Source organism: Nocardioides convexus, from assembly GCF_011090295.1.
Genome location: NZ_JAAMYA010000001.1, coordinates 1,353,803 through 1,408,056, shown reverse-complemented (window position 1 = coordinate 1,408,056; position 54,254 = coordinate 1,353,803). Strand labels below are relative to the sequence as shown.

Here is a 54,254-nt window from a genome sequence, read left to right as displayed (position 1 = left end):
ACCGACGGTGTCCTGGAGCAGATCTCCAAGGACCACTCGGTCATCCAGGAGCCTGATCGACGCCGGCCAGATCTCCCGCGACGAGGCGCTGGCGCACCCCGAGCGGCACGTCGTCACCCGCGCGATCGGCGCGCTGACCGACTCCCAGGCCGACTTCGCGCTGGTCCCGGCGGTGGCCGGCTCCCGGCTGCTGCTGTGCTCCGACGGGCTGCACACCGAGTCTCTCCGACACCGCGATCCTGCACATCCTCTCCGAGGGGATGGCACCCGACCGGACCGTGGCCACCCTCGTGGAGGCGGCCGTCGCCGCGGGCGGCAACGACAACGTCACGGTCGTGGTGGTCGACGTCGTGGGCGTCGCCCCGGCTGACGAGAACACCCTGCCCTCACCGGGTGGCCCGCGATGAGGGCCAGCCTACCGCCCCGGCGAGCTCGCGACGCTGGTCACCGCCGACGGCGTGGTCCTGGCCGCTCCCGACCGGCTCGCCGAGGTGGCGGCGCTGAGCGAGCGCGGCCTCGAGCCGCTGACCGTGGTCGAGGTGCTCTCCCGCGGCGCGCTGACCGACCTGCCCGACTTCGCCGTGGTCCGGTACGACGGCCGCGAGGTCCACCTGATCCTCCGCGGCCCCCTGGAGGTCCGCGTCGGCGACTTCGCACTCGACGGCCGCGAGGCCACGACCTGGGCCGAGGGGAGCACCGCCCTGCCGGCCGGCTGCTCAGTCGAGGTGGCCCCGCTCGGCGTACCGGTCTCCGGGCCGGCGCTGCCGCTCGCCGGAGGCGTGGTCCGCAGCGCCGGGGTGAGCCTGGTGCCCGCAGCCCGCCGCGGTGCCCGCTCCGGTGCCCGCTCCGGTGCCCGCTCCGGTGCCCGCTCCGGTGCCCGCTCCGGAGCCCGTCCCCGAGCCGGCCCCGACGCCGCCCCCGGCCGAGCACACCGTCGTCCGCCGCCCCGCACCAGCGCCCGCGACCACCCCTCCTCCGCCGCCCGCGCCCTCCCAGGCTCGTCCCGGCCGGCCCACCGCCGTCGAGCCCGCCGCCCGGCTGGGAGCCCGCCGAGTCGCCCGAGCACGACGGTCGCACGATCACCCCGGCCCAGCCTGCAGGCGCTGCGCGCCGGCCAGGTCCCGTCCTCGGCCGCGGCGCCGCCCCCGCCGCCGAGCGCCGTCGTGGTGGCGCTGCTGCTCTCGACCGGCCGCGTGGTGCAGGTACGACGCCGCGTGCTCATCGGCCGAAGCCCGCGGGTGCAGCAGGTCGGCGGCAGCGCGAACCTGCCCGCGCTGGTCACCGTGGACGACCCCTACGTCTCCAGCACGCACCTGGAGATCTCCGCCGAGGGCGCCAAGGTGACCGTCACCGACGTCTCCACCAACGGCACGCTGCTGGCCCGGCCCGGCCGCACACCGATCACCCTCGACCACGGCGTGCGCACCGAGTCTGTCCATCGGCGACGTGCTCACCCTGTCCAAGGGGCTCACCGTCACCGTCGTACCGGCTCCGGGGGCATGAGCATGAGCATGCGCCCGCCCGAGATCCCCGGCTTCACCTACGTCGACAGGGTCGGCGAGGGCGGCTTCGCCGACGTCTTCCGCTACCAGCAGGAGCCCGCCGACCCGGCAGGTCGCCATCAAGGTGCTGCGCAGCGGCAGCGACCGGGGCGCGCTGGAGCCTGTTCCGGGCCGAGGCCAACGTGATGGCCCAGGCTCTCGAACCACCCCTCGATCGTGCCGATCTACCAGGCCGGGGTGAGTCTCGGACGGCCGCGCGTTCCTGGTGATGGAGTTCTGCCCGCCGCCGCACGTCGCCCAGCGCTTCCGGGCCAACCCGCTCGGCGTGGACGAGGTCCTCGACATCGGCGTCAAGATCGCCAGCGCGGTCGAGACGGCCCACCGGGCGGGGATCCTGCACCGCGACATCAAGCCGCACAACATCCTCACCAGCACCTTCGGCGTCCCGCTGCTCACCGACTTCGGCATCGCCTCGGTGGTGGGCGAGGCCGGCGCCAGCGGGCAGGGGCTCTCCATCCCGTGGTCGCCGCCGGAGGTGCTCTCCGCCGACAGCCACGACGTGCGCAGCGACGTCTACTCGCTCGCCGCCACGCTCTACTCGCTGCTCGCCGGGCACGCGCCCTTCGAGCGCCGCGACGCCTCCAACGAGAACGCCGGTCGATGCGCCGCATCGAGCGCGGCCAGGCTCTCCCCGCTGCGCCGCCCGGACGTGCCCGCCTCGCTGACCGAGGTGCTGCGCCGGGGGATGGCGACCGACATCGCCAAGCGCCAGGTCTCCGCGATGGTGCTCGGGCGCCAGCCTGCAGGACGTGCAGATCGAGTCTGCGGCAGTCGCCGACCCGGCTGGAGGTCATGGACGCCTCGCCGACGGCGCTGGTGCAGGAGCACCCCAACGACGCGCGCACCCTGGTCCGCCCGGTGTCGGTGATCATCCCGGCCGCGGTGGAGGCGCGCTCCGGCCCGTTCCAGCCCGCTCTCGACGAGTCGACCGGGCAGCCCGGGACCGGACCGCACGCGACCGGCGGGACCGGGCGGACCGGCCCGCGTCGTACCGAGGGCCGGAAGATGGGCTGGGCCGGCCGGGTCGCCGCCGGCGTGGTCGCCGCGCTCGTGCTCGGCGGCATCGGCTGGGCCGTGCTGGCCGGCGGCGGCGACGAGGAGGACCCCCGCGACGGAACGCTGCGCGGGGAGAAGCCCGCGGACCCGGTCGAGCCGTTCGACCTGCCGGCCGCTCCGGTGGTCACCAAGTCCGGCAAGGGCCGCACGTGGACCTTCCGGTGGAAGCAGACCGAGCCCCGTGAGGGCGACCAGTTCAAGGTCGTGATGACCGGCGACGGCATCCCCAAGCGCGCGCCGGACTACACCGAGGAGACGAGCCGGACCGTGACCATCCAACGCGACGCCACCGTCTGCGTGCAGGTCTCGCTCTCGCGCACCGGGAGCCAGCCCTCGCCGCCGTCCCAGCAGGTCTGTGCGGTGGGCCAGTGATCACCCGGTGGCGGCGGACCGCGTCCGCGACGGTGCTGACCCTCCTGCTCGGCACCCTCGTCGTGCTCGCCTACAAGTACGACGGCAAGCCGTTCACCGAGGTCGACCTCAACGACGGCGGCGTCTGGGTCACCAACCGCGACATGGGTCTGGCGGCGCGGCTGAACCCACAGATCAAGGAGACCCGACCTCGGCGTCGACGCCGCGAGCGCGGACTTCGACATCTTCCAGCGCGCCACCAACCTGTTCCTCGACGACGCCTCCACCGACCGCTCCGTCAAGCCCGTCGACGTCGCCCGCGCGGCCGTCCAGGACCCGACCATGCTGCCGACCGGTGCCGTGGTCGCCCAGGGCGGGAGCACCTTCGCGGTCGTCGACGTCGTCACCGGCAAGGCCTGGGTGCGCCCGGCGAGCCGGCTCTCCGGCTTCTCGGCCAAGTCCGAGAAGCCCGACGTCAAGGACGCGCTGTCGGCCGCGGTCGGCACCGACGGCCGCGCCTACGTGCTGGGCCGCGACGGCAAGGTCACCACCTTCACCATCGACGACACCGGGGCCGCGGTGGCCGGCGACGGCCTCCGGCTCGGCAAGGACCTCGGCACCGACCCCGCGATGGTGACGCTGAGCGTCGTCGGGGACACGCCGGTCCTGTTCAACCGCCGCTCCCGTGAGTCTTCTCCGCCCGGACGCCGACCCGGTCACCGTCGAGACCGCCGATCTCTCCGCCGTGCAGCCTGCAGCAGCCCTCCGGGGACGGCAACGACCTCTACCTGGCGACCTCCGAGGGCCTCTTCAAGACCTCGCCCGAGGGCGGCGGTCTCGACCGGGTCAGCCGCGGCTCGGTGGCCGGCCGACCCGCGGCACCGGTGGTGCTCGACAGCACCGGGTGCGTGTACGCCGCGTGGGCCGATCCCGGCTCGACGAACAACTACCTGCGCGACTGCCCCGACGACTCCTTCGACGACACCGCGCCGATCACGGGCATCCAGGCCGGCGCCTCCCTGCAGTTCCGGGTCAACCGGGACGTGGTGGTGCTCAACGACGTGGTCACCGGGGACACCTGGCTGGTCCAGGAGCCCGGCAAGGCCAAGGTCGACAACTGGCCCTCGGTGGACCCGCAGAACGAGAACCGCTCCAGGCTCAAGCAGACCACCGACGAGATCCCCGACCAGGAGAACCGTCCGCCGGAGCCGCAGGACGACGCCCTCGGCGCCCGTCCCGGGCGCTCGACGGTGCTGCCGGTGGTCGCCCTCAACGACCACGACCCCGACGGCGACATCATCAGCATCTCCAAGACGCAGTACGTCAGCGGCCCGGAGCCGAGGTCAAGATCGTCGGCGGCGGCACGCGACTCCAGGTCGCCGTACCAGCCGACGCGGAGGGGATCGCCACCTTCCGCTACTACGTCACCGACGGCAAGGTCAACGACGAGCGCTACGCCCAGGTGCGCTTGACCATCCGCAAGGACGGCCAGCACAGCAAGCCCAAGGCTGATGCCCGACCGCAAGCCTCAGCCTGACGGTCACCCGCGGTGCGACGTCGGACTACTACCTGCTCGCGGACTACTTCGACGAGGACGGCGACGACCTCACGCTCACCGAGGCGACCGCGCGCGGGGGAGAGGTGGAGTTCCGTCCCGACGGCACGATCAGCCTTCACCGACAGCGGCACGGGCAGCAAGGTCTCGGAGATCCAGTACACGATCGAGGACGGCTTCGACACGATCACCGGCAAGCCTGCCGGTCCAGGTGGTCGGGGACACCGCGCCGCCGGAGCCTGGTGCCGGACCTGGCCTCGGGCGTGGCGGGCACGCACGTCGTCGTGCAGCCGCTGACGAACGACCGCAACCCCGAGGGCAAGGACCTCGCGCTCAAGAGCGTCAAGGTGGTCGGCGACGACAGCGGCACCGAGATCTCCAAGGACCTGGAGTCGGGCACCTTCACCTTCACCTCGACGAAGGCGAAGAGCCTACTACCTGCAGTACGCCGCCTACAACTCCTCGGCGACCAAGACCTCCTTCATCCGGCTCGACATCGAGTCGCCGCCCAAGGACAACCGGCCGCCCATCGCGGTGCGCGACAAGGCGGTCATCACCCCGGGCGGCACCGCCCAGGTCGACCTGCTGCTCAACGACCTGGACCCGGACGGCGACGTGCTGGTGGTCAAGCGGGTCAGCCGGCCCTCGATCCCCGGCGTGAAGGTCTCCATCGTCGACAAGCGGCTGGCGGTGGTCAGGCTCCGCCACGGACATCGTCGGCCAGCAGGCCACCGTCGACTACGTCGTCTCCGACGGCCGCAGGCTCCACGACCGGATCGCTGGTGATCACCCAGCGCGGGTCCAACCAGGCCAACCGGCACCCGGTGGCCAACAAGGACCAGGTCACCGTCCGGGCCGGCTCGGTGACCACGATCCCGGTCCTCGCCAACGACTCCGACCCCGACGGCGGCAAGCCGCGGCTGTTCCAGTCCGACCTCAGCAACGAGCAGGACCTCGACGTCTGGGTCGCGGGCGACACGCTGCGGCTGCGGGCGCCGGACAAGCCCGGCAGCCTACTCGGTGATCTACGGCGTCCGCGACACCGACGGCCTCAAGGCGACCGCCGAGGTGAGCATCTACGTCGTCGCCGACTCGGCGAAGAACAACCACCCGCCCCTGCCGCAGCCGATCATCGACCGGGTGATCGGCGGACGTCCCAAGGTGATCTCCGTCGACCTCACCGGGGCCGACCCGGACGGCGACTCGGTCGCGTTCCGCAGCATCCTGACCGCGCCCTCGCTGGGCCGCGTCCTCGACACCGGCGTGGACTGGATCCGCTACGAGGCCTTCGAGGGCAAGGTCGGCACGGACTTCTTCCAGATCCTCGTCCAGGACAAGTACGGCGCCACCGGCGTCGCCGAGGTCCGGGTCGGCGTGGTCGCGGCGGAGAAGGAGAACCAGCCGCCGGTCGCGCTCGACGACAACGTGCTGGTCCAGCCGAACCGGATGATCTCCTACAACGTGCTCGGCAATGACGTCGACCCCGACGACGACCCGCTGCGGATCGCCCAGTCCAACAGCACCGTCAAGGGAGCCAAGCACGAGAACGGCTTCATCGAGGTGCCGGTCGGCGACGCCCCCGACAGCGGCGCGGCCGCGACGAACGTCGGCTACACCATCGAGGACGCCGCGGGCGCGCGCGACAACGCGGTGCTCAAGGTGCGGGCCAGCAAGGACGCGCCCTTCTACGCCCCGATCGCCAACGACGACGTGGCCGAGTACCAACGAGATCATCGGCCGCGACCCGGGCGAGACCGTCAAGGTGCCGGTGCTCGACAACGACCTCGACTTCGACGGGGCCAAGGCCGACCTCAAGGTCACCAGGCTGCGATGCAGGTGACGGTGGCGACTGCGAGGTGGTCGACCACGACACCAAGGTCGAGGTCAGGCTCAAGGCGCAGGACCAGGTCGTGCTCTACCGCCTCGACGACGCCGACGACGAGTCCACGGGGACCTTCGGGGTCATCTTCGTGACCGGCACCGAGAACGTCCCGCCGCAGACTGACCACCGACGAGGAGAAGGTCCCCGTCGAGGACACCGCCGACCAGCCCGTGGTCTTCGACCTGCGGGACCTCGTCGTGACCCGGGCCGGCCGGGAGGCGCAGATCGTGCCCGACTCGCTGCCGACGGCGGTCAACGGCGCGGTCAACCCGGTCAAGGGTGAGCCGACCTCGCTGAGACTTCACGCCCGACAAGGGCTACGTCGGGTCGGCGTCGGTCACGGTCGCGGTCGCGGACGGCCCGACCGCCACCAAGGACGCGCTCACCTCGCTGCTCACCATCCCCATCGACGTCAAGCCCTCGGAGAACGTCGCCCCCGTGATGCGCAACGCCGCCGTCGACGTGACCGTCGAGGGCGACGCCGCCGAGGTCGACCTGGCCGGGCTGACCACCGACGCCAACGAGGACGACCTCGGCACGATGGTCTACCGGGTGAGTCTCGGCCGACAGCGGGCTGAGCGCCGAGGTGCCGACCGGGGAGAGCATCCTGCGGATCAAGGCCGCCGGGGGCGCCAAGGCCGGCGACACCCTGCGGGTGCGCGTCGTCGCCGACGACGGTCACGGTGGCACCACGGAGGGAGTGGTCACCGCCCAGATCGTCGGCAGCGACCGGCCCCTGCTGCAGATCCCGCCGATCGCGGTGACGGCCGCGAAGGACGAGGCGAAGTCGATCGACATCTCCGACTACGCGGTGAACCCGTACCCGGGCGAGCCGCTGGAGGTCAAGAACCCCCAGATCGAGGGCGCCGGGCGGCTCAGCGACCTGCGCACCGACGGCTCGACGGTCTCCTTCCGCACCGGCGACTCCGGGACCTCGACCCTCCGGGTGACGGTGGCCGACGCCTCGGGGGACCGGACCCGCGAGGTGCCGGCCCGGATCGCGGTCACCGTGATCGACGTTCCCGAGGCCCCGGACCGGCCCACCCTGTCCTCCGTCGAGGCGTCCTCCGCCGTGCTGTCGTGGCGCGAGCCGGACTCCAATGGTGCGCCGATCGAGCAGTACGAGGTGCGCGGCTCGCACGGCTTCCAGCAGGCCTGCACGACGACCACCTGCCGTCTGGAGAACCTCGAGCCGGGGGAGACCTACACCTTCACGGTGCGCGCGAAGAACTCCGAGGGCTGGGGCAAGGAGAGCCCGGCCTCGACCGAGATCACCCCGAACAAGGCGCCGGACCTGATGACGCCGCCGACGATCGTGGTGGAGTCCAAGCCCACCGGCGGGTCGATGGACCGGCAGTCTCACGGTGCGCTGGACCCCGCCCAACAACGAGGGGTCGCAGATCACCTCCTACGAGATCAAGGAGGCCGGCAGCGGCCGGACCTGGCAGGCCTCGGGCGGGGAGACCTCCAAGGTCATCGCCGGGCTGACCAACGGCACGTCGTACGCCTTCGAGATCCGGGCGATCAACGAGGTCGAGCCGCGCCGCGAGTTCTCCGGTGCTTCCAAGGCGGTGGCTCCGTTCGGCGTGCCGATGCGCTCCGGCGTCGCGCCGAGCCTGGTCGCCAGCGAGGCGGACAAGCTACACCGAGCAGCCCTACGTGCGCATCACCTGGTCGAGGTGGTCGGTCTCGCAGAGCAACGGCAACCCGGTCACTGGCTACGTCATCAAGTGCAGCGGCTGCGCGCAGTCGACGTACAACGCCCCCGCCTCGGCCACCTCGAAGGCTCTTCGACGCCAGTGCCGGCATCCGCAAGGGCAAGACGGTGACGTTCACGGTGGCGGCCGCCAACGACGCCGGCACCAGCGACCCGAGCCCGAGCGTGTCGGGCCGGCCGTGGACGAAGGCCGGCCCGGTGCGCAACCTGGTCGAGGTCGGCTCATCGCCCTCGGACCGGGTCGCGCGCATCGGCTGGGACGCCCCGGCCGACGACGGCGGCCTCGCGATCCACCACTACGTCGTGGAGACCAACACCGGCTACCGCACGACCGTCGCCTCCGCGCCGGGCAACGGCGGCACGGCGATCACCTTCCCCGACAACGGCACGCACTCGATCCAGGTCTGGGCGGTCACCTTCAACGGCAACCGCGCCGTCGAGGGACAGGCCGACGGACTCGGGGGCATCGAGACCTGGGGCCAGCCCAACCCGCCACCGGGCGGCACCACGACGAGCACGGACTACTACAAGGTCGACGTCACGCTGCAGCCCGGCACGGAGAACGGCAAGCCGGTGACCGGCGTGCAGTACAGCGACAACAACGGCGCCAGGCTGGGTCGATGCGCGCTCGGGCGAGCACTACCGTGCCGACGTTCCCGAGGGCGGCTCGTCGAAGACGATCCTGGTCCGCACGGTCTCCGCCGCCGACGGCGACCGCAAGTACAGCGCGCCGAGCCGGGTGACCGCCACCTCGCGCGAGAAGACGATGACCGTCCGCTTCGACTGCCCGCTGCTGGGCGGGGCCTGCCGGGTGCGGGTCGACGGGGACGGCTTCGTCCACGAGGACCGCGGGGCGACGGCCAGCCTCTCCGGGCTGACCCCGAACGACAACTGCGCGCCGAGCCTGGACACCACCGTCAACGGTGCCTTCGGCTACTACCTCGGCGGGAACTCGTGCCGGTTCACCGGCTCGGGCTCCGCCACCGTCACGACCAGCGGCGTCAGCGTCTCGACGCCCTAGCCCCCGAAAAGGACATCCATGTCGCTCACCGCAGAACAGACCGAGTGGTTCTCGCAGACGTTCGCCCAGGCTCGTCGCGAACGTCGAGCAGGCGATCGTCGGCAAGACCGAGGTGGTCCGGCTGGCGTTCGTCGCGCTGCTCGCCGAGGGGCACCTGCTGCTCGAGGACTACCCGGGCACCGGCAAGACGTCGCTGGCGCGCGCGATCGCGCAGACCATCCAGGGCGAGCACCACCGGATCCAGTTCACGCCCGACCTGCTGCCGAGCGACGTGACCGGGGTGACGATCTACGACCAGCGCGCCCAGGAGTTCGAGTTCCACAAGGGCCCGATCTTCTCCAACGTCGTGCTGGCCGACGAGATCAACCGTGCCTCGCCGAAGACCCAGTCCGCGCTGCTGGAGGTGATGGAGGAGAGCCAGGTGACGGTCGACGGGATCACCCACGCGGTCACGCCGCCGTTCATCGTCATCGCCACCCAGAACCCCATCGAGCAGGCCGGCACCTACCGGCTGCCCGAGGCCCAGACTCGACCGCTTCCTGATCAAGACCTCGCTGGGCTACCCCGACCACGAGAACACCGTGCAGATCCTCGTCAACGCGCCGAAGGGCAAGGCGGCCACCGTGGTCCGCCCGATCATCAGCGGCGACAACGTGCTGCACCTGATCCAGGCTCGCGCAGCAGGTGCACGTCGAGCCGGCGATCTACGAGTACGTCTCCACCCTGATCGAGAACGTCCGCAACGCCCCCGAGGTCGTCCTCGGCACCAGCGTCAGGGCCGGGCTCGCCCTGGTCCGCGCGGCGCGCGCCTGGGCGATCTCCTACGGCCGCAACTACGTCGTGCCCGACGACGTCAAGACGCTGGCCGTGCCCGTGCTCGCGCACCGGATGGTGCTCGACCCCGAGGAGGACTTCCGCGGCACGACGACCGAGGACGTCGTGCGCAAGGTCCTCGAGCGGGTGTCGGTGCCCCTGGAGCCGGCTGCTCGATGAGTCCCCGCTCCTGGGTGGCCGGCCTGCGCCGTACGCTCACCGCCCTGTCCCGGCGTCGCCGGGCGCTGGGTGGTGCGCTGCGCGAGGACCTCGCTCGGCGTACCCAGGCGGTGCGCACGGCGCTGCGCCCGGTCACCGAGACGGTCACCGCGGCCGGCTGGACGGTCGCCGGGCTGGCGTTGGTGCTGCTGGTCGCCGGACCGCTGCTGCACTGGCGCGAGTCTGCTCGTCGGCGGCATCTTCCTGGCCCTGGTGCTGCTGATCGCGGTCGCCTTCGTGGTCGGCCGGCAGCCGCTCCAGGCCCGGCTCGACCTCGCCCGCGAGCGGGTGATCGTGGGGGAGCGGGCCAACGGCTACCTCACCCTCACCAACCCCACCGGACGCCGCTCGCGCCCGCTCGTGGTGGAGTTCCCGGTCGGCCAGGGCCGGGCGGCCTTCGACCTGCCCGCGCTGGGCCCGGGCGCCACGCACGAGGAGCCTGTTCGCGATCCCGACCGAGCACCGTGCCGTGCTCGACGTCGGGCCGGTCGTCGCGGTGCGCGCCGACCCGCTGGGCCTGCTGCGCCGCGAGGCGCACCTGAGCCGCATGGACCGGCTCTACGTCCACCCGCGCACCCTGCGCGTCGAGGGCTCGGCCGCCGGCCTGGTCCGCGACCTCGAGGGCCGGACCGTGCCGAAGGTCTCCGACAACGACGTCTCCTTCCACGCCCTGCGCGGGTACGTCGCCGGCGACGACCGCCGCCACATCCACTGGAAGTCCAGCGCCAAGACCGGCACGCTCATGGTCCGGCAGTTCGAGGAGACCCGCCGTTCGCACCTGCTGACGCTGGTCAGGCTCGCGTCTGGAGGACTACGCCAGCGACGACGAGTTCGAGTCTGGCGATCTCGATCGCCGGCTCCCTCGGCACCCAGGCGCTCGCCGACGGCCAGCGGCTCAGCGCGGCCTCCTCGCACGCGACGATGCCCGCCTCTAGCGCGCAGCGCTTCCTCGACGGGCTGTCCGGCCTGGCCTACGACTGGCAGGCCAAGCGTCTGCTCGAGGTCACCCGCCACCTCGGCAACGACGAACTCGCCGCCAGTGTGATGGTGCTGTGCGTGGGCTCCGGGGTCACCATCACCGAGCCTGCGCCGCGCCCGGCAGTTCCTGCCCGTCGACACCCGGGTGATCGCGGTGCGCTGCATCACCGGTCACGAGCCCTCGGTGCGCTGGCTCGGCGACCTCGGCGTCGCGACGATCGGCCGCCTCGAGGAGCTCGGCGTCGCGGTACGACGGGTGGCGGCATGAGCAGCGCCAGCGTGAGCGGCAGCAACCGCGCCGTGATGGTGGTCGAGCAGCGCCGTCGGGGTGCCCGGCCGATGCCGCCGTGGTGGCTCGCGCTCGTCGACACGGTGCTGGTGGTCGGTCTGGGCATCCTCTGCGCCTGGCCGCTGGGCGCGGCGTTCACCGGCCGGCGCTGGCTGCTCGCGGTGACGGTGGGCCTGGTGCTCGGTGTCGCCGTCGGTTGGCTGAGCGCCCGCTTCCGGTGGGGGCCGTGGCTGACGACGCTCGCCGCGGCCGCGTCGTACCTCGCGGTGGGCTCGGCGGTCGCCCTGCCCGCCAAGGCCCGCAACGGCTTCCTGCCCACCGCCGACTCGCTGCACGACGTCGTGGTCGGCACCGTCGACGCATGGCGGGAGTCGCTGACCTTGCCGACCCCGCTCGGCGAGACCGGCGTCGTGATCATCGTGCCGCTGGTGACCGGGCTGGTCGGGGGGCTGGTGTGCGCCGTGCTGCTGTGGCGCTCGCGGGCGCCGGGCCTGGCCGGGCTGGTGCTCGGCCTGGTCGTGGTGGTGGCGGCGGCCTTCGGCGACATCCAGGCCGGAGGCGTGCTGGTCCGCGGCATCGTGGTCACGGCGGTCGCCGTCGTGTGGCTGCGCTGGCGGCTGCTGCGCCAGGTGCGCACCCGCTGGGGCCGGCGGGTGCTGGCGACCCTGGTCGTGGTCGGCGTCGCCGGTGGTGCCGCCGTCGGGCTCGGTGTGCTGGGTGGGGCGTCGGGGGAGCGGGTCGTGCTGCGCGACCACGTCGACCCGCCGTTCGACCCGCACGACTACCCGAGTCCGCTGGCGAAGTTCCGCTACTACAAGAAGGAGCCGGTCAAGACCGGCACCACGCTCTTCACCGTCGACGGCCTGGAGAGCGGCACCCTGGTCCGCTTCGCCGTGATGGACAGACTACGACGGCATCGTGTGGAACGTCTCCGGAGGACCGGGCTCGCTGCACGACTCCGGCACCTTCCGCCGCTTCCGCAACGACCCGGACGCCAACGCCAAGGCCACCGTGCGCGGCTCGATCACGATCGGGGACTACACCGGTCCGTGGGTGCCGAGCGTCGGCGAGACCCTCGCGATGACCCCGGTGCGCGACGGCCGCACGGACGACGAGGCCGCCGGCGAGCCTGGTGATCAACCGCCAGACCGGCACGGTCGCGCAGATCGGCGGGGTGCGGCAGGGCACCACCTTCCAGGTCGAGGCGGTCGTCCCGCCCATGCTGTCCGACGAGGAGATCGAGACGCTCAAGGCCGACTCGTCGGTCTCGCTGCCGCCGCCGGCGATCGTGCCGGAGGAGCCTGATGGACCGGGTCCAGCGCTGGCAGACCGAGGCCGGGTTCTCCGGTGGCACCGACGGCCTGCTCGCGGAGTTCCTGCGTGACTCCTTCCGCGAGCACGGCTACTACTCCGACGGCATCGACGACTACACCCCGGCCGGCCACGGAGCGAGCCGGCTGGCCGTGCTGACCAAGACCGCGACGCCGGTCGGCAACGCCGAGCAGTACGCCGCCGCGATGGCCCTCGCCGGGCAGCGGATGGGCCTGCCGATCCGGGTCGTCATCGGCTTCAAGGTGCCGCCGGGCGGCGGCGACGTGCGCGGCGAGAACGTCACCGCCTGGACCGAGGTCAAGGCTGCAGGGTGCCGGCTGGGTGCCCCTCGACCCGACCCCGCCCGAGGACCAGAAGGCTGCGCAAGCCCAACGACGAGCCCAACGAGGAGCCGCAGCCGCAGGTGCTGCAGCCGCCGCGGGTGCCGGGCGAGCCCAAGGAGGCCTCCGACAACCTCCAGCAGGGTGACGGGCAGCGCAGCGAGCCTGGACGTCCTGGAGGTGCTCGGCACGATCATCGGCGTCGTCCTCGACGTCGGCAAGGTGCTCCTGGTGCTCTCCCCGTTGTGGGGCGTGCTCCTCTACAGTTTGCTGCGCCGCCGGCGCCGCCGTGCCGGCGACCCGACCGCGCGGCTGACCGGCGCCTGGCGCGAGACTCGACGACCGGATGCGAGACCTCGGTGTCCGCAAGGCTCCCGGTGCGACCCGGCGGGAGAGTGCCTACGCCGCCGCCGAGCGCTACGACGCCGCGCCGGTGGTCACGCTGGCCCACACCGCCGACCGCCACGTCTACGGCGACGGCGAGCCGACGCCGGAGGAGGCGAAGGCCTACTGGGCCGACGTCGACACCGCCCTGCGGCGCATCCGCAAGGCGACGCCGTGGTGGCGCCGGCTGCTGGCCCGGTTCTCGCTCGCGTCGGTGCCGTGGCGCTCCGGCCTGGAGCGGGTGCGCGCCCGGCTGCGGCGCACCGGCCGTGCGGTCCTCACCCGGGGGCCGATCGGATGGACCGGGCGGGCCGTGCGCCGGGCGTCCGCGCGCGTCGTACCGCAGCGCTGGCGGCGGGACCGCCGCTGACGGACCGGCCGTTGACAAGTGACAGCCATGTCACTAATGATGCTGGGGTCGTGACGCCGGTCACGAGGAGAGGGCTCCCCGCATGCTGTCCACGCTCACCCGTCGTCTCGCGGTCCTCACGGTCCTCGCCGCGCTCGCGGCCCTGCTCGCCCCGGCCGGTGCGGCCCGTGCTGCCGCGGCCGCGACGCCCGACCCGTTCTTCACCTACTCCGGCAGCACGCCGCTGGCCGACTACGCGCCCGGTGCCGTCCTCAAGGCGCGTACGGTGCCCTACAGCCTGGCCGGGATCCCGCTGCCGCTGAGCGTGCGCCAGATCCTCTTCCGCAGCACGGACGCCCAGGGCCGGCCGATCGCCGCCGTCACCTCCGTCATCAAGGCGCCCCTCGGCACGACGAGCAAGGTGATCTCCTACCAGTCGTTCTACGACTCGCTGAACCCTGAGCACGGCCCGTCGCGCACGTTCACCGGCAGCACCGAGCTCGGCGGCATGGTCGCCCACGTCGAGACCGCGCTCGTCTCGGCGTTCCTGCTGCAGGGCTATGCGATCGTCATGTCCGACACCCAGGGCCCGACCGCGGACTTCGCCGCCGGCCCCGAGTACGGCTACGTCACGCTCGACTCGGTGCGCGCCAGCCTGCGCGACCCCGGCACCGGCATCGCGCCCAGCGCCAAGGTCGGCCTGATCGGCTACTCCGGCGGCGCGATCGCCACCAACTGGGCCTCGACCCTCGCCCCGACCTACGCCCCGGACGTCAACGCGCGCATCGTCGGTGCCGCCGAGGGCGGCGTCCTGGTGCGGCCCTCGGCCAACCTGGACTACGTCGACGGCAGCCAGGTCTGGGCCGGGGTGATCCCGATGGCCGTGATCGGGGTGTCGCGCGCCTACGGGATCGACCTCACGCCGTACCTCAACGACTACGGGCTGGAGGTCTACCGCAAGATGCAGAAGGCCTCGATCGCCGAGGTGCTCGGCGCCTACCCGGGCCTGACCTGGAAAAAGATGACCAAGCCGGAGTACGCCGAGCCGTCGAGCGTCCCGGTCTTCGTCAGCACCGTCAACCAGGCTCAACCTCGGCACCCGGCCCAGCCCCACCGTGCCGATGTTCATCGGCCAGGGGAGCGGCGGCGAGCTCGAGGGCACCACCGCGCACCCGGTGCTCGGCAAGGGTGACGGGGTGATGGTGGCCGGCGACGTGCGCACGCTCGCCCGGCAGTACTGCGCCGACGGGGTGCGGGTGCTGCACCGCGAGTACGCCCTGAGCCACTTCACCTCGGTCGCGCTGTGGCTGCCCGAGGCGATCGCCTGGCTGGGTGCTCGCTTCGGCGGCACGCCCGCGCCGAGCAGGCTGTGACTCGATCGCACCGGGCAACCCGCTGACCCCGCTCGCCGGCACCCCCTAGGAGCCGGCGCGCGGTGCGCGCGTCAGGACTGGTGCACGTAGGAGTCGAGTCTGGTCGCGCTCGAACTCCAGCCTGGTCGATCTTGTGCTTGACCAGGTCGCCGATGCTGACGATGCCGACCACCTCGCCGTCCGCGGCGGCGGGGATGTGCCGGAAGCGGCCCTCGGTCATCACCTGGAGCACCTCGTCGAGGTCGTCCTCGGGTGAGCACGTGTGCACCGAGGTGGTCATGATCGCCGAGACCACGTTGTTGATGACCGTGCCGTCGCTGTGCAGGCGGCGGACCACGTCGCGCTCGGAGACGATGCCGTCGAGGCTGGTGCCGTCGGCGCTGACCACCACCGCCCCGATGTTGTGCTCGGCGAGCGTCGCGAGCAGACTCGCGCACGCCGGCGTCGGGACGGATGGTCACCACGTCCTTGAGGGACTTCGAGTGGAGCACGTCAGCGATGCGCATGTGACGCAGGTTACTCGGCGGTGGGCCCTTCGTCACCGTCTACGACGGGCCGGTGCCGCCGCGAGCGCAGGTCGGAGACCGTGCCGGGGCCGGTGCGCGGCCAGTCCGGGTCGTCGTCCCCGCCCCCCATGCTGCCGAGGAAGGACAGCGCGGCCTCGTGCAGGTGGCCGTTGCTGGCGAGCGCGTTGCCGCCCCAGGGACCGTCGCGGCCGTCGAGGGAGGTGAACCGGCCGCCGGCCTCGCGGACGATCACGTCGAGCGCGGCCATGTCGTAGACCTCGAGCTCCGGCTCGGCGGCCAGGTCGACGGCGCCCTCGGCGAGCAGCACGTAGGACCAGAAGTCGCCGTAGGCCCGGGTGCGCCAGACCCGGCGCATCAGCGCGAGCAGGTCCTCGCCGATGCCGCGGTCCTCCCAGCCCCGGATCGAGGCGTAGGAGAAGGAGGCGTCCTCCAGGCGTCGTACGTCGGAGACGTGGCACTGCGTCGCCTTCATCAGCGACCGGCCGGTCCAGGCGCCCTGGCCGGTCGAGGCCCACCACCGTCGCTGCAGCGCGGGCGCGGAGACCACGCCGAGCACGACCTCGTCGTCGACGACCAGCGAGATGAGGGTGGCCCACACGGGCACCCCGCGCACGAAGTTCTTCGTGCCGTCGATCGGGTCGATGATCCAGCGTCGCTGGGAGTGCCCGGAGGTGCCCTGCTCCTCGCCGGTGACGGCGTCCCGGCTGCGCGCCTTGGAGAGCGTGCGACGGATCGACTCCTCCACCGCCTGGTCGGCGTCGGTGACCGGCGTCAGGTCGGGCTTGCTCATCACGTGCAGGTCGAGCGCACGGAACCGGGCCTGGGTCAGCGAGTCCGCGTCGTCGGCGAGCAGGTGCGCCAGACGCAGGTCGTCGGTGAAGTCGGGTGCGGCCACAGGGGCACCCTAGCGGCGTCGAGGGTGGCGGTGGCTTGCCCGGGTAGTGCACGATTCAACAATGGAGATCAACGGCGTCCCGCTCCACCCCCTCGTCGTCCACGCCGCGGTGGTGTTCACCCCGCTCGCGGCCCTCGCGGCCCTCGCCTACGCCGTGCCCTCCTGGCGCGACCGGGTGCGCTGGCCGCTCGTCGTCCTCGCCGCCATCTCGCTGGTGAGCATCTGGGTCGCCTACCTCTCCGGGGAGGACCTGCGCACCGACCGCTTCGGGAGCGTCACCGGCACCCTGGCCGAGCGGATCGAGGACCACGAGGAGTGGGCGGAGAAGCCTGCGCATCGGGGTCACCGTCTTCGCGGTGCTCGCCTTCGTCAGCGCCTGGCTCCACACCCGCACCGGCGCCGTCCGCATCGCGCTCACGGCACTGACCGTGCTGGGCGCGCTGGCGACGCTCGTGCTCGTCTACAAGACCGGCGACGCCGGCGCCCGGGCGACCTGGGCGCAATGATCGGGTGACTCTCGGTTCTCCACGCAACTACCGAATTCGCTGTGAATCGTCCCTCCGGACAGCAGATTCGGTAGTTGCGTCGCACGCCCGGCCCCAGCGCGCGTCGACTCCTCAGTAGTCGGTGACCGACCGCGCGGCCAGGAGCCGGCGGAAGGAGGTCACCCGCACCGGGTCGGCCGCCCCGGCGGCGATCGCCTCGTCGAGCCCGCACTCGGGCTCGTCCTCCCCGTGGGTGCAGCCTCGGGGGCAGTCCTCGGTCATCTCGTCGAGGTCCGGGAACGCCTCGATGAGGTGCTCGGGCTGCACGTGCGCGAGCCCGAAGGAGCGGATGCCCGGGGTGTCGATGATCCAGCCCTCGTCGCCCGCCAGCGGCAGCATCAGCGCCGACGTCGAGGTGTGCCGGCCTTGGCCGGTGACCGCGTTGACGTGACCCGTCTCGCGGCCGGCGTCGGGGATCAGCGCGTTGACGAGCGTGGACTTGCCGACGCCGCTGTTGCCGATCAGCACGCTGACCTCCCCGCGCAGGCGGTCCCGCAGCGCGCCGAGCCCGACGATGGTGCGGTTCGGCGCCCGCGAGGAGACCTCCCACGGCACCCCCAGCGATCGGTACGTCGCCAGCAGGGTCTCCGGGTCGGCCAGGTCGGCCTTGGTGAGGCAGAGCAGCGGAGCCATCCCGCCGTCGTACGCCGCCACGAGGGCGCGGTCGATCCAGCGGGTCCGCGGTTCGGGGTCGGCGAGCGCGGTGACGACGACGAGCTTGGGTCGCGTTCGCGACGATCACCCGCTCCACGGGGTCGTCGTCGTCGGCGGTGCGGCGAAGGACGCTGGTGCGCTCCTGCACCTCGACGATCCGGGCCAGTGATCCGTCGGCGCCCGACACGTCGCCCACCACGCGCACCCGGTCGCCCACGACGACGCCCTTGCGGCCCAGGGGCCGGGCCTTCATCGCCAGCACGGTGCGGCCCTCGACGAGCAGGGTGAACCGGCCGCGGTCGACGGTCACGACGAGACCCTCGACGGCGTCCTCGTGGGCGGGGCGGTCCTTGGTGCGGGGGCGGGTACGACGGCGCGGCCGCTCGTAGTGCTCGACGTCGTGCTCGTCGTACCGTGCCATCGCGGGCCTCAGAAGAGCCCGGACCAGAAGCCGGCGAAGTCGGGGAAGGTCTTGCTCGTGGTGGCGACGTCCTCCACCAGCACGCCGGGGACCGCGGCACCGACGATCACGCCGGCGTGCGCCATCCGGTGGTCGGCGTAGGTGTGGAAGACGCCGCCGGTCAGCGCGGCGGGGCGGATGCTGAGTCCGTCGGGGTGCTCGTCGACGTCGGCGCCCAGCCCGCCGAGGCTCCTTCGCCAGCGCGGCGAGCCGGTCGGTCTCGTGGCCGCGGATGTGCGCGATGCCGGTGAGGTGCGAGGGGGTCGTCGCGAGCGCGCAGAGGGCGGCGATCGCGGGGGCCAGGCTCGCCGACGTCGTGCAGGTCGGCCTCCAGGCCGCGCAACCCGTCGGTGGGGCCGGTGACCCGGAGCCCGTCGGGGGTGCGCTCGACCGTGCAGCCCATCCGGGCGAGCAGGCTCACGCAGCGCGTCGCCGGCCTGGGTGGTGCGCTGCGGCCAGTCGCGCACGGTGACGGTGCCGCCGGACACCGCGGCGAGCGCCAGGAAGGGCGCGGCGTTGGAGAGGTCCGGCTCGATCGCCTCGTCGTACGCCGCGACGGGGCCGGGGGCGACCGCCCACCGGTTCGCGTCGGAGTCGTCCACGGAGACGCCGCGGTCGCGCAGCATGGCGATCGTCATCTCGATGTGGGGCAGCGAGGGGATCGGCTTCCCGTCGTGGCGCACGTCGACGCCGGTCTCGAAGCGCGCCCCGGCCAGGAGCAGCGCGGAGACGAACTGCGAGGACGCCGAGGCGTCGATGACGACCGTGCCGCCGGAGACGACACCGGTGCCGCGCACCGTGAACGGCAGCGCGTCGGCCTCGTCGATCGCCACGCCCAGGCCGCGCAATGCGGAGAGGATCTCGCCGACCGGGCGCTTGCGCATGTGCGGGTCACCGTCGAAGCGCACCTCGCCCGCGACCAGGCCCGCCACCGGCGGCACGAAGCGCATCACCGTGCCGGCCAGCCCGCAGTCCACCGCGGTCCGCCCCGCCGGCACCGAGCCGTCGAGCGGCCTCACCGCCCAGTCGTCGCCGCTCGTGTCCACCGAGGCGCCGAGCGCGGTGAGCGCCTGGGCCATGAGCAGGGTGTCGCGCGAGCGCAGCGCGCGTCGTACGACGCACGGGCCGTCGGCGATCGCGGCCAGGACCAGTGCCCGGTTGGTCAGCGACTTGCTGCCGGGCAGGCTCACCGTCGCGTCGACGGGACCGGTGACGGTGGGTGCGGGCCAGGGATCGGGAGTGCTCATCTCCCGCGTGAGTCTAGGAGATGCGCGCCTTGGCCCTGGTGCCGAGCAGCGCCGCCTCCCGCTTGGCGTCGTGCGCGGCGTGCTTGGCCCGCCACGCGACACCCGGCTTGCCGGCCGTGTCGAGGGAGGCGATGAGCAGGCCGCCGGCCAGCGAGAGGTTCTTGGCGAAGTGCACCAGCCTGCGCCTTGCGCTCGTCCGGGTCGCTCGCCTCCCAGAACCGGTGGTGGGCCGCAGTCGAGGGCAGCAGCGTCGCGCCGAGCACGGCGGCGGAGAGCCGGGGCGCCTTCCCGGTCGCGAGGGCCGCGCCGGCGGCGAGCCTGGAGGGCACCGCTGATCCGCACCCAGGTGGTCGGGTCCTGCGGGACCTTCACCGACGGCGGGGTCGCGTTGGCGACCGCGGGCGCCAGCACGTCCGTGACGGGCGCGGCCTCCTTGGCGCGTTCGGGGGCGTCCTTGAGGTCCTGCACCCCGTTGGCGAGGAAGTACGACGCCAGCAGGGGCCGGGCGAGAAGTCTGCTCAGGGCCATGACCGATCGGTACCCGGGCAGCGTCGGTCCAGACCGGTAGGTTGACGCGCATGTGCGGTCGTTACGCCTCGAGCCGGAGTCCGGAGGACATCGTCGAGGAGTTCGAGGTGCTCGATCCCCGCTTGGAGCGGGCGATCCCGCCGTCGTGGAACGTCGCGCCCACCGACGAGGTCTACGCCGTCATGGAGCGCCAGCCGCGCAACGAGGCGGGGGAGCGCGAGGGCGACCCCGAGCGCCAGCTGCGTGCGCTGCGGTGGGGACTGGTCCCGTCCTGGGCCAAGGACGAGAAGATCGGCAGCCGGATGATCAACGCCCGGCTGGAGACGGTCACGGAGAAGCCGGCCTTTCGCAGGGCGTTCGCGTCGCGGCGCTGCATCGTGCCGGCCGACGGCTACTTCGAGTGGTACGAGACCGATCGCAAGGGGGCGAAGGGGAAGCCTGGTCAAGCAGCCCTTCTTCATCACGCCCGAGGACGGCTCGATCCTCGCGATGGCCGGCCTCTACGAGATCTGGCGCGACCGCTCCGTGCCCGAGGACGCCGAGGGCGCCTTCCGCTGGACCTGCACCGTCATCACCACCGAGGCCACCGACCAGACTCGGCCGGATCCACGACCGGATGCCGCTGCTCGTCGACCACGACAGCCGGGCGGCCTGGCTGGACCCGCGCCACACCGTGACCGACCTGTCCACGCTCCTCACGCCCGCCCAGCAGAGCGGGCTGACCGCCTACCCGGTCTCCCCGGCCGTCGGCAACGTCGCCAACAACGGCCCCGAGCTTGGTCGAGCCGCTCCCGCTCGACGGCGGTCCCGGCGACGACGACGCCCAGGGGACGCTGCTGTGAGCACCGAGCGCCTCGTCCCGACCGAGCACGGCGAGGGCCGGCTCGTCCTGCACCGCGCCCGCAAGCCGGTGGCCACCCTGCTGCTCAGCCACGGCGCCGGCGGCGGGATCGAGGCCCGGGACCTGGCCGCGCTCGCCGCCGCCCTGCCCGGGCAGGGGGTCCACGTCGCGCTCTTCGAGCAGCCCTGGCGTCGGGCGGGCAAGAAGGTCGCCTCCGCGCCACCGACCCTCGACGTCGGCCTGCGTGCAGCCGCGGGCGCGTTGCGCGCCCGGGTCCCGCTCGTGGTCGGCGGCCGGTCCGCGGGTGCCCGGTCGGCCTGCCGCACCGCCGCCGGGCTCGACGCCCGCGGCTGCCTGGCGCTGTCCTTCCCGCTGCACCCGCCGGGGAAGCCGGAGCGGTCCCGTCTCGACGAGCCTGGCCGGGGCGGACGTGCCGACGCTGGTGGTGCAGGGGGAGCGGGACCCGTTCGGACGGCCCGAGGAGTTCCCGGACCCGCTGCCGGGGCGCACCGACCTGGCCGTCGTACCGGGGGCGGACCACGGGCTCGCCGTGCCCAAGCGCGGGCCGGTGAGCGAGGACGAGGCGATGGCGATCGTCGTGGAGTCCACCCTGGAGTGGATCGTGCGGGAGATCCTCGGCGCGGGCTGAGCGGGAATGCGGGGGCGACCAGGGGTGTTCTCAGTTCCATGATCACGACGCTGGACAGGCCCCGGGCGGCTGGCGACGTACCCTGGGACACGATGACCGAGACATCTGACCTCACCTCGCTCGACGCGACCCTCGGCGACCCCGAGGAGATCGACGTCGAGACGGAGACCCCGGAGGACCGGGCCGCGCGCTTCGAGCGCGACGCGCTGCCGTTCCTCGACCAGGCTCTACGGCGCGGCCATGCGGATGACCCGCAACCCGGCGGACGCCGAGGACCTCGTCCAGGAGACCTTCGCCAAGGCGTTCTCCGCCTTCCACCAGTTCAAGCCCGGCACGAACCTCAAGGCCTGGCTGTACCGGATCCTGACCAACACCTTCATCAACAACTACCGGAAGAAGCAGCGCCAGCCCCAGCAGTCGCTGGCCGGCGACACCGGTGACGTCGAGGACTGGCAGACTCGCCCGGGCGGAGGCGCACACCTCCAGCGGGCTCAAGTCGGCGGAGATGGAGGCGCTGGAGCACCTCCCCGACAGCCAGGTCAAGGATGCCCTGCAGCGGCTCCCGGAGGAGTTCCGGCTCGCGGTCTACCTCGCCGACGTCGAGGGATTCGCCTACAAGGAGATCGCCGAGATCATGGAAACGCCGATCGGGACCGTCATGTCCCGCCTGCACCGCGGTCGCCGCCAGCTGCGCGACATGCTCTCCGACTACGTCCGCTCGGGCGGCGACGCGCCGCTGGGAGGCCAGTGATGTCCGCATCCGACACCAGCCACGAGCACCTGCACGACGGCGACCCGAGCAACGCGGAGTGTGCCGACTTCCTCGAGCGCATCGTCCGGCTCATCGACAACGAGCCTGGAGTCCGGTGACTGCGCGGTCGTCCGTGCCCACATCGACTCCTGCAGCCCGTGCCTGGAGCGCTACGACCTCCAGCGCACCGTGAAGGCCGTGGTCGCGCGCTCTTGCGGCGAGACCGCACCGGCCGAGCCTGCGCGCCCGGGTCCGGGTGCAGATCCAGGAGATCCAGGTCAGTCTGCGCTGACCTTCTCCCGACGGCGCGGGTGCGGGATGATCCCCGCATGACCCAGCGCACCGTCCTGATCACCGGCTGCTCCTCCGGCATCGGCGCCGCGGCCGCCGCGCGGCTGGTCGCCGCCGGCTGGGACGTCTGGGCCACCGCCCGCCGTCCCGAGACCCTGGCCGGGCTCGCCGACGCGGGCTGCCGCACCCTCGCCCTCGACGTCACCGACGAGCCGTCGATGACCTCCGCCGTCGCGACCGTGCGGGACGCGTCCGGCCGCATCGACGCCCTCGTCAACAACGCGGGCTACTCTCAGTCCGGCGCCCTGGAGTCCCTCGACGTCGCCGACGTCCGCCGCCAGTTCGAGACCAACGTCTTCGGCCTCCTCCGGCTCACCCAGGCTCGTGCTGCCCGCGATGCGCGAACAACGCTCCGGGCGGATCGTCAACATCGGCTCCATGGGCGGCAAAGCTCACCTTTCCCGGCGGCGGCGCCTACCACGCCAGCAAGTACGCCGTCGAAGCCCTCTCCGACGCGCTGCGCTACGAGGTCGCCGGCTTCGGCATCCGGGTGGTGCTGATCGAGCCCGGCCTGATCACGACGAACTTCGAGGCCGCCGTCGCGGCTGGGATGCCGACCGGCGACGGCCCCTACGCCGACTTCAACGCCCGGGTGCAGTCCGCCACCGCCGCGGCGTACGACGGCCCGATGGCCCGGTTCGGCGGTCCGCCCGAGGCGGTGGCCGCAGTGATCGAGAAGGCGCTCACCAAGGCCCGGCCGAAGGCGCGCTACACCGTCACGGTCTCCGCGCCCGCCGCGATGGCCGCCCGCAAGGTGCTCGGCGACCGCGGCTGGGACCTGGCGATGCGGGCGCAGTTCCCGCGTCCGCGCTGAGCCCGAAAGCGACGAACCCCCGGACCTCGCGGTCGGGGGTTCGAGCGAACGCTGTGCCGTGGAACGGGCTCAGCCTGTTCGGGCGCTTGCCGTGGTTCGCGCCCTTCTTGCGGCGCGCGCGGCGCTTGCGGCCGGTCTTGCCCATGGTTCCTCCTCGAGTCGATCGGTCCAGTGTCTCAGGTCGGGCGGTGCCGCGGAAATCGGCCCGAGGGGCGGTCCGCGCCCTCAACCCAGCCGGGCCAGGAAGCGCTCCGCGTCCACGACCACCCGGGTGACCTCGCCGGAGGCCGCCAGCCTGCCCGGCGCTCCGCCGGGACCGGCCTCGCGCGCGGAGACCGCGAACCGGCGCAGCCGGCCGTCGGCGTACACCTGCCGGGCGGTGACCACCAGCGTCCCGCCGACCGCGGTCGCGGCCAGGTGCTCCAGGTCGACCCGGGTGCCGACGCTGGTCTCGCCGGCGCCCAGGTCGGGCTCGACCGCGGCGCAGGTCGCCGCCTCGCACCACGCGAGCAGTCGCGGGGTGCCGAGCACCGGCAGGCTCCCGGAGCCGACCGCGAGCGCGGTGTCGGCCTCGGTCACGGTGAAGGTCAGGGATGCCTCGCCCACCGCAGCCCCCTCAGATCCCGAAGGTGCTGCGCGGGTAGGGCGCGTCGACGTCGGTGATCACGTTGACCAGGTACGGCACGTTCGCCGAGAACGCCCGGTCCAGCGCCGCACCGATCTGCCGGGGGTCGCTCACCGTCTCACCGGCTCCGCCGAGCGCCGTCACCACCTGGTCGTACGACGTGCGCGGCGCCAGGTCCGCCGCCACGTCGTAGCCGTAGAGCATCTGCATCGGGCCCTTCTCCAGGCCCCACGCCGAGTTGTTGCCCATCACCATCACCACCGGCAGCTGGTGGCGCACCAACGTGTCGACGTCCATCAGCGAGAACCCTGCGGCGCCGTCACCGAGCAGCAGGACGACCTGCGCCGACGGGCGGGCGATCCGGGCCGCGATCGCCGCACCGAGCCCCGCGCCGAGGCAGCCGTAGGGACCGGGGTCGAGCCAGCAGCCGGGGCGCTGGGGCTCGACGAACTTCCCGGCGAAGGACACGAAGTCCCCGCCGTCGCCGATCACGACGGCGTCGTCGGCGAGCCGGGGCACCAGCTCGCCGTAGATCCGCGCCGGGTGGATCGGGTCCGCCTCTGCACCGAGCAGGCTCCGCGTCGCGCGCGGCGGCCGCGGCGACGGTGTCCTGCAGGGAGGTGATCCAGTCGCTGCGCTGCGGCTGCGGGAGGCCGGCCAGGGCCTCCAGCAGGCCGTCGAGGACGGCGGTGAGGTCGCCGGAGACGGAGTCGGCCAGCGCGGCGTGCCCGGAGAGCCTGCTCGGCGGAGTCGGCGACGTGGACGACGGCGGCCGGGGTGGCGCCGTCCTTGCCGCCGAAGACGCCGTAGCCCAGCCGGAAGTCCAGCGGGGTGCCCACCACGACCACCAGGTCCGCGCCGCCGAGCGCGGCCCCGCGCGCCTTGGTGACCAGCAGCGGGTGCCCGCCGGGGACCACCCCGCGGCCCATGCCGTTGGTGATCGCCGGCAGCCGCATCTCCTCCACCAGGCGCAGCGCGGCGGCCTCGGCGTGGTCGGCCCACACGTCGGTGCCGAGAACGAGGACCGGTCGCTCGGCCTTCGCCACCAGCCCGGCGATCCGCGCGACGGCGTCGGTGTCGGGGCTCGCCCCGCGCAACGCGCCGACCGCGGGCCGGGTGCCGGTGCCGACGTTGAAGAACTCATCCATCGGGACGTCGACGTAGACCGGCCCCCGGTGCGAGGAGCGGGCCAGGGTGAACGCGTTGTCGAAGCCCGCCGCCACGTCGTCGGCCGTCATCAGCGTCGCCGCGTGCTTCGTCACGGGCGCCACGATCGGCAGGTGGTCGATCTCCTGCAGGGCACCCGTGCCCCAGCGGTTGTTGGGCGCCCGCCCGCCGACCACGACCATCGGGGAGCCGGCGAAGCGGGCCTGGGCGAGCGCGCTGACCCCGTTGGTCACCCCTGGCCCCGCGGTGAGCACGGCGAGCCCGGGCACCCGGGTGAGCCTTGCCGGTCGCCTCGGCCGCGAAGGCCGCCGTCTGCTCGTGGCGCACGTCGAGCAGGCGCACCGGTGGTCCGGCACCCTCGGCCTGGGACCTCACGGCGCCGTCGTACATCGGGAAGACGTGGGCGCCGGACAGGGTGAACATCGTCTCGACGCCGTGGGCCTGCGCGACGGCGACGGCGAGACTCGCCGGCATGCCCGCTGAGGGTGCCGTCCGGGGGAGTGGTGGTGGTCACCTGCGCACCGTACCCACCCCGTCCGACGGAGCGGGAGGGCTTCAGGCGAGGAAAGCCGGGTGCACCCGGCGCAGGGAGGCGACCAGGCTCAACAGCAGGTCCGAGCGGATGGCGGGGTGCCGCGGCGAGATCGTGAGCCTGGAGGTAGAGCGCCCGCAGCACCGCCTGGGCGTTGCCCGTCGTGGCGTAGGGATCGGCGCCGGCGGTGGTGCGCGCCCGCGCGCCGCTCTCCAGGCGGCGGATCCACGGCTCGACCACCGACAGCGGCACCCGGTCGCGGCGCAGGATCTCCATCACGGCGTGGGCGATCCGGTCCGGCTCACCGTGCTGCAGCGCGGGCGTCTCCTCGTGCAGGACCCGGTCGGCGACCACGTCGAGCAGCACGGTGAGTCTCGGTCGCGCCGAAGTACGGCGAGCGGGCCAGCGCCCCCAGGGCGTCGGCGCCGTTGGCCGCCGCGTGCGCCCAGCCCTTGCCCGGCACGAAGCCGCGCAGGTCGCGCTCGCGGACGTACCAGGCGGCCAGCCGGTCGCCCCACTGCATGATCCTGGTCTGCGGCTGCCGGCGGACCCGCGTGTCGCGGTCGATGCACTCGGCGAGCACCAGCGCGGAGAAAGCCTGCGCCGGAAGACCGTGTCGGTGCCCTGCTCGCCGATGCCGACGTCGAGGCCGGCGCACATGCCGTCGCCGAGCCCGGCGAGCAGGTCGTCGTAGACGCCGTGCTCGGTCCAGGTCGCCAGGAAGGGGTAGGCGATGCCGTCGCGGACGTAGGGGTCGGGGTCACCGAGCATCCGGGTCAGGTCCGCGGTCAGGTCGGAGAGCCGGTGCTCTGCGGGTGGCGTGCGCTCGCCGTTGCGGAGGCCTTGCTGGAGGCGTGTCCAGTCCACCGACGCCATCACTGAAAACCCCTCACCCACCAAGCCGGAACCAGATCCCCCCACGGATCGCTGCGCACGCTCCAGAAGGCATTGTGCCAAAGGGGGTGAAGCGCCCCGGCGTCCGGTCCGTTACGTTTGCGGTCGTGCCCTCGTTGTCCGCCATCGCGCGGCGCCACACGGACCTCTCGGCCCCTGACATCGCCTGGCTGCAGCTTGCTCCAGGCCGACTGGCAGGTCATCGCCGACCTGTCCTTCGCCGACCTGGTGCTCTGGCTGCCCGACCGCGAGGGGACCGGCTTCTGGGCCGGGGACCAGATGCGCCCCACGACCGGCCCCACGGCGTACGTCGACGACATCGTCGGCACCTTCTTGCCGATCGGCTGCCGCAGCCTCGTCGACACGGCCTGGGAGACTCGGCCGGATCGCGCGGGAGGGCGACCCGGAGTGGCGCGACGACGTACCGGTGCGGATCGAGGCGATCCCGGTGCGCCACGAGGGCAAGGTGGTCGCGGTGATCAGCCGCAACACCAACCTGCTCGGCGTCCGCACGCCCAGCCTGCTGGAGATCAACTACCTCCGGGCGGCCTCCGACCTGGCCCACATGATCGCCGCGGGCCGCTTCCCGAACGCCGGGCAGCGCAGCGACCACGCCGACTCGCCCCGGGTGGGGGACGGGTTCGTGCGGGTCGACGCCGACGGCCGGGTGGTCTACGCCAGCCCGAACGGGCTCTCGGTCTACCGCAAGGCTCGGGCTCACCGGCGACCTCACCGGGCACCGCCTCGCCGACCTCACCCGCGACCTGGTGCCGCCCAAGCGGCGCCCCGACGAGGAGACCCTCAGCGCCGTCCTCGGCGGCCGCGCCCACCGCGACACCGAGCTCGGCTCCTCCGGCGGCCCCGGCGACGGCGTCTCGCTCATCGTCCGCTCGATCCCGCTGCGGCCCCAGGGCGAGCACATCGGCGCGATGATCCTCCTGCGCGACGTCACGGACCTGCGCCGGCGCGACCGCGAGTCGATCACCAAGGACGCCACCATCCGCGAGATCCACCACCGGGTGAAGAACAACCTGCAGACGGTCGCCGCGCTGCTGCGCCTCCAGGCCCGTCGCATCGGCTCGGAGGAGGCCGTCTCGGCCCTGGAGGAGGCGGTACGACGCGTCGGCTCGATCGCGATCGTCCACGAGATCCTCAGCCAGGCCGTCGAGGAGACCGTCGCCTTCGACGACATCGCCGACCGGCTCGCCCGGCTGGTGACCGACGTGGGGTCCACGACCGCCCACGTCGGCGTCCGACGCGAGGGCTCCTTCGGCGTGCTGTCCTCCGAGATCGCCACGCCGCTGGCCATGGTCGTCATGGAGCCTGATGCAGAACGCCGCCGAGCACGGCTACGAGGCCGGTGCCCGGGGGGAGATCGTGCTTCGCGCCGAGCGGCACGGCGCGGTCCTCGACGTGGCGGTCGAGGACGACGGCCGCGGCCTGCCCGAGGACTTCGACCTCGACGGCGCGACCAGCCTGGGGCTCTCGATCGTTCGCACGCTCGTGGAGTCCGAGACCGGCGGACACCTGACGCTCGGGCACGCACCCGACGGCGGGACCCGGGCGGCGATCAGCCTGCCTGTCGAGTAGGCCGGGAGCGCGCCGAGACCGCATCGCTCAGCGGCTAGGCTGCCGCCGCAGGAGCGAGGACGCGCTCGCGTCGAGGGATCAGACCGGCTGGCGAACGCGGGCGCGGGCGTTGCGGCGCTTCAGCGCACGACGCTCGTCCTCGCTGAGGCCGCCCCAGACACCATGGTCCTGTCCCGCCTCCAACGCCCACGCGAGACACTGCTCGCGCACGTCGCAGCGTCGGCAGACCGCCTTGGCCTCCTCGATCTGGAGGATGGCCGGGCCGGTGTTGCCGATCGGGAAGAACGAACTCCGGATCCTCGTCGAGGCATGCGGAACGGTGTCGCCAATCCATGGGTGGGAATGCCCTCTTTCCAATACGTGCGTGGGCCCTGATGCAGGGCACGCGTGAAACCGCAAAAGTGAACGGCTTCACGATCGCTTCCGCCAGCGTTCCAAGGATTCGTTCTCGAATCAAGCGATTCAGTCGTCTGTTGGGTCACAAACCGCAGGAAACGACCCGAATCGGTCCTGATCTAGGCTGGACGACCGTGACCCAGCGTTCCACAGGCCCCGGGCCTGTCAACCCGCCGCCGCTCACCGCGGCCGCCTCCCTGGTGGCGGTGCAGGCGGTCGTGCTCCTGATCCTCGCGGTGCTGGAGACGGCGAACCTGAACGACGAGCGTCGCTCGCTGGGCCTGTCGACCACCGTCTTCTTCGCGGCGTACGGCGTGGTGCTGCTCGCCGCCGCGTGGGGCCTGCACCGTCGTGCGACCTGGTCGCGGGGCCCGGTGCTGATCACCCAGGCTGATCATGCTGGGGCTGGCCTGGAACATGCGCGAGCACGTCGTGATCGCGATCGCGCTGCTGGTCTGCGCGTTGATCGTGCTCGCGGGGATGCTGCACCCCGACACCCTCGAGGCGCTCGACCGGGACCCGACCGTGCGCGACGAGGGAGATCAGCCCTCGGACTCCAGCGACTGACGGAGCCTGCTCGAGGGTGCGGCTGAGCAGCCGTGACACGTGCATCTGGGACACGCCGATCTCCTCGGCGATCTGCGACTGGGTCATGTTCTTGAAGAAGCGCAGCAGCAGGATCTTCTTCTCCCGGGGCGGGAGGTTCTCCAGCAGCGGCTTCACCGACTCCCGGATCTCGACGTGCTCCAGGGCCTCGTCGTCGACGCCCATCGCGTCGAGCATGCTCTGCCCGGCGCCGCCGTCGGAGTCGTCGTCGGTCGCGTCGAGGGACAGCGTGGAGTAGGCATTGCTCGACTCCGGGCCCTCGACGATCTCCTCGACCGAGCAGCCGATCGCCTCGGCGAGTCTCGCGCGCGGTGGGGGAGCGGCCCAGGCTCTGGGTGAGACTCGGCGGTGGAGGCGCTGATCTGCATGCGCAGGCTCCTGCAGCCGCCGCGGGACCCGGATCGCCCAGCCCTTGTCGCGGAAGTACCGCTTGATCTCGCCGATGATCGTCGGCGTCGCGTACGTCGAGAACTCGACCCCGCGCTCGGTGTCGAAGCGGTCGACGGACTTGATCAGCCCGATCGTGCCGACCTGGACGAGGTCCTCGTAGGGCTCCCCGCGGTTGCGGAAGCGGCGCGCGCAGTGCTCCACCAGCGGCAGGTGGAGGTGGACCAGCGCGTCCCGGGCGGTGTCCCGCTCGGCGCTGGAGACGTCCTCGTCGCGCAGCACCACGAAGAGCGCGGCGCTGCGTCGTCGGGTCTCCTCGACCGACGAGGCGCGCCGGTCTTCCCGAGAGGTGTCGGCGGTCATGACTCGAGCGAGGACCGCACCGTCAGCCGCACGGCGTAGCCGCCGGGGGTGCTGTCGATGGCGGCCTCGGCGGCGAGGGTGGCGAGCACCTGCCAGCCGAAGGCTCTCGTAGTCGGGGGCGCTCGGCGTCTGTGCCGTCCCGGCGATGGTGACGGCGAGACTCACCGGGCAGCAGCCGGAACCGGCAGTCCAGCACCGTGCCCTCGTCCGCCTCGTCGAGCACCATCGCGGCGGCCTCGGACACCGCGATCCGCAGGTCCTCGATGTCGTCGAGGGTGAAGTCCAGGCGGGCGGCGAGACCGGCGGTCAGGGTGCGCAGGACGGAGGCGTAGGCGCCGTCCGCGGGCAGCCGCAGGCTCGACCTCCGCGGGCTCGCCGGTCGTGGCCGCCGCGCCGGCCACCGGGCTGCTCGTCTCGGACATGCCGCTCCTGTCGAGAGATGTGGGAACTCGGGACGAGGCGAGCCTACGGCACGCGCACGCGCAACGGCCGCGCCCCGGGAGCAGGGCGCGGCCGTCGTACGGGTGGTGCGTCGATCAGGGCAGCGGCAGCAGGCCACCCAGGCCGAGCAGGTCCAGCAGGGTGCCGAGGCCGGTCGGGTCGAGCACCGTCTCCAGGCCCAGGCCGCCGAGCAGGCTGCCCAGGAGGTCGTCGAGGCCGAGGGCCGCGAGCACCTGGTTGACGACCGCGAGCAGCGTCGCCGGGTCCGGCGCCGTGCCGGTGGTGAGCAGGTCGCACAGCGGAGCGGCCTGCGGGGCGTAGGCTGCACAGCAGCGCCAGAGGGCTGGCGACGCTGCCGTTGGGGATCAGGCTTGGCGAGGGTGTCGCAGATGGGCTGCGGGATGCCGGCGTCGCAGAGGCTCTGGACCGGGCTGGCGGCCGGGCCGGACGGCACCGCGGTGCACTCCTGGTAGCGGCTGCGGGCGGTGGCGTCGGCCTTCTTGGCCGAGTTGTAGTTCGCCTTGGACTTGGCCTGTGCGTTGCGGGCGACGGCGTAGTGCCGCTTCGCCTTGGCGACCGTCTTCTTCTTGGCCTTCTTCGCCTTCTTGCCGTGCGCCTTCTTGGCCTGCGCCTTCTTCAGGGTCTTGAGCGCCTTCGCCGCGGTGGCGTTGGCACGCTTGAGCGCGGCCACGCTCCGGCCGTACGTCGCGTGCGCGCGGTTGGAGGCGTTCTTCTGGCTGGTGCAGTCCGGCGAGGCGGCGGCGGGTGCTGCCGCGGCGGCGGGTGCCTTCTGGACGGGTGCCGCGGTGGCGGGCACGCCGACCGAGGTGAAGGTGAGGCCCAGGCCGACGGCCGGGGCGAGGACGAGCTTGAACAGAGCGCGATGCATCGCGGGGTGTCTCCCTCCCATTGGTCCGGGCGGGGACGCCCGGAGCATGGTGGCAGCATCGGCGGAACCGGCCCGAAATGCGGGAAACCGCGCACCCCGGGGGGTGCGCGGCTCCCGAATCAGGACGTTCGTCCCGGTGTCAGGCCGGGCTCAGGCCTTCTTGGTCTCCCAGAAGATCTCCGCGATCTCGTCGATCTTGGCGAGCAGGCTGGTCGGCCACGTCGGCGTCGAGGCTGCCCTTGGTGCCGGTGGCGCCGGCGAGCCTTTGGTGGCCTCGTTGACCAGCGTGTGCAAGCTGGGGGTACTTCTCGAAGTGCGGGGGCTTGAAGTAGTCGGTCCACAGCACCCACAGGTGGTGCTTGACGAGACTCGGAGCGCTGCTCCTTGATGAGGACCGCGCGGGTGCGGAAGTCCGGGTCGTCGCTGTCGGCGACCTTGGCGATGACGGCCTTGATCGACTCGGCCTCGATGCGGGCCTGGGCCGGGTCGTAGACGCCGCAGGGCAGGTCGCAGTGCGCGGAGACCTCGATCGACGGGGCGACGAGCTTTGCGGGTGAGACGCGAGAACATGTGGGTCCTCTCCTCTGTATCGACGGTTGTCACGTGGGTCGAGTCTGCTGACTGCGACACTACTCGGCATGGCACCGGAGGCAACGGGAGGTCCCGCGGTACGACGCCGGGTCGGCCTGGCCGTCGTACGGGGCGACTCGATGCGGCCGACGCTGGCTCCCGGGGACCGGCTGGTGGTGGCCTACGGCGCGCGCGTGCAGCCCGGCCGGGTGGTCGTCGCGCGCTTCCCGGACGGCACGGTGGTGGTCAAGCGCGTGGCCGAGCGCCGGGGGAGCGGCTGGTGGCTCCTGGGCGACAACCCGGACGCGGGCGTCGACTCCCGGCACCGGGGACCGATCCCGGACGCGGACCTGTGGGGCGTGGCCCGGCTGCGGCTGTGGCCGCGACCCCGGCTGCTGTGACCCGGATGGTGTGACTCCCGAGCCTGTGACCTGTCTCATCCGGACTCCCGGCGGGCCGGGGAGGCGTGTGTGGGAGGATCTTTCTTCGTGGCTGCTGACCTTCCTTCCCCCCACCCGCGCGCGGGTGAGCCGGTGTTCGACCTGCACCTGGGCGGGAAGATGGCGACCGTACCTACGGCCGACGTCAGCACGAAGGACCAGGCTCTCGCTGGCCTACACCCCCGGTGTCGCCGAGGTCTGCGAGGCCATCGCGGCCGATCCCGACCTGACCCGGCACTACACGTGGGTGCCCAACACCGTCGCGATCGTCACCGACGGCACCGCCGTCCTCGGCCTGGGTGACATCGGCCCGGCCGCGGCGATGCCGGTGATGGAGGGCAAGGCGGTGCTCTTCAAGCAGTTCGGCGGCGTCGACGGCGTCCCGATCTGCCTGGCGACCACCGACGTCGAGGAGATCATCGAGACCGTCGTCCGGCTGGCGCCGAGCTCTCGGCGGCATCAACCTGGAGGACATCTCCGCGCCGCGCTGCTTCGAGATCGAGGACCGCCTCAAGGAGGCCCTCGACATCCCGGTCTTCCACGACGACCAGCACGGCACCGCGGTGGTCACCCTCGCGGCCCTGGTCAACGCGCTCAAGGCTCACCGGCCGCAACCCCGAGTCGACCCGGGTGGTCATCTCCGGTGCGGGCGCGGCCGGCGTGGCGATCGCGAAGATCCTGCTCGCCGCCGGCATCAAGGACATCGCGGTCACCGACCGCAAGGGCGTGGTCAGGCTCCGAGCGCCACGACCTCACCCCCTCGAAGAAGGCGCTCGCCGAGCCTGACCGCCGACCAGTGCGGGCGCAGCGGCACCCTCGCCGATGCCTTCGACGGCGCCGACGTCTACGTCGGCGTCTCCGGCGGCACCGTGCCCGAGGAGATCGTGGCGACCATGGCCGAGGACGCGATCATCTTCGCGATGGCCAACCCGAACCCCGAGGTGCACCCCGACGTGGCCCACCGCCACGCCCGGGTGGTCGCCACCGGCCGCTCGGACTTCCCGAACCAGATCAACAACGTGCTGGCCTTCCCGGGCATCTTCCGCGGCGCCTTCGACGTCCACGCGAGCGCGATCACGGAGAACATGAAGGTCGCCGCCGCCGACGCGCTCGCCGCCCTCGTCGGCGAGGACCTGTCCGAGGACTTCGTGATCCCCTCGCCCTTCGACCCCCGGGTCGGGCCGGCCGTGGCCGCCGCTGTGGCCGAGGCCGCACGCCGCGACGGCGTCGCGCGGGCCTGAGCCCCGCCCCGGACCGCTAGTCTCGGGTCTCGTGTTCGCCGTCTACGCAGACTCCTTCGCCAGGCTCCGCCGACGACCCGCTGACCGGCCTCGTGCTGGGCGAGCGGCCCGACCCCGTCGTACCGGACGGCTGGACGACGGTCACCGTCAAGGCCGCCTCCCTCAACCACCACGACCTGTGGTCCCTGCGCGGGGTCGGCCTCAAGGCCGAGGCGCTGCCGATGATCCTGGGCTGTGACGCTGCGGGCTACGACGAGGAGGGCAACGAGGTCGTGGTCCACGCCGTCATCTCCGACCCCGCGTGGGCCGGTGACGAGACCCTCGACCCGCGCCGGTCGCTGCTCTCCGAGCGCTACCAGGGCACGCTGGCCGACAAGGTGGCCGTGCCGCGCCGCAACGTGGTGCCGAAGCCCGCCTCGATGTCCTTCGAGGAGGCGGCCTGCCTGCCGACGGCGTGGCTGACGGCGTACCGGATGCTGTTCACCCAGGGCGGGCTCAAGGCCGGCGACACGGTCCTGGTCCAGGGCGCCGGCGGCGGCGTCGCCACGGCCCTGATCGCCCTGGCCCGCGCCGGCGGCCTGCGCGTGCTCGCCACCTCCCGCGAGGAGGCCAAGCGCGCCAAGGCGCTCGAGCTCGGCGCGCACGAGGTCTTCGAGTCCGGCGCTCGGCTGCCGGTGAAGGTCGACGCCGTGATGGAGACCGTCGGTCGCGCGACCTGGTCGCACTCGGTCCGCTCGCTGCGCCCGGGCGGCAAGATCGTCATCTCCGGCACCACCTCCGGCCCGAAAGCTCGACGACGCCGAGCTCACCCGGATCTTCTTCCTGCAGGCTCTCGGTGATCGGATCCACGATGGGCACCCGCGACGAGCCTGGCCTCGCTGGTCACCCTGCTCGACGCGACCGGCCTGCGGCCGGTGATCGACCGGGTGCTGCCGATGACCGAGGCGCGCGAGGGGTTCGCGGCGATGGCCCAGGGCGAGGTGTTCGGGAAGATCGTCTTCACCCGCTGAGCGGCCCTCCGGGGCAAGGAAAATCGGTTGGCGGGAATCGATGTCGGTGCGCCACGATTGACTCCTGACAGCACGTCGGGCGAACAGCGATGAATTTTCTGCCCGGGCGCTGTCGAAAAGGTGTCGGCTCGTTCGTGGAACAGGTGAAGCGAGAGCCGCCCGACTCGTCCGGCAGCACCTGGTCGGCCACCGCTGGACCCTGCCTCCCTACCGTTAGGACCCCGTCATGACCGCGCCCCTCGAGACCGGCGACATCGCCGAGTTCGAGCAGGACTTCACCCGTGGCTCCGTCGCCACGGGCCGGACCCCGCTCGTCATCAAGGCTCCTCGTCGCGGCGACCTTCGTCGTGATCCTCAACGAGACGATCATGGTCAACGCCGTGCCGCGGCTGATGACCGACTTCGAGATCACCTCCACCACCGCCCAGTGGGCGCTGACGGTGTTCATGCTCACCATGGCGGCCGTGATCCCGGTGACCGGCTGGTTCCTCCAGCGGGTGACCACCCGGACGGCGTACGCGACGGCGATGATCACGTTCAGCACCGGCACGCTGGTCGCCGCGCTGGCGCCGACCTTCGGCGTGCTGCTGGTCGGCCGGGTCGTCCAGGCCGGCGGCACCGCGGTGATGATGCCGCTGCTGATGACCACCCTGATGACCGTGGTGGCCGCCGAGGACCGCGGCCGGGTGATGGGCCAGGTGACCCTGGCGATGTCCTGCGCCCCGGCGCTCGGCCCGGCCGTGTCCGGCGTCCTGCTGCACATGGGCTCGTGGCGGCTGATCTTCGTCGCCGTGCTCCCGATCGCGGTGCTGGTGGGCTTCTTCGGTCACCGCGCGCTGGAGAACGTCGGTGAGACGACCGCGAGCCCGGTGAGCCTGGCTGAGCGTGGTGCTGGCGGCCGGTGGCTTCGCGACCTTCGTCTACGGCCTGAGCAAGGTCGGCAACGCCGCGTGGCCGGAGCCGACCGCGCTCATCGGCGCCGGTGTGGTGCTGATCGCCGCCTTCGCGCTCTACCAGGTCCACCTGCAGCGCTCGGAGCGTCCGCTGATGGACCTGCGCACCCTCAAGCACCGTAACTTCACGGTCTCGCTGGTGCTCATGTCGGCCGGCTTCATGGCCTTCCTCGGCTCGATGATCCTGCTGCCGCTCTACCTGCAGGACCTCCGCGGGCTCTCCGAGCCTGCAGACCGGTCTGCTCGTCATGCCCGGTGGTCTGGCGATGGGTCTGCTCGGCCCGCAGGTCGGCAAGGCTCTACGACCGGATCGGCGCCCGTCCGATCGTGATCCCGGGCTCGATCGCGATGGTGGCGCTGCTCTTCGGGATGAGCCGGATCGGTGCCGAGACGCCGTACGTGATCATCCTGGCCCTGCACATCGCCCTGATGATCAGCCTGGCGACCATCTTCACGCCGGTGTTCACCATCGGCCTGGGGGACCTGTCGCCGCAAGCTGTACTCGCACGGCAGACTCGCTGCTGGGCACGCTGCAGCAGGTCTCCGGTGCCATCGGCACCGCCCTGCTCATCGTGATCATGACCAACCGCGGCAAGCACCTCGCCGAGGGTGGCGCGAGCCAGGGCGATGCCTTCGTCGGCGGCCTGCAGTGGGCCTTCGCGACCGGCGCCGTCATCGGCCTGGTGGTCGTGGCGATGGCGCTCCTGCTGCCGTCGAAGGCGGACGCGCCGGCTGCCCACCACTGAGGTCTGCGGAAGCGCAGGAATCCCCGGTTACCCGGGGATTCCTGCGCTTCTTGACCGTTGCAACGGTCAAGAACCGTCGGAGGACGTCAAGAAGCGGTCCATCGCCGGCCAGCAGTGGGCCTTCGCGACCGGCGCCGTCATCGGCCTGGTGGTCGTGGCGATGGCGCTCCTGCTGCCGTCGAAGGCGGACGCGCCGGCTGCCCACCACTGAGGTCTGCGGAAGCGCAGGAATCCCCGGTTACCCGGGGATTCCTGCGCTTCTTGACCGTTGCAACGGTCAAGAACCGTCGGAGGACGTCAAGAAGCGGTCCATCGCCGGCCAGGCTGAGACTCGGCGGCGCGCGGGCCGGCGACCAGGCCGAGGTGGCTCAGGCCGTCCGCGGCGGCGTACCGGGCACCAGGGACGACGTCGGCTCCCGCGGCCACGGCGGGCCCGTCGGCGATGTTGTCGGTCCGGCTGCCGACGAAGAGCACCCGGGTCCGTACGTCGGCGAGGTGCACCTCGCGGCCCCGGCCGAGCCGGACCGTGCCGGAGGCCGACTCGTTGCGGGCCATCAGCCGGGTGTGGATCTGGTGGTAGGCGCGGCCCGGGTAGCCGGGCATCTCGGCGATGAACCCGTCGATGGCGGACGTGCGGGCGAGCGTCTCGGCGTCGAGGATGTTCTTCGCTAGGTGGACGGCCTTGGTGAGTCTCGCGCTTGGGCGCCATCGCGCGGTAGGCTGGCCCGCACCAGGTGCCGCGGCACGCCGCCGAGTGCGGCGGTCGGCACCGTCATCGCACGCGAGCCGAGCAGCCGGTCCGCGGCGATGAGCGGCTGGACCGCGGGGATCTTGGTGTAGTCGATCGGGGTGCCGAAGGCCGTCAGCGAGGCGATCGGCAGGTCCGGGTGTGCGGCGGCGGTGAGCAGGCTCATCGTGCCGCCGAGCGACCACCCGACGAGGTCCACGCCGTCGGCGGGCTCACCGGCTTCGGCGTGGTCGGTCAGCACCGCGTGGATGGCGGTCGGCAGGATGTCGTCGATCCACGTCTCGAAGCCCATCGCCCGGTCGGCGAAGGTGATCGCGCCGTAGTCCACCAGGTACGTCGCCCGCCCGCTCGCGAGCAGGTGTGCGGCCAGGCTCTGGCCGGGGCGCAGGTCGAAGCAGCGCGCGGCGACGGCCAGCGGCGGGACGAGGAGCACCGGACGCGGCGCGGTGGCCGGGGTGCTGCGGTCGTAGCGGGTGAGCCGACGGTGCGGGGCGTCGCTGAGGACGGTGGCCGGCAGGCCGTCGTACTGCTCGATGCCGGGGCCGAGGGGGGAGATCGCCCAGGCGTTGCGGGCGGCGGTGGTCAGGCTCTGAACTGCGGTGGACACCGCGCCATGGTGACTGGTCGGTAACTTCGCGTCCACCGAAAGTGACGAGCCTGACGCCGCCGCCCGCTCCGTGCTGATCGGGCGGGTCAGGAGCAGGGCACGATGTCCTGCGCGCCGAAGACGCCGCCGTAGACCCGGCCCTGCGTGCCGGCCATGGTGCGGACCTGCGGGTCGGCCCAGGCGAGCGTCGTCAGCGCGGGCCCACCGTTGCCGGCGACCCGGACCTTGCGCGCGTTCAGGCGCAGCACGAGCCGGTCGGCCGTCGTACCGGGGAAGCAGACCGAGCCGCGCCGCTTGGTGCGCGCCTGGGCGAAGGTGACCCGCTCACCGGCGGCGACGCCGCCGTAGCGCAGGGTGGCGATGGCCTGGAAGCCCGAGGGGTGCGGGCTGGAGGCCTCCCACGTGCCGGTGACGGAGACGGAGAGGCCACGGGTCCGGCCGGACGGTACGACGAACACGGCCCGGCCGTCGTGGATGCGGCGCGGCGTGGTGGACCACCAGCGGTTGCGCAGGCCCTGCTGGAGCGAGACCTCGCAGCCCTCGCAGTGCGCGATCCGCACCACGACCCGGGTGCGGTGGGCGGCGCCGGCCTGGGTGCCGGCCTGAGAGCCTGGCCTGGGCGGGTGCGCCGCCGAGCGGCGCGAGCAGCCCGGCGAGCAGGGCGAGGAGGGTGAGAAGGCGGGCCGAGACGGACATGGGGGACTCCTGGTGGTGGGGGATGGTTGCACCAGGGCAGACGCCCGCGCGGGGCGTTTGGTTGCGAGGACTTCCCGATCAGTCCTGGGAGCGCCAGCTCGCGGCGCCGATGATCATCATCCGCAGGCTGGCGGCGGGCGGTGTCGGCGATCCGCTCCTCCTCCGGCGAGCCCGGGCCGGCGGCGATCAGCCGCTCGGCGGCGGTGACCATCGCGCCGACGATGAGCGAGGCGAGCACGCTCAGGTCCCGCTCGGACCAGGTGTCGGTGCCGGGCAGGTGGGCCAGGTCGATCGCGAGTCTCGCGCTCGGCGGTGTCGATGCCGTGGGCGATGGCCTCGCGGACGGTGGCCGGGCCGGCGAAGCGCTCGCGGGCGATGAAGCCGAAGTGCCGGTGGTTGAGGTGCACCTGGTCGACCAGCACGGTGACCGACCCGTCGATGATGGTGCCGAAGTCGGCGCCGGCCGTGCGCCGCAGGCTCGCGCAGCAGGGCCCGCAGGGTGTCCAACGACTCCTCGACGAGCGCGAGGCCGAGGTCCTCGATCGAGGGGAAGTGGCGGTAGAAGGCCGTCGGCACGATGCCGACCTCCTTGGCGACCTGCCGCAGGGACAGCGCGACCAGGGTGGTCTCCTCCGAGAGGGCCAGCGCCGCGTCGAGGATGGCGCGGCGAGTCCGCTCCTTGCGCTCGACGCGGGTCTCGGTCATGTGCCCGATCCTACGTCGGTGAACATGTGTGCACTATCACGCGGGCAGGTCGTTGACCGCCGCGGGGAAGGCGCGGGAGAGTTTCGGTGTACAGACGTACACCCAATCTTCCGCCAACGAAGGAGGCGCGATGTCCGCGCTCATCTCCCCGCCGGCGCCGAACGGCGTGGTGGAGCGGCTCCTGCGCTCGCGGCTTGCCGCGGCCCTGGCCACGCCCCACACCGTCGACCGCTACCTCGAGCGCTTCAACCCGATGTGGGCCGCGCACGAGGTCCGTGCCCAGGTCGTCTCCGTGCAGCGCGAGACCGAGGGCGCCGACACCGCCCCGGTCGCCACGCTCACCCTCCAGCCCACCAGCACCTGGCGCGGCCACCGCGCCGGCCAGCACGTCCTCGTCGGCGTCGACCTGCCGGGCTCCGGCAAGCGGCACACCCGGGCGTTCTCGATCTCCTCGGCAGCCTCCGCGCCCGGCGAGCAGATCACGCTCACCATCCGCGCGCACGACGAGGGCCGGGTCTCGTCGTACCTGGTCCGGGAGGCGCGGCCCGGCCAGGCTCGTGCACCTCTCCCAGGCGCAGGGCGAGTTCACCCTCGTGGAGAGCCCGGCGACGCCGACCAACAACCACCTGCTCTTCATCACCGGCGGCTCCGGCATCACGCCGGCGATGTCGATGGTGCGCACCCTCCTCCGGGACGGGTACGACGGCCGGGCCGGTCGCAAGGTGACCTTCCTCCACTTCGCGCGCGGCCCCGAGGACCAGATCTTCGCAACGGAGCTCGCCGAGATCGCCGAGGCCGACAACGACGTGACCGTGCACCTGCGGCACGGCGCGCAGGTGTTCAGCGAGTTCGAGTCTGCGGCGCCTCGTCCCGTCGTACCGCGACACCGACACCTGGCTGTGCGGCCCCGCGGGCCTGGTCGAGCCTGGTCAAGGAGGCCTACACCGACGACGCGGGCGAGCTCTCGCCGCGGCTGCGGATGGAGTTCTTCAAGCCCGCCGTCGCCCGCGCCGCGCAGCCCGGCGAGGACGTCGAGGGCGAGGTGTCCTTCACCCGCTCCGGCAAGACCGTCGCCGCGACCGGCACCAGCCTGCTGGAGCAGGCCGAGGAGCCTGGGCCTGAACCCGGAGTTCGGGTGCCGCATGGGCATCTGCTTCTCCTGCACCAAGACCAAGACCGCCGGCACCGTCCGCAACGTCCTCACCGGCGAGGAGTCCTCCCTGCCGGACGAGGAGATCCGCATCTGCGTCACCGCCGCCGCCGGCGACTGCCACATCGACCTCTGAGGGAGACCGACATGAGCACCGACACCCTGACCCCCGAGCCCCTGGCCGACGAGAAGTACCACGGCCTGACGCCTGCGCAGATCGAGCAGGCTCGGCGCCGAGACCCGACGACCTGCGCCAGCGCGTGATCGCCGACCTCGGCGAGGCGGACGCGGAGTACCTCCGCAAGGTCGTCACCACCCAGCGCAAGATGGAGATCGCCGGCCGCGCGCTGTTCTACCTGCCCGTCGTCGGCTGGCTGCCGGCCGTCGCCTGCCTGAGCGTGTCGAAGATCCTCGACAACATGGAGATCGGGCACAACGTGATGCACGGGCAGTACGACTTCCTGGGCGACCCGGCCTTCAACTCCCGGATGTTCGACTGGGACACCGTGTGCCCCGGCGAGCAGTGGAAGTACAGCCACAACTACATCCACCACACGTTCACCAACATCGTGGGCAAGGACCGCGACGTGGGCTACGGGATCCTGCGGATGGACCCCGACCAGAAGTGGCACCCCTACTACCTGGGCAACCCGCTCTACGCCTTCCTGCTGATGACCTTCTTCGAGTGGGGCGTCGCGCTGCACGACCTCGAGGTCGAGAACATCGTCTCCGGCAAGCGCAAAGCCTGGCCGACAACAAGCCGCTCTACCCGGGCCTGATGAAGAAGATCCGCCGCCAGGCGCTCAAGGACTACGTCCTGTTCCCGGCCCTGACCGGCCCGCTGTTCCCGCTCACGTTCGCGGGCAACGCGACCGCCAACCTGGTGCGCAACATCTGGGCGTTCAACATCATCTTCTGTGGCCACTTCCCGGCCGGCGTCGCGTCCTTCTCCGAGGAGGAGACCGAGAACGAGACGCGCGGGCACTGGTACCTGCGGCAGATGCTGGGCTCGGCCAACATCACGGGCAGCAAAGCTCATGCACCTGATGAGCGGCAACCTCTCGCACCAGATCGAGCACCACCTGTTCCCCGACCTGCCGGCCCGCCGCTACCCGGAGATGGCCGTCGAGGTGCGCGAGATCTGCCAGCGCTACGGCCTGCCGTACAACACCGGGAGCCTGGGCAAGCAGCTCGTTCAGCGTGTTCAAGAAGATCGTGCGCTTCTCGCTGCCCGGCGGCGACGCCAAGGTGGCGCCGGTGCCCGGCCCGGACGCCGTGACCGACGACTCGTTGGCAGCCTGAGGTCCGCCGGGGGAGACTGGGCGCATGAGCGGACGTGACCACCTGAGCAAGGGCGAGATCGCGAAGGACGCCGTCCAGGCGGGTGCCGAGGCGGCCGCCAACACGGTCGGCGAGGTCGCCACCATCCTCACCAAGGCGGTCGGCGAGGTCGCCGCAGCCGTGGGCGGGTTCGCGACGGAGATCTTCGAGATCCGCGACTCCTCCCGGCGCGCGCTCGCCGAGCACGGCGAGAGCGTCCCCGCTGTCGACCCGGCGGCCCCGGTCGCCGACGACGAGGACTGAGCGCCGGCGTCAGTCGAAGGCGAGCCGGAAGGCCGCCATCCGGAACGAACCGAGCCGACGGGCCCCGCGCAGGAAGGCGAGGGGCCCGTCGCTCGCGAAGTCCCAGCGCGAGCGGCACGGTAGTGCCTTGGCGCTGCCCTTCATGGTCACGTCCGCGACCTCCGGGTGCTCGGGGATGCCGGGCTGCTCGACGAGGCCGGTGAAGGGCACCCGCAGCGCTGCTCGGGAGGCGTCGGTGAACGACGCCGAGACGATCGGGCGCCGGTCGACGGTGGCGGTCCAGTCGGTCGAGGTGACCGGCCCGCGGTAAGCTGCTCTCGGTGTCGAAGTCGCACAGCCTGCTTGGGGATCGCCCACGGCTCGCGGCCGCCGGCCTGCGAGGCGGGGGAGTCCACCCAGATGTCGGTGATGGTGACCGCGCCCTTGCCGGCCGCGTTCTTCGTCGTCCGGGCGACGAGCAGACTCGTGATAGGTCAGCGGGCTCGGCTCCTCGTAGGAGACCAGCGCGACGCCGTACGTCCCGGCGGGGTGGCGCTCGTCGGCGTCCTCGCGCAGCCGGAAGGCCGAGAGCCACAGCGAGCCGTGCATGTGCCAGGGCGCAGGGGGATAGGCCCGCTCCTCGCTCACTTCTCGGCCTCCGGGTCGAGGAAGAGTCTGCGCGGAGTGCTCGATCTCGGTCTCCAGCGCGGCGGGCAGGTCGTCGGTGAGCTCGGCGGCCATCGGGCTCTCCTCGCGCGGGCCGAGCCCGGCGGCGGCGCGCTCGACGGCGGCGGCCACGTCGATCGTCGTCGCCTCGCGCACGTAGGGCTTGTCGAGGCTCCTTGGCGACGTACTTGGCCACGAAGCGACGCAGGCTCGCCCTCCACGTTGGCGGCCCTGCTCGTGAGCGAGGCGCGCAGCCCCTGCGCCTTGAGCCGTACGACGACCTGGGCCGTGCGCGGCGGCGTCACCTCCAGCGCGATGGCCAGGTCGGCCCGGGCGTGCGCGGTGATGACGAGCGGAACGGTGATCTCGGCGTCGAAGTGCTGCTTGTCCATGCCGAGGTCGATGGTGAAGCGCAGCGCGACCGGGAGGTCGACGTGGAAGGACACCGGGTCCGCGCCGGCGCGCTGCCCGGTCGCGGTGCCGATCCGGCCCTGGGCGGTGACCTTGGCGATCCGGCCGGGGCCGACGCCCAGTGGCCCCACGTCGATCGGGCGTCCGGACAGCACGTTGACGCCGGCGAGCACCCGCTCGGCGGTGACGGCGGTCGCGAAGAAGCGCTCGCCCCAGGTCGCGTAGTCGATCGGCTCGTCGCTCACGCGGAGGACACTAGCGGGCGCGGACGGCCTCCGGGCCGGTCGCGAGCCCGCGGGTGGTGAGGTCGAGGGTGCGCTCGATGGCGGCCTCGCGCTCGGCGTCGTCGAGGTCCTTGAGCGGCCCGTCGACCAGCAGCAGGGCCAGCCCGTGCACGGCGGCCCAGGGTCCGGCTTCGGCGCCCGGGCGGTCCTCCGCGGCGAGCCAGCCCACGGCGACCAGGCTCGTCCAGCATCTCGCCGAGCAGGGCGTAGGGCGCCGGGGCGTCGGCCATCGGCTCGGAGGGAAAGCGCAGGCTGCCCGGTGAAGCAGGTGCGGAAGATCCCGGGCTCAGCCAGCGCGAACCGGATGTAGCCGCGCCCCGTCGAGCGCAGCCGGGCGATCGCTCGCTCGGTGGCGTCGCCGCCGGCCGGCACCTCGGCGAGGAGGTCGCCCATCGCGGCGACCATGCCGTCCATCGCCAGCGCGCGGGCGGCCTCCAGCAGGTCGGACTGGTTGGCGAAGTGCCGGTACGCCGCCGTGGGGGTCACTCCCACCTCGCGGGCCGCGCCGCGGATGGTCACCGCGTCCGGCCCGCCGGTCGCCGCCAGGCTCGGCCGCGGCTCGGGCGAGGGCGTTGCGCAGGTCGCCGTGGTGGTAGGCTGTCGCGAGAGGTCACGGGGAACATGTTGACACCCGTACACATTCATGCCAAGTTAACGCCCATAAAGTTTACGCCCGTACACATGGAGGTCGTCATGTTCCGCTGGATCGGTGAGCTCGTCACCCGGCGCTCGCGCCGGGTGCTCGCCCTGGGCCTGCTCGGGGTGGTCGCCGCGGCCGTCGTGGGCATCGGCGCCTTCGGCAAGCCTGCAGACCGAGGGGTTCGACGACCCCGGCTCCGACAGCAGCCGCGCCGCGGCGCTGCTGGAGGAGCGCTTCGCGGGTTCGACCGACTACGTCCTGGTCGTCGGTGCCGCCGACGGTGACGTGGACTCGGCCGCCTCCGCGGCAGCCGGCCGGGAGCTCACCGAGCGCCTGCGTGCCGACCCGTCGCTGGCCGACGTCACGTCGTACTTCGACGGGCGGGCCGGGCCGCTCCGCTCGACCGACGGCTCCCACGCGCTCGTCACCGCCGCGGTCGCGCCGGGAACCGACGCCGACCCGGCGCACGTCCTGGACGCCTACCGCACCGCCGACGGCCCGCTGCGGGTCGCGGTCGGCGGCGCCGACGTGGTGGGGGAGGAGATCGGCGGCCAGATCGGCAAGGACCTCGGACTGGCCGAGTCGATCGCCATCCCGCTGATCCTGGTGCTGCTCGTGCTGGCCTTCGGCAATGTCGTGGGCGCGCTGGTGACCCTCGGCGTCGGCCTCGCCGCGATCCTCGGCACCTTCGCCGAGTTTGTCGATCCTGGGCTCGGCCACCGACGTCTCGATCTACGCCGTCAACCTCACCACCGGCCTCGGTCTCGGTCTCGCCGTCGACTACGGGCTGCTCATGGTGGCCCGGGTGCGCGAGGAGCGGGCCGCGGGCCGCGACTCCGAGGCCGCCGTACGACGCGCGGTGGAGACCGCCGGGCGCACGATCACCTTCAGCGCCACCACCGTCGCCGTCGCGCTGGCAGCCCTGCTGATCTTCCCGATGTACTTCCTGCGCTCCTTCGCCTACGCCGGCATCGGGGTCATGCTGATCACGGCGTTCAGCGCCGTGGTCATCCTGCCCGCCGGGCTGAGCCTGCTCGGCGACCGGATCGACGCCTGGCGGGTGCCCCGGGTGCGTGGCATCCGCGGCGAGGAGGCGCCGGCGTGGCGCCGGCTCGCGGGCTTTGTCACCCGCCACCCGGTGCTCAGCGCGGGTCCCGTGGTGGCCGCCCTGCTCATCATGGCGGTCCCGCTCGCGGGCATCGAGTCTGGGCACGCCCGACGACCGGGTCCTGCCGACCAGTGCCTCCAGCCGTGAGGCCGGCGACGCGCTGCGCACGGAGTTCGCGGGTGATGGCACCCACCCGGTCCAGGTGGTCACGACCTCCTCGGTCGACCAGACCGCCCTGGCGTCGTACGCCGGCCGGCTGGGCGCGCTCGACGACGTGGTCCGCGTCGACGTCCGCCCGGGCGAGGGTGCGGACCTGCTGTCCGTGGTCACCGACCTCGACCCGCGCTCGGCGGCCGCCCGGACCCTGGTCGACGACGTCCGGGCGGTCCCGGCTCCGGCGGGCACCGAGGCCCTGGTCGGCGGGGCGAGCGCGGAGCCTGCACGACCAGATGAGCGGCATCGGCTCCCGGCTGCCGTGGGTGGCCGGGTGGCTGGTGCTCACCACGATGGTGATCCTGTTCCTCTTCACCGGCAGCGTCGTGCAGCCGTTGCGGGCGCTGCTGCTCAACGCGGTCGGCCTCGGCGCCACCCTCGGCGCGATGGTCTGGGTCTTCCAGGACGGGCACCTGGCGGGGCTGCTCGGCTTCACCCCGCAGCCGATGGACTCCTCGATGATGGTGCTGCTGTTCTGCGTCGCCTTCGGGCTCTCGATGGACTACGAGGTGTTCGTGATGAGCCGGATCAAGGAGATGCGCGACCTCGGCATGGGCAACGAGGAGGCGCTGGTGCACGGTCTGGCGCACACCGGCCGGATCGTCAGCACGGCCGCCGCGCTGATCGCGATCAGGCTTCTTCGCCTTCCTGGTGAGACTCGGTCAGGCTTCATCCAGTTCTTCGGGCTCGGCACCGGGCTGGCGATCCTGATCGACGCGACCCTGGTCCGCGGGGTGCTCGTCCCCGCGAGCATCCGGCTGCTGGGGGAGCGGGCCTGGTGGGCCCCGCGCCCGCTGCGCGCGCTGCACCGCAGGTTCGGGCTCTCCGAGGCCGTGCCGGCCTGAGACGCGACGAGGGGCCCGGCGGAGATCCGCCGGGCCCCTCGTCGTACCTGCTCAGTCCTCGGGGTCGTCGAGCCGGGCCAGCCAGGTCGCGAACCGCTCGACGGCGGTCTCGAACTCCGGGTGGGTGTCGACGAACTCCTGCAGCCGCTCGCCCAGCCAGGCCAGAGTGACCTCCTCGTCACCCCGGCGCTGCTGGAGGCTCCTCGATCCCGCGGTCGGTGAAGTACATGGTTCCTGAGCCTGTCGATGGATCAGGCGAAGGCTTCGCCGATCAGGACCTTCGCCTCCTCGAGGTGACGCTTGGCCGTGCCGACCGCCGTCGTCGAGGACGCCTTGCGGGTGATCGGCTCGATCTCGCGGTCCAGGCTGCGGCACCACGTTGAGGTAGTACGACGGCCACGGACCCTGGTTGTAGGGCTCGTCCTGGACCCACTTGACCTTGGCGTTCGGGTACTTGGCCGTCTCGGCCTTGATCGCCTCGACCGGCCACGGGTACAGGCTGCTCGACGCGCAGGATCGCGACGTCCTCACGGCTGCTCTTCTGCCGCTCGACCATCAGGTCCCAGGTGAGCCGGCCGGAGACCAGCAGCACGGTGGAGACCTTCGCCGGGTCCACGGTGTCGTCGCCGACGACCGCGCGGAACTCGCCGCTGGTGAAGTCGGCCGGCTGCGAGGCCGCCTCCTTGCGCTTGAGCATCGACTTCGGGGTGAAGACGATGAGCGGCTTGTGCTCCTCACCCAGCGAGTGCTGGCGCAGCAGGTGGAAGTACGACGCCGGGGTGGACGGCTGGGCGACGACCATCGCGTCGTCCGCGCAGAGCGTCAGGAACCGCTCGATGCGGGCCGAGGAGTGGTCCGCGCCCTGGCCCTCGTAGCCGTGCGGCAGCAGCAGCACGACACCGGAGTCCTGGTTCCACTTGGTCTTGCCGGCGGAGATGTACTCGTCGATGACCGACTGCGCGCCGTTGACGAAGTCGCCGAACTGCGCCTCCCACAGCACCAGTGCCTCGGGCCGGGCGACCGAGTAGCCGTACTCGAAGCCGAGCGCGGCGTACTCCGAGAGCAGGCTGTCGTAGACGAAGAACTTCGCCTGGTCCTCGGTGAGGTTGGCCAGCGGGGTCCACTCGTCGGCGTTGTGGCGGTCGATGATCGTCGCGAAGCGGGACACGAAGGTGCCGCGGCGCGAGTCCTGGCCGGCCAGGCGGACCGGGCGGCCCTCCATGAGCAGTGAGCCGAAGGCGAGGATCTCACCGGTGCCCCAGTCGATCGGGCCGTCGGCGATCGCCGCGGCGCGGCGCTGCAGCCTGCGGCATGACCTTCGGGTGGACGGTGAAGCCGTCCGGCGGGGTGACGTAGGCGTCGGCGATCCGCTTGAGGACCTCCGGGGTCACCGCCGTCTGGGTCTCGCCCTCGGGCTTGTCCGGGTAGTCCGGCACCGTGGTCCACTCGTCGGGCTTGGTGTCGGCCTCGCGCACCTCGGTGAAGACCCGCTCCAGCTGCTGCTGGTAGTCGCGCAGGACCTGCTCGGCCTCCTCGATCGTGATGTCGCCACGACCGATGAGCGACTCGGTGTAGAGCTTTGCGCACCGAGCGCTTCTGCTCGATGAGGTCGTACATCAGCGGCTGGGTGTACGACGGGTCGTCGCCCTCGTTGTGCCCGCGGCGGCGGTAGCAGACGAGGTCGATGACCACGTCGCTGTGGAAGGTCTGGCGGTACTCGAAGGCCAGCCGCGCCACGCGGATGCAGGCCTCCGGGTCGTCGCCGTTGACGTGGAAGATCGGCGCCTGGACCATCCGCGCGACATCGGTGCAGTAGAGCGTCGAGCGCGAGGAGCCGGGGGAGGTGGTGAACCCGACCTGGTTGTTGATGACGACGTGGATCGTGCCGCCGGTGCGGTAGCCGCGCAGGCTGCGAGAGGTTGAGCGTCTCGGCGACCACGCCCTGCCCGGCGAACGCGGCGTCGCCGTGCAGCAGGACCGGCAGCACCGGGAACTTCTCGCCCTGGTTGAGCACGTCCTGCTTGGCGCGGGCGATGCCCTCCAGCACGGGGTCGACGGTCTCCAGGTGCGAGGGGTTCGCGGCGACCGAGACGTTGATGGTCTCGCCCGTGCCCGCGACGAACTCGCCCTCGGCGCCGAGGTGGTACTTCACGTCGCCGGAGCCCTGGACCGTGCGCGGGTCGATGTTGCCCTCGAACTCGCGGAAGATCTGGTTGTAGGACTTGCCCACGATGTTGGCGAGCACGTTGAGCCGGCCGCGGTGGGCCATGCCGATCGCGACCTCGTCGAGGCCGGCCTGCGCGGCCGCCTCGGCGATCTCGTCGACGACGGGGACCGTGGTCTCGCCGCCCTCGAGGGAGAAGCGCTTCTGGCCGACGAACTTGGTCTGCAGGAAGGTCTCGAAGGCCTCGGCCTGGTTGAGCCTTCAGCAGGATCCGCAGCTGCTCCTCGCGGGGCGGCTTGGAGTGCGGCTGCTCGACGCGCTCCTGGATCCACCGGCGCTGCTCGGGGTCCATGATGTGCATGTACTCGATGCCCGTGGTGCGGCAGTAGGAGTCGCGCAGGATCCCCAGGATGTGGCGCAGGCTTCATGAAGCGGCGGTCGCCGCCGCCGAAGGAGCCGGTCGGGAACTCGCGGTCGAGGTCCCACAGGGTCAGCCCGTGCGACTCGATGCGCAGGTCGGGGTGGCTGCGCTGCTTGTACTCCAGCGGGTCGGTGTCGGCCATCAGGTGGCCGCGCACGCGGTAGGCGTGGATCAGGCTCGAGGATGCGCGCCTGCTTGTCGATCTCGTCGTCGTGCGAGGTCGCGACGTCGGCGTTCCAGCGGATCGGCTCGTAGGGGATCCGCAGGGCCCGGAAGATCTCGTCGTAGAAGCCCTCCTCGCCCAGCAGGTAGCGGTGCACCTGGCCGAGGAACTCACCCGACTGCGCGCCCTGGATGACCCGGTGGTCGTACGTCGAGGTCATCGTCATGATCCGGGAGATCGCGTTGCGGGCGATCGTCTCCTCCGACGCGCCCTGGAACTCCGGGGGGTAGTCCATCGAGCCGACGCCGATGATCGCGGCCTGGCCCTGCATCAGGCGGGGGACCGAGTTGTTGGTGCCCAGGCCGCCGACGTTGGTGAGGCTGACCGTCGTGCCGGAGTAGTCCTCCATGGTCGACCTTGTTGTCCTTGGCCTTGCGCACGATCTCCTCGTACGCCGTCCAGAACTGCGCGAAGTCCATCGACTCCGTCGCCTTGATGCTCGGTGCGACCAGGCTGGCGGGTGCCGTCGGGCTTGACCTGGTCGATCGCCAGGCCCAGGTTGATGTGCGCCGGGGTGACCATGGTCGGCTTGCCGTCGACCTCGGCGAAGGTGTTGTTCATAGCCGGCTGGGCCTTGATCGCCTTGATGATGGCGTAGCCGATGAGGTGGGTGAAGGACACCTTGCCGCCGCGGGCGCGCTTGAGGTGGCTGTTGATGACGATCCGGTTGTCCCACAGCAGACTTCACCGGGATGTTGCGCACCGAGGTCGCGGTCGGCACGGACAGCGAGATGTCCATGTTCTTCGCGGTCGCCGCGGGGATGCCGCGCAGCACCGTCAGGGTGGGCTCGTCGCTCGCGGTCACGGGAGCCGGGCGGGGAGCGTCCTTGGGCGTGGGCTTGGGCGCGTCGGCCTTCGGCGGCGTCGGCGTGGTGGTGGAGGCGGGGCTGACCTGCGGGGCCGGGGTGGCCTTCGGGGTGGGCGCGGCAGGCGCGGCCTGCGCGGCGGCCGGGGCCGCAGCAGCCGGCGCCGGTGCCTTCGCCGGCGCGGCCTGCTTCGCGGGCGCCGGCGCGGTCACGGTGGCGGCCGTCTTGCCGTTCGTGCCCGTACCCTTGAAGTACGCCGCCCAGGCCGGGTCGACGCTGCTGGGGTCAGCCTCGAACTGTTCCTTCATCTCCTCCACGAGCCACTCGTTGGCTCCGAAGTCGACTGGTTCGGGGGAACCGTGGGACTGGTCTGACGACTGCGTCACGACGTGCTTCGCCTCTTCCGAAATGAGCTTTGTGCCCCCCCGCCGTCGGTAGCGGGCGGTGTCGACCGCCAAGGCTAGTCCCCCACGGAAGCAAATACCGCCCCTCGGTCGCCCTTTGCGGCAGGGTGTTGCGCAACCGACACCGACCGCGCTTGTGTGGTGGGGATCGAGAGGGGGCCAACGCCATGCGAACAGCACCAGATCGGATCTCCGCGAGAGCACGCCGAGGCTCGGCCCGAGCCGGCGCGGTGGGGCTCGCGATCGCCGTACTGATGGGCTTTGCGGCCTGCTCGGGCGAGGAGGAGAAGCCGGCGCCGAAGCCGGAGAGCTCGGCCACCCCCGCGCCGAGCACGGTCGCGACCGACACCGCCCTGGGCAGGGTGCACGGTGCGCTGCCGAAGGCGCGCGCGGACCGGGTCGTGGCGGATGTCACGTCCGTGGTCGAGGCGTGGTCGGCGGAGGCGTTCGAGGGGGAGTACCCCCGCACCGACTTCGGCGACGCCTTCACCGGGTTCACCGCCGGTGCCCGGGCGCTCGCCGCGAAGCCGACCTCGCTGCTCAGCAACGTGGCCGTGGGCGACCGGCTCGACAGGCTCGCGGGTCGCGCAGCGGGTCGTCCGGGTCGACGTCCTCGCGCCGCAGGGCAAGGTCGCCGGCGCGACCGCCCGGGTGCGGCTCGTGGTGCAGGCTCTCCGCCGGCTCGATGGACCGGACCCAGGTCCTCACCGGCCGGCTGCTGCTGACGCCCACCGCTGCGGGGTGGCGGGTCTTCGGCTTCGACGTACGCCGTGGGGAAGGAGCTCGACATGCGTGCCCTGATCCGTACGACGCTGCTCGCCCTGCTGCTCGGGGTGACCGCGCTGGTGGTCCCCGACAGCACGCCGGCCCCGGTCCGGGTGACACTGGTCAAGATCGACCGCGCCGACGGCATCGACGTCAGCCCCGATGTCGTCTGGGTGCTCGCCGTCGGCTCCGACGCCCGGCCGCGGGAGAACCCGCTGCGCACCCGCGGCGACGCGCTGCAGGCTCATCGGCATCAACACGCGCACGCACGCCGCGACCTCGATCGGCATCCCGCGCGACTTCTGGGTCCACCTCCCGGGTCACGGCTCGAACCGGATCAACGCCGCGATGTACTACGGCGGTCCGAGGCTGCTCGGTCGTGCCGTCGGGAACCTGGTCGGCGTCCAGCCGGACTACGTCGCGGTCGCCACGTTCAGCGGCCTGGCCGACCTGATCACGGGGATCGGCGGGATCACCGTGAACAACCCGCGCGCCTTCGCCGACGCCCACCTGCACCCGCAGGGCTGGCGCAAGGGCCGGATCAGGCTGAACGGGATGAAGGCCGTCGAGTACGCCCGGGTCCGCAAGTCGCTCCCACGCGGGGACTTCGACCGCTCCGCCAACCAGCAGCGGGTGATCCGCGGCATCCAGCGCCGGGTGGCCGAGCGCGCGGCGCAGCCGGGCTTCATCGAGGGGCAGGTGCTCAGCGTGATGCGGCACCTGCACACCCAGGGCGTCTCGCCGGCCCAGCCTGTTCCGGGTCGCGCAGGCCATCGCGCAGGTCGACCCGGCGAAGGTGACCGGGTGCATCCTCTCCGGCACCGGTACGTCGATCAACGGGGCCAGCGTCATCCTGCCCAACACCGCGCTGGCGCGTCGCTACGGAGACGACGCGCGCCGGGACGCCACGATCAAGCGCTGCTGACGCCGTCGCGGGCCTCGCGGGCGCCGCGGCCGGCGAGGGCGTCCGCACGCTCGTTGCCGGGGTCGCCGGCGTGGCCCTTGACCCAGTGCCAGGCGACCTCGTGGCGGGCGGCGGCCTCGTCGAGCCGGCGCCACAGGTCGTCGTTCTTCACCGGGGCCTTGGCCGCCGTGCGCCAGCCGTTGGCCTTCCACTTCGCCACCCACGCCATGATCCCGTTGCGGACGTAAGCTTGCTGTCGGTGTGCAGGTCCACCTCGGCCGGCCGGGTCAGCGTCTCCAGGGCCACGATGGCGGCCATCAGGCTCCATCCGGTTGTTGGTCGTCGCCGGGTCCCCGCCGTGCAGGCTCCAGGCTCGTGCTCGCCGTACCGGAGGACGGCGCCCCAGCCGCCCGGTCCGGGATTGCCCAGGCAGGCGCCGTCGGTGTGGATGGTCACGCGGGAGGTCGGCACGACGAGCAGGGTAGACCGGTGGCGGGGCGTGGCCGCGCAGGGCACGATGGCCGGGTGAGCAGGAAGTCGAAGCGCGAGAGCCACCGCCGCAAGAAGGTCGCCGGACGGCTCCGCGCCGCCGTCCGCGACCAGGGCCACGTCGAGCTCCGCCGTCGCGACGACGAGCCACTCACCGGCTTCGTCGTCGGCCTCGACCAGCACCGCGTCGAGTCTCGCCCTGCTCGGCGAGCCCGGCCTCGCCGACGGCGTCGAGGAGGTCCGGCTGCGCGACATCGAGAAGGTCCGCAAGCGGCCGGCGGCGGTGGGGGAGACACCCGTCCGGGGCCGGCTGAGACCTACCTGGAGGAGATCGAGGAGCCTGGCGCACGCCGTCGTGGACGAGGCCTTCGAGGAGGGCTGGCCCTACGACGCGCAGGGCGTCGAGGAGCCTCACCGACCTGCAGAAGGCGGTGCGGGCGCTGGCGTGCGTCGTCCGGCGTCCGGAACCGGCGCACGAGCCCGCGGACGACTGACCGGGAAAAAGCAAGAGCGCCTCCGGCAGGATTCGAACCTGCGACACCTGGTACCGGAAACCAGTGCTCTATCCCCTGAGCCTACGGAGGCATGCCGCCGGGCGAGCCCGGCGATGCGATCCCGAACACTACCGGGCGATATCGGCGCGAAGGAAACCGGCACGCGCCGATAGGCTGGCGAGGTGACTCCGGACCAGGCTCTCCACGACCATCGTCGCGGCTCTCTCCTCGCTCGTCGAGGAGGGCGCCCTGACCCTGCCCGACGGCGTCCCGGCGGAGGTCACGGTGGAGCGACCCCGGCAGAAGGGGCACGGCGACTACGCCACCAACGTGGCGCTGCAGGCTGGCCAAGAAGGCCGGGACCAACCCGCGCGCGCTCGGTGAGCAAGCTGGCCACCCGGCTGCGCGACGCCGAGGGCATCGCGGCGGTCGAGCCTGGCCGGCCCGGGCTTCCTCAACATCACCGTCGAGGCGGGCGCGCAGGGCCAGGTCGCGGCCGAGATCGTGGCCGCCGGTGCGTCGTACGGCCGGGCGCAGACGCTGGCCGGGCGCAAGATCAACGTGGAGTTCATCTCCGCCAACCCGACCGGCCCGCTGCACCTGGGGCACACCCGGTGGGCGGTGCTGGGCGACGCGATCGGGCGGGTGCTCGCCGCGGCGGGCGCGGACGTGACGCGGGAGTTCTACATCAACGACCGCGGCGTGCAGATGAACCACTTCGCTGACTCGATCATCGCCTCCGCGCTGGGGCAGCCCAAGCCCGAGGACGGGTACGCCGGCGGCTACATCGACGACCTGGCCAAGGCCGTGGCGGAGGCGAGCCCCGGCATCTTCGAGCCTGCCCGCGGAGGAGCGGCGCGCGGCGGTGCGGGCCAAGGGCTACGAGATCCAGGCTCGCCGAGCAGCAGGCCCAGACTCGAGGGCTTCAACACCCACTTCGACGTGTGGTTCTCCGAGTCTGTCCCTGCACGAGTCGGGCTCGGTGCCCGAGACCCTGCAGCGGCTCAAGGACCTCGGTCACGTCTTCGAGAAGGACGGCGCGCTGTGGATGCGCACGACCGACTTCGGCGACGACAAGGACCGCGTCCTCATCAAGTCCGACGGCGAGCCTGACCTACTTCGCCTCCGACACCGCCTACTACCTCGACAAGCGGGCCCGCGGCTTCGACCACTGCATCTACCTGCTCGGAGCCGACCACCACGGCTACGTCGGCCGGGTCCGGGCGATGGCGGCGTGCGTCGGCGACGACCCCGACCAGACCCTGGACGTGATGATCGGGCAGACTCGTCAAGATCCTGCGCGACGGTGAGGAGCTCAAGGCTCTCCAAGCGCAAGGGCACCATCGTGACCCTGCACGAGCTCTCCGACGAGATCGGCGTCGACGCGCTGCGCTACTCCCTGGCCCGCTACCCGGCGGACTCGCCGCTGGTGCTCGACGTGGCCGAGATCACCAAGCAGTCCAACGACAACCCGGTCTACTACGTGCAGTACGCCCACGCGCGGACCTGCCGGATGATCGAGAACGCCCGGGACCTCGGCATGAGCCTGCCCGACGACTTCGACCCGGCCCTGCTCGACCACGAGCGCGACGGCGAGCTCGCTGCGCGCGCTGGCGGAGTACCCGCGGGTGGTGG

General features: G+C 72.2%; 58 protein-coding genes, 1 tRNA gene and 22 pseudogenes (1 of these 81 cut by a window edge). 52 read left to right on the top strand and 29 right to left on the bottom strand.

The window, feature by feature from the left end; translation table 11 throughout:
• The 18 genes and pseudogenes from G5V59_RS10360 to G5V59_RS10280 all read left to right on the top strand — a co-directional run.
• Window positions 1–504: the 3' portion of a protein phosphatase 2C domain-containing protein gene (locus G5V59_RS10360; protein WP_278256385.1), read on the top strand. Its footprint begins 408 nt before the window's first position; only the last 504 of its 912 coding nucleotides appear in the window; its start codon lies beyond the left edge, outside the window; it ends in the stop codon at window positions 502–504.
• Entirely contained in the window at window positions 459–1,688 is a 1,230-nt protein-coding gene (locus G5V59_RS10355) for an FHA domain-containing protein (protein WP_278256384.1), read from the top strand. The genes G5V59_RS10360 and G5V59_RS10355 overlap by 46 nt, the downstream gene beginning before the upstream one ends.
• A gap of 76 nt (window positions 1,689–1,764) precedes the next feature.
• A complete protein-coding gene (locus tag G5V59_RS10350; RefSeq protein ID WP_341351179.1) occupies window positions 1,765–2,430 on the top strand; it encodes a serine/threonine-protein kinase in 666 nt (221 codons plus the stop codon).
• Window positions 2,355–2,990 carry a hypothetical protein gene (locus G5V59_RS10345; protein ID WP_278256382.1) on the top strand — a complete coding sequence of 212 codons (636 nt, stop codon included), beginning with the start codon at window positions 2,355–2,357 and terminating at the stop codon, window positions 2,988–2,990. Before G5V59_RS10350 ends, G5V59_RS10345 begins: the two co-directional genes overlap by 76 nt.
• Before the next feature lie 32 nt (window positions 2,991–3,022).
• Window positions 3,023–3,658 (top strand): hypothetical protein, encoded by a 636-nt coding sequence (locus G5V59_RS10340; RefSeq protein WP_278256381.1) that lies wholly within the window; start codon window positions 3,023–3,025, stop codon window positions 3,656–3,658.
• Window positions 3,655–4,506 (top strand): hypothetical protein, encoded by an 852-nt coding sequence (locus G5V59_RS10335; protein ID WP_278256380.1) that lies wholly within the window; start codon window positions 3,655–3,657, stop codon window positions 4,504–4,506. The genes G5V59_RS10340 and G5V59_RS10335 overlap by 4 nt, the downstream gene beginning before the upstream one ends.
• A gap of 104 nt (window positions 4,507–4,610) precedes the next feature.
• Window positions 4,611–5,999 (top strand): Ig-like domain-containing protein, encoded by a 1,389-nt coding sequence (locus tag G5V59_RS10330; protein ID WP_278256379.1) that lies wholly within the window; start codon window positions 4,611–4,613, stop codon window positions 5,997–5,999.
• The gene (locus G5V59_RS10325) at window positions 5,899–6,498 is read left to right on the top strand and encodes an Ig-like domain-containing protein (protein ID WP_278256378.1); all 600 of its coding nucleotides are present in this window, start codon (window positions 5,899–5,901) and stop codon (window positions 6,496–6,498) included. Before G5V59_RS10330 ends, G5V59_RS10325 begins: the two co-directional genes overlap by 101 nt.
• The gene (locus tag G5V59_RS10320; protein ID WP_278256377.1) at window positions 6,435–6,689 is read left to right on the top strand and encodes a hypothetical protein; all 255 of its coding nucleotides are present in this window, start codon (window positions 6,435–6,437) and stop codon (window positions 6,687–6,689) included. Before G5V59_RS10325 ends, G5V59_RS10320 begins: the two co-directional genes overlap by 64 nt.
• Window positions 6,634–6,984 carry a hypothetical protein gene (locus G5V59_RS10315; RefSeq protein ID WP_278256376.1) on the top strand — a complete coding sequence of 117 codons (351 nt, stop codon included), beginning with the start codon at window positions 6,634–6,636 and terminating at the stop codon, window positions 6,982–6,984. The genes G5V59_RS10320 and G5V59_RS10315 overlap by 56 nt, the downstream gene beginning before the upstream one ends.
• 8 nt (window positions 6,985–6,992) lie before the next feature.
• A pseudogene (locus G5V59_RS36395) lies at window positions 6,993–7,649 on the top strand (fibronectin type III domain-containing protein); the annotation flags it as partial.
• 1,607 nt (window positions 7,650–9,256) lie between these two features.
• Window positions 9,257–9,871 (top strand): AAA family ATPase, encoded by a 615-nt coding sequence (locus G5V59_RS36390; protein ID WP_341350908.1) that lies wholly within the window; start codon window positions 9,257–9,259, stop codon window positions 9,869–9,871.
• Window positions 9,829–10,137: a hypothetical protein gene (locus G5V59_RS36385; protein WP_341350907.1), complete on the top strand. Its 309-nt coding sequence runs from the start codon at window positions 9,829–9,831 to the stop codon at window positions 10,135–10,137. The genes G5V59_RS36390 and G5V59_RS36385 overlap by 43 nt, the downstream gene beginning before the upstream one ends.
• A 252-nt stretch (window positions 10,138–10,389) precedes the next feature.
• On the top strand, window positions 10,390–12,579 hold the full coding sequence (locus G5V59_RS10300) for a hypothetical protein (protein WP_278256375.1): 2,190 nt from the start codon (window positions 10,390–10,392) through the stop codon (window positions 12,577–12,579).
• Window positions 12,576–12,827, top strand: a complete 252-nt coding sequence (locus tag G5V59_RS10295) for a hypothetical protein (protein WP_278256374.1) — start codon at window positions 12,576–12,578, stop codon at window positions 12,825–12,827. Before G5V59_RS10300 ends, G5V59_RS10295 begins: the two co-directional genes overlap by 4 nt.
• On the top strand, window positions 12,748–14,151 hold the full coding sequence (locus tag G5V59_RS10290) for a transglutaminase-like domain-containing protein (RefSeq protein WP_278256373.1): 1,404 nt from the start codon (window positions 12,748–12,750) through the stop codon (window positions 14,149–14,151). Before G5V59_RS10295 ends, G5V59_RS10290 begins: the two co-directional genes overlap by 80 nt.
• Window positions 14,115–15,020: a lipase family protein gene (locus tag G5V59_RS10285; protein ID WP_278256372.1), complete on the top strand. Its 906-nt coding sequence runs from the start codon at window positions 14,115–14,117 to the stop codon at window positions 15,018–15,020. The genes G5V59_RS10290 and G5V59_RS10285 overlap by 37 nt, the downstream gene beginning before the upstream one ends.
• Window positions 15,004–15,201 (top strand): lipase family protein, encoded by a 198-nt coding sequence (locus tag G5V59_RS10280; RefSeq protein ID WP_278256371.1) that lies wholly within the window; start codon window positions 15,004–15,006, stop codon window positions 15,199–15,201. The genes G5V59_RS10285 and G5V59_RS10280 overlap by 17 nt, the downstream gene beginning before the upstream one ends.
• Here the strand turns inward: G5V59_RS10280 and G5V59_RS10275 are convergent.
• Window positions 15,116–15,589, bottom strand: coding sequence for a CBS domain-containing protein (locus tag G5V59_RS10275; RefSeq protein ID WP_278259759.1), 474 nt, complete (start codon window positions 15,587–15,589; stop codon window positions 15,116–15,118). The genes G5V59_RS10280 and G5V59_RS10275 overlap by 86 nt on opposite strands.
• Before the next feature lie 128 nt (window positions 15,590–15,717).
• Entirely contained in the window at window positions 15,718–16,623 is a 906-nt protein-coding gene (locus G5V59_RS10270) for an inositol monophosphatase family protein (protein ID WP_278256370.1), read from the bottom strand.
• Between the two features lie 61 nt (window positions 16,624–16,684).
• Here G5V59_RS10270 and G5V59_RS10265 point away from each other — a divergent pair, with 61 nt between their 5' ends.
• Window positions 16,685–17,137 carry a DUF2231 domain-containing protein gene (locus tag G5V59_RS10265; protein ID WP_278256369.1) on the top strand — a complete coding sequence of 151 codons (453 nt, stop codon included), beginning with the start codon at window positions 16,685–16,687 and terminating at the stop codon, window positions 17,135–17,137.
• Between the two features lie 103 nt (window positions 17,138–17,240).
• Here the strand turns inward: G5V59_RS10265 and rsgA are convergent.
• The 5 genes and pseudogenes from rsgA to G5V59_RS10250 form a co-directional block, all read right to left on the bottom strand.
• A pseudogene (gene rsgA, locus G5V59_RS10260) lies at window positions 17,241–18,243 on the bottom strand (ribosome small subunit-dependent GTPase A).
• Window positions 18,244–18,251: 8 nt separating this feature from the next.
• Window positions 18,252–18,461, bottom strand: a complete 210-nt coding sequence (locus tag G5V59_RS36380) for a hypothetical protein (protein ID WP_341351178.1) — start codon at window positions 18,459–18,461, stop codon at window positions 18,252–18,254.
• 65 nt (window positions 18,462–18,526) lie between these two features.
• A pseudogene (locus G5V59_RS36375) lies at window positions 18,527–18,573 on the bottom strand (hypothetical protein); the annotation flags it as partial.
• Window positions 18,574–18,719: 146 nt separating this feature from the next.
• Window positions 18,720–19,529: pseudogene (locus tag G5V59_RS36370) on the bottom strand (3-phosphoshikimate 1-carboxyvinyltransferase); the annotation flags it as partial.
• A gap of 13 nt (window positions 19,530–19,542) precedes the next feature.
• Window positions 19,543–20,109, bottom strand: a complete 567-nt coding sequence (locus G5V59_RS10250) for a hypothetical protein (RefSeq protein ID WP_278256368.1) — start codon at window positions 20,107–20,109, stop codon at window positions 19,543–19,545.
• On the opposite strand from G5V59_RS10250, the pseudogene G5V59_RS10245 reads away from it, so the two are divergent.
• From G5V59_RS10245 to G5V59_RS10215, 8 genes and pseudogenes are all read left to right on the top strand, one after another.
• Window positions 20,108–20,449: pseudogene (locus G5V59_RS10245) on the top strand (SOS response-associated peptidase); the annotation flags it as partial. The gene G5V59_RS10250 and the pseudogene G5V59_RS10245 overlap by 2 nt on opposite strands.
• A gap of 97 nt (window positions 20,450–20,546) precedes the next feature.
• Window positions 20,547–20,594 (top strand): annotated as a pseudogene (locus tag G5V59_RS10240) (hypothetical protein); the annotation flags it as partial.
• A 79-nt stretch (window positions 20,595–20,673) separates the two neighbouring features.
• Window positions 20,674–21,249 (top strand): annotated as a pseudogene (locus tag G5V59_RS36365) (alpha/beta family hydrolase); the annotation flags it as partial.
• Window positions 21,143–21,547, top strand: coding sequence for an alpha/beta hydrolase (locus G5V59_RS36360; protein WP_341351177.1), 405 nt, complete (start codon window positions 21,143–21,145; stop codon window positions 21,545–21,547). The pseudogene G5V59_RS36365 and the gene G5V59_RS36360, both read left to right, overlap by 107 nt.
• Before the next feature lie 38 nt (window positions 21,548–21,585).
• Window positions 21,586–22,298, top strand: a pseudogene (locus G5V59_RS10230) (sigma-70 family RNA polymerase sigma factor).
• Window positions 22,299–22,487: 189 nt separating this feature from the next.
• Window positions 22,488–22,631 (top strand): hypothetical protein, encoded by a 144-nt coding sequence (locus tag G5V59_RS10225; RefSeq protein ID WP_278256367.1) that lies wholly within the window; start codon window positions 22,488–22,490, stop codon window positions 22,629–22,631.
• The gene (locus G5V59_RS10220; RefSeq protein ID WP_278256366.1) at window positions 22,628–23,149 is read left to right on the top strand and encodes an SDR family NAD(P)-dependent oxidoreductase; all 522 of its coding nucleotides are present in this window, start codon (window positions 22,628–22,630) and stop codon (window positions 23,147–23,149) included. The genes G5V59_RS10225 and G5V59_RS10220 overlap by 4 nt, the downstream gene beginning before the upstream one ends.
• Window positions 23,143–23,463, top strand: a complete 321-nt coding sequence (locus tag G5V59_RS10215) for a hypothetical protein (protein ID WP_278256365.1) — start codon at window positions 23,143–23,145, stop codon at window positions 23,461–23,463. The genes G5V59_RS10220 and G5V59_RS10215 overlap by 7 nt, the downstream gene beginning before the upstream one ends.
• 225 nt (window positions 23,464–23,688) lie before the next feature.
• On the opposite strand, the gene G5V59_RS10210 is transcribed toward G5V59_RS10215, so the two are convergent.
• The 6 genes and pseudogenes from G5V59_RS10210 to G5V59_RS10185 all read right to left on the bottom strand — a co-directional run bounded on the left by G5V59_RS10210 (window position 23,689) and on the right by G5V59_RS10185 (window position 26,370).
• Window positions 23,689–24,069, bottom strand: coding sequence for a thioesterase (locus G5V59_RS10210; RefSeq protein WP_278256364.1), 381 nt, complete (start codon window positions 24,067–24,069; stop codon window positions 23,689–23,691).
• 10 nt (window positions 24,070–24,079) lie between these two features.
• Window positions 24,080–24,607: a thiamine pyrophosphate-dependent enzyme gene (locus G5V59_RS10205; protein WP_278256363.1), complete on the bottom strand. Its 528-nt coding sequence runs from the start codon at window positions 24,605–24,607 to the stop codon at window positions 24,080–24,082.
• Window positions 24,577–25,524: a thiamine pyrophosphate-binding protein gene (locus G5V59_RS10200; protein WP_341350906.1), complete on the bottom strand. Its 948-nt coding sequence runs from the start codon at window positions 25,522–25,524 to the stop codon at window positions 24,577–24,579. Before G5V59_RS10200 ends, G5V59_RS10205 begins: the two co-directional genes overlap by 31 nt.
• A gap of 76 nt (window positions 25,525–25,600) precedes the next feature.
• Window positions 25,601–25,678 (bottom strand): annotated as a pseudogene (locus G5V59_RS36355) (hypothetical protein); the annotation flags it as partial.
• A 292-nt stretch (window positions 25,679–25,970) separates the two neighbouring features.
• Window positions 25,971–26,141 (bottom strand): annotated as a pseudogene (locus G5V59_RS10190) (DUF2785 domain-containing protein); the annotation flags it as partial.
• Window positions 26,089–26,370 (bottom strand): DUF2785 domain-containing protein, encoded by a 282-nt coding sequence (locus G5V59_RS10185; protein WP_278259757.1) that lies wholly within the window; start codon window positions 26,368–26,370, stop codon window positions 26,089–26,091. The gene G5V59_RS10185 and the pseudogene G5V59_RS10190, both read right to left, overlap by 53 nt.
• Window positions 26,371–26,909: 539 nt before the next feature.
• Here G5V59_RS10185 and G5V59_RS36350 point away from each other — a divergent pair.
• The 4 genes and pseudogenes from G5V59_RS36350 to G5V59_RS36335 all read left to right on the top strand — a co-directional run.
• A pseudogene (locus G5V59_RS36350) lies at window positions 26,910–27,011 on the top strand (histidine kinase N-terminal domain-containing protein); the annotation flags it as partial.
• Window positions 27,012–27,108: 97 nt separating this feature from the next.
• Window positions 27,109–27,171: pseudogene (locus tag G5V59_RS36345) on the top strand (hypothetical protein); the annotation flags it as partial.
• 277 nt (window positions 27,172–27,448) lie between these two features.
• Window positions 27,449–27,838: pseudogene (locus tag G5V59_RS36340) on the top strand (histidine kinase dimerization/phosphoacceptor domain -containing protein); the annotation flags it as partial.
• A gap of 169 nt (window positions 27,839–28,007) precedes the next feature.
• Complete coding sequence (locus tag G5V59_RS36335; RefSeq protein WP_341350905.1) at window positions 28,008–28,271, top strand: ATP-binding protein; 264 nt, start codon at window positions 28,008–28,010, stop codon at window positions 28,269–28,271.
• Between the two features lie 78 nt (window positions 28,272–28,349).
• Here the strand turns inward: G5V59_RS36335 and G5V59_RS10175 are convergent.
• The 4 genes and pseudogenes from G5V59_RS10175 to G5V59_RS10160 all read right to left on the bottom strand — a co-directional run bounded on the left by G5V59_RS10175 (window position 28,350) and on the right by G5V59_RS10160 (window position 31,699).
• A pseudogene (locus G5V59_RS10175) lies at window positions 28,350–28,605 on the bottom strand (WhiB family transcriptional regulator).
• A gap of 443 nt (window positions 28,606–29,048) precedes the next feature.
• Complete coding sequence (locus tag G5V59_RS10170; RefSeq protein ID WP_278256362.1) at window positions 29,049–30,023, bottom strand: SigB/SigF/SigG family RNA polymerase sigma factor; 975 nt, start codon at window positions 30,021–30,023, stop codon at window positions 29,049–29,051.
• Between the two features lie 169 nt (window positions 30,024–30,192).
• Window positions 30,193–30,378: pseudogene (locus tag G5V59_RS36330) on the bottom strand (hypothetical protein); the annotation flags it as partial.
• A 1,114-nt stretch (window positions 30,379–31,492) separates the two neighbouring features.
• Window positions 31,493–31,699, bottom strand: a complete 207-nt coding sequence (locus tag G5V59_RS10160; RefSeq protein ID WP_278256360.1) for a superoxide dismutase [Ni] — start codon at window positions 31,697–31,699, stop codon at window positions 31,493–31,495.
• Window positions 31,700–31,991: 292 nt separating this feature from the next.
• Between G5V59_RS10160 and sodX the strand changes: the two genes are divergently transcribed.
• The 7 genes and pseudogenes from sodX to G5V59_RS10125 all read left to right on the top strand — a co-directional run bounded on the left by sodX (window position 31,992) and on the right by G5V59_RS10125 (window position 36,313).
• Window positions 31,992–32,324 carry a nickel-type superoxide dismutase maturation protease gene (gene sodX, locus G5V59_RS10155; RefSeq protein ID WP_278256359.1) on the top strand — a complete coding sequence of 111 codons (333 nt, stop codon included), beginning with the start codon at window positions 31,992–31,994 and terminating at the stop codon, window positions 32,322–32,324.
• Window positions 32,325–32,334: 10 nt separating this feature from the next.
• Window positions 32,335–32,730 (top strand): annotated as a pseudogene (locus G5V59_RS10150) (hypothetical protein); the annotation flags it as partial.
• Between the two features lie 526 nt (window positions 32,731–33,256).
• On the top strand, window positions 33,257–33,604 hold the full coding sequence (locus tag G5V59_RS10145; RefSeq protein WP_278259756.1) for a malic enzyme-like NAD(P)-binding protein: 348 nt from the start codon (window positions 33,257–33,259) through the stop codon (window positions 33,602–33,604).
• Window positions 33,605–33,635: 31 nt separating this feature from the next.
• Window positions 33,636–34,614 (top strand): annotated as a pseudogene (locus G5V59_RS10140) (zinc-binding dehydrogenase).
• Window positions 34,615–34,895: 281 nt separating this feature from the next.
• A complete protein-coding gene (locus tag G5V59_RS10135) occupies window positions 34,896–35,690 on the top strand; it encodes an MFS transporter (protein WP_278256358.1) in 795 nt (264 codons plus the stop codon).
• Window positions 35,662–35,898, top strand: a complete 237-nt coding sequence (locus G5V59_RS10130; protein WP_278256357.1) for a hypothetical protein — start codon at window positions 35,662–35,664, stop codon at window positions 35,896–35,898. Before G5V59_RS10135 ends, G5V59_RS10130 begins: the two co-directional genes overlap by 29 nt.
• Window positions 35,834–36,313 (top strand): hypothetical protein, encoded by a 480-nt coding sequence (locus G5V59_RS10125; RefSeq protein WP_278256356.1) that lies wholly within the window; start codon window positions 35,834–35,836, stop codon window positions 36,311–36,313. Before G5V59_RS10130 ends, G5V59_RS10125 begins: the two co-directional genes overlap by 65 nt.
• Window positions 36,314–36,610: 297 nt before the next feature.
• Here G5V59_RS10125 and G5V59_RS10120 read toward each other — a convergent pair whose 3' ends face one another.
• From G5V59_RS10120 to G5V59_RS10105, 4 genes are all read right to left on the bottom strand, one after another.
• Window positions 36,611–36,916 (bottom strand): hypothetical protein, encoded by a 306-nt coding sequence (locus tag G5V59_RS10120; RefSeq protein ID WP_278256355.1) that lies wholly within the window; start codon window positions 36,914–36,916, stop codon window positions 36,611–36,613.
• A 65-nt stretch (window positions 36,917–36,981) separates the two neighbouring features.
• The gene (locus tag G5V59_RS10115) at window positions 36,982–37,668 is read right to left on the bottom strand and encodes a hypothetical protein (protein WP_278256354.1); all 687 of its coding nucleotides are present in this window, start codon (window positions 37,666–37,668) and stop codon (window positions 36,982–36,984) included.
• An 86-nt stretch (window positions 37,669–37,754) separates the two neighbouring features.
• On the bottom strand, window positions 37,755–38,396 hold the full coding sequence (locus G5V59_RS10110) for a hypothetical protein (RefSeq protein WP_278256353.1): 642 nt from the start codon (window positions 38,394–38,396) through the stop codon (window positions 37,755–37,757).
• Between the two features lie 208 nt (window positions 38,397–38,604).
• Window positions 38,605–39,069 (bottom strand): TetR family transcriptional regulator, encoded by a 465-nt coding sequence (locus G5V59_RS10105; RefSeq protein ID WP_278256352.1) that lies wholly within the window; start codon window positions 39,067–39,069, stop codon window positions 38,605–38,607.
• A 130-nt stretch (window positions 39,070–39,199) separates the two neighbouring features.
• On the opposite strand from G5V59_RS10105, the pseudogene G5V59_RS10100 reads away from it, so the two are divergent.
• From G5V59_RS10100 to G5V59_RS10080, 5 genes and pseudogenes are all read left to right on the top strand, one after another.
• Window positions 39,200–39,562, top strand: a pseudogene (locus tag G5V59_RS10100) (hypothetical protein); the annotation flags it as partial.
• A 172-nt stretch (window positions 39,563–39,734) separates the two neighbouring features.
• Window positions 39,735–40,355 carry a hypothetical protein gene (locus G5V59_RS10095; RefSeq protein ID WP_341351176.1) on the top strand — a complete coding sequence of 207 codons (621 nt, stop codon included), beginning with the start codon at window positions 39,735–39,737 and terminating at the stop codon, window positions 40,353–40,355.
• Window positions 40,356–40,479: 124 nt separating this feature from the next.
• Window positions 40,480–40,998, top strand: a complete 519-nt coding sequence (locus G5V59_RS10090; RefSeq protein ID WP_278256351.1) for a fatty acid desaturase — start codon at window positions 40,480–40,482, stop codon at window positions 40,996–40,998.
• 258 nt (window positions 40,999–41,256) lie between these two features.
• Entirely contained in the window at window positions 41,257–41,559 is a 303-nt protein-coding gene (locus G5V59_RS10085) for a fatty acid desaturase (RefSeq protein WP_341350904.1), read from the top strand.
• Window positions 41,546–41,803: a hypothetical protein gene (locus tag G5V59_RS10080; protein WP_278256349.1), complete on the top strand. Its 258-nt coding sequence runs from the start codon at window positions 41,546–41,548 to the stop codon at window positions 41,801–41,803. The genes G5V59_RS10085 and G5V59_RS10080 overlap by 14 nt, the downstream gene beginning before the upstream one ends.
• A gap of 9 nt (window positions 41,804–41,812) precedes the next feature.
• Here G5V59_RS10080 and G5V59_RS10075 read toward each other — a convergent pair whose 3' ends face one another.
• Both G5V59_RS10075 and G5V59_RS10070 read right to left on the bottom strand, forming a co-directional pair.
• A complete protein-coding gene (locus G5V59_RS10075) occupies window positions 41,813–42,523 on the bottom strand; it encodes a hypothetical protein (protein ID WP_278256348.1) in 711 nt (236 codons plus the stop codon).
• Complete coding sequence (locus tag G5V59_RS10070; RefSeq protein WP_278256347.1) at window positions 42,427–43,662, bottom strand: hypothetical protein; 1,236 nt, start codon at window positions 43,660–43,662, stop codon at window positions 42,427–42,429. The genes G5V59_RS10075 and G5V59_RS10070 overlap by 97 nt, the downstream gene beginning before the upstream one ends.
• Before the next feature lie 174 nt (window positions 43,663–43,836).
• Here G5V59_RS10070 and G5V59_RS10065 point away from each other — a divergent pair, with 174 nt between their 5' ends.
• The 4 genes and pseudogenes from G5V59_RS10065 (at window position 43,837) to G5V59_RS36325 (ending at window position 45,949) form a co-directional block, all read left to right on the top strand.
• Complete coding sequence (locus G5V59_RS10065) at window positions 43,837–44,067, top strand: hypothetical protein (RefSeq protein ID WP_278260288.1); 231 nt, start codon at window positions 43,837–43,839, stop codon at window positions 44,065–44,067.
• A pseudogene (locus G5V59_RS10060) lies at window positions 44,003–44,392 on the top strand (MMPL family transporter); the annotation flags it as partial. The gene G5V59_RS10065 and the pseudogene G5V59_RS10060, both read left to right, overlap by 65 nt.
• Before the next feature lie 88 nt (window positions 44,393–44,480).
• Complete coding sequence (locus G5V59_RS10055; RefSeq protein ID WP_278259754.1) at window positions 44,481–45,038, top strand: MMPL family transporter; 558 nt, start codon at window positions 44,481–44,483, stop codon at window positions 45,036–45,038.
• A 35-nt stretch (window positions 45,039–45,073) separates the two neighbouring features.
• Window positions 45,074–45,949 carry an MMPL family transporter gene (locus tag G5V59_RS36325; protein ID WP_341351175.1) on the top strand — a complete coding sequence of 292 codons (876 nt, stop codon included), beginning with the start codon at window positions 45,074–45,076 and terminating at the stop codon, window positions 45,947–45,949.
• Window positions 45,950–46,000: 51 nt separating this feature from the next.
• On the opposite strand, the pseudogene G5V59_RS10045 reads toward G5V59_RS36325, so the two are convergent.
• Both G5V59_RS10045 and G5V59_RS10040 read right to left on the bottom strand, forming a co-directional pair.
• Window positions 46,001–46,178 (bottom strand): annotated as a pseudogene (locus tag G5V59_RS10045) (DUF6104 family protein).
• Window positions 46,179–46,200: 22 nt separating this feature from the next.
• Window positions 46,201–49,871, bottom strand: a pseudogene (locus G5V59_RS10040) (multifunctional oxoglutarate decarboxylase/oxoglutarate dehydrogenase thiamine pyrophosphate-binding subunit/dihydrolipoyllysine-residue succinyltransferase subunit).
• A 326-nt stretch (window positions 49,872–50,197) separates the two neighbouring features.
• Here G5V59_RS10040 and G5V59_RS10035 point away from each other — a divergent pair.
• The 3 genes and pseudogenes from G5V59_RS10035 to G5V59_RS10025 all read left to right on the top strand — a co-directional run bounded on the left by G5V59_RS10035 (window position 50,198) and on the right by G5V59_RS10025 (window position 51,657).
• Complete coding sequence (locus G5V59_RS10035; RefSeq protein ID WP_278256346.1) at window positions 50,198–50,692, top strand: hypothetical protein; 495 nt, start codon at window positions 50,198–50,200, stop codon at window positions 50,690–50,692.
• Between the two features lie 202 nt (window positions 50,693–50,894).
• Window positions 50,895–51,335, top strand: a pseudogene (locus G5V59_RS10030) (LCP family protein); the annotation flags it as partial.
• A gap of 193 nt (window positions 51,336–51,528) precedes the next feature.
• On the top strand, window positions 51,529–51,657 hold the full coding sequence (locus tag G5V59_RS10025; RefSeq protein WP_278256345.1) for a hypothetical protein: 129 nt from the start codon (window positions 51,529–51,531) through the stop codon (window positions 51,655–51,657).
• On the opposite strand, the gene G5V59_RS10020 is transcribed toward G5V59_RS10025, so the two are convergent.
• From G5V59_RS10020 to G5V59_RS10005, 4 genes are all read right to left on the bottom strand, one after another.
• Window positions 51,644–51,865, bottom strand: a complete 222-nt coding sequence (locus tag G5V59_RS10020) for an RNase H family protein (RefSeq protein ID WP_278256344.1) — start codon at window positions 51,863–51,865, stop codon at window positions 51,644–51,646. The two genes, G5V59_RS10025 and G5V59_RS10020, sit on opposite strands and share 14 nt — an antisense overlap.
• Window positions 51,805–52,308: an RNase H family protein gene (locus G5V59_RS10015; RefSeq protein WP_278256343.1), complete on the bottom strand. Its 504-nt coding sequence runs from the start codon at window positions 52,306–52,308 to the stop codon at window positions 51,805–51,807. The genes G5V59_RS10020 and G5V59_RS10015 overlap by 61 nt, the downstream gene beginning before the upstream one ends.
• Complete coding sequence (locus tag G5V59_RS10010; protein WP_278256342.1) at window positions 52,277–52,540, bottom strand: hypothetical protein; 264 nt, start codon at window positions 52,538–52,540, stop codon at window positions 52,277–52,279. Before G5V59_RS10010 ends, G5V59_RS10015 begins: the two co-directional genes overlap by 32 nt.
• Window positions 52,541–52,636: 96 nt before the next feature.
• A tRNA-Arg gene (locus G5V59_RS10005) sits at window positions 52,637–52,710 on the bottom strand.
• 119 nt (window positions 52,711–52,829) lie between these two features.
• On the opposite strand from G5V59_RS10005, the gene G5V59_RS10000 reads away from it, so the two are divergent.
• Both G5V59_RS10000 and argS read left to right on the top strand, forming a co-directional pair.
• Complete coding sequence (locus G5V59_RS10000; RefSeq protein ID WP_341351174.1) at window positions 52,830–53,003, top strand: hypothetical protein; 174 nt, start codon at window positions 52,830–52,832, stop codon at window positions 53,001–53,003.
• A 177-nt stretch (window positions 53,004–53,180) separates the two neighbouring features.
• Window positions 53,181–53,732: an arginine--tRNA ligase gene (gene argS, locus G5V59_RS09995; RefSeq protein WP_278256341.1), complete on the top strand. Its 552-nt coding sequence runs from the start codon at window positions 53,181–53,183 to the stop codon at window positions 53,730–53,732.
• The last annotated feature ends 522 nt before the right edge of the window (window positions 53,733–54,254 follow it).

Bases quoted from the DNA above. Each gene is read 5' to 3' on its own strand.
- G5V59_RS10345 (WP_278256382.1), top strand. From the start codon at position 2,355: ATGGACGCCTCGCCGACGGCGCTGGTGCAGGAGCACCCCAACGACGCG.
- G5V59_RS10290 (WP_278256373.1), top strand. From the start codon at position 12,748: ATGGACCGGGTCCAGCGCTGGCAGACCGAGGCCGGGTTCTCCGGTGGC.
- G5V59_RS10265 (WP_278256369.1), top strand. From the start codon at position 16,685: ATGGAGATCAACGGCGTCCCGCTCCACCCCCTCGTCGTCCACGCCGCG.
- G5V59_RS10250 (WP_278256368.1), bottom strand. From the start codon at position 20,109: ATGCGCGTCAACCTACCGGTCTGGACCGACGCTGCCCGGGTACCGATC.
- G5V59_RS10220 (WP_278256366.1), top strand. From the start codon at position 22,628: ATGACCCAGCGCACCGTCCTGATCACCGGCTGCTCCTCCGGCATCGGC.
- G5V59_RS36335 (WP_341350905.1), top strand. From the start codon at position 28,008: ATGCAGAACGCCGCCGAGCACGGCTACGAGGCCGGTGCCCGGGGGGAG.
- G5V59_RS10170 (WP_278256362.1), bottom strand. From the start codon at position 30,023: ATGACCGCCGACACCTCTCGGGAAGACCGGCGCGCCTCGTCGGTCGAG.
- sodX (WP_278256359.1), top strand. From the start codon at position 31,992: ATGGCACCGGAGGCAACGGGAGGTCCCGCGGTACGACGCCGGGTCGGC.
- G5V59_RS10145 (WP_278259756.1), top strand. From the start codon at position 33,257: ATGGCCGAGGACGCGATCATCTTCGCGATGGCCAACCCGAACCCCGAG.
- G5V59_RS10130 (WP_278256357.1), top strand. From the start codon at position 35,662: ATGGACCTGCGCACCCTCAAGCACCGTAACTTCACGGTCTCGCTGGTG.
- G5V59_RS10125 (WP_278256356.1), top strand. From the start codon at position 35,834: ATGGGTCTGCTCGGCCCGCAGGTCGGCAAGGCTCTACGACCGGATCGG.
- G5V59_RS10120 (WP_278256355.1), bottom strand. From the start codon at position 36,916: ATGCCCGGCTACCCGGGCCGCGCCTACCACCAGATCCACACCCGGCTG.
- G5V59_RS10105 (WP_278256352.1), bottom strand. From the start codon at position 39,069: ATGACCGAGACCCGCGTCGAGCGCAAGGAGCGGACTCGCCGCGCCATC.
- G5V59_RS10095 (WP_341351176.1), top strand. From the start codon at position 39,735: ATGTCGATGGTGCGCACCCTCCTCCGGGACGGGTACGACGGCCGGGCC.
- G5V59_RS10085 (WP_341350904.1), top strand. From the start codon at position 41,257: ATGCACCTGATGAGCGGCAACCTCTCGCACCAGATCGAGCACCACCTG.
- G5V59_RS10080 (WP_278256349.1), top strand. From the start codon at position 41,546: ATGAGCGGACGTGACCACCTGAGCAAGGGCGAGATCGCGAAGGACGCC.
- G5V59_RS10075 (WP_278256348.1), bottom strand. From the start codon at position 42,523: ATGGCCGCCGAGCTCACCGACGACCTGCCCGCCGCGCTGGAGACCGAG.
- G5V59_RS10065 (WP_278260288.1), top strand. From the start codon at position 43,837: ATGTTCCGCTGGATCGGTGAGCTCGTCACCCGGCGCTCGCGCCGGGTG.
- G5V59_RS36325 (WP_341351175.1), top strand. From the start codon at position 45,074: ATGGCACCCACCCGGTCCAGGTGGTCACGACCTCCTCGGTCGACCAGA.
- G5V59_RS10020 (WP_278256344.1), bottom strand. From the start codon at position 51,865: ATGGCGTGGGTGGCGAAGTGGAAGGCCAACGGCTGGCGCACGGCGGCC.